This window comes from Stenotrophomonas sp. NRRL B-14846 (genome assembly GCF_050473585.1).
GTDB lineage: Bacteria > Pseudomonadota > Gammaproteobacteria > Xanthomonadales > Xanthomonadaceae > Stenotrophomonas.
In genome coordinates this window covers 4,183,133-4,239,182 of record NZ_JBFLUN010000022.1, presented here as the reverse complement: position 1 = coordinate 4,239,182, position 56,050 = coordinate 4,183,133, and the positions used below count along the sequence as shown (strand labels likewise).

52 protein-coding genes, 1 tRNA gene and 1 pseudogene (2 of these 54 cut by a window edge) are annotated in these 56,050 nt (G+C 67.3%); 23 read left to right on the top strand and 31 right to left on the bottom strand.

Annotated features, from left to right (window positions below):
* Positions 1-1,561 carry the 3' portion of a DPP IV N-terminal domain-containing protein gene (locus AB1281_RS21640; RefSeq protein WP_430346957.1) on the top strand. 842 nt of this gene lie to the left of the window's left edge, so 1,561 of the gene's 2,403 nt are visible here — the last part of the coding sequence; its start codon lies beyond the left edge, outside the window; its stop codon occupies positions 1,559-1,561.
* Between the two features lie 91 nt (positions 1,562-1,652).
* Entirely contained in the window at positions 1,653-2,012 is a 360-nt protein-coding gene (locus AB1281_RS21635; RefSeq protein ID WP_049455507.1) for a DUF1428 domain-containing protein, read from the top strand.
* A 15-nt stretch (positions 2,013-2,027) separates the two neighbouring features.
* Here AB1281_RS21635 and AB1281_RS21630 read toward each other — a convergent pair whose 3' ends face one another.
* Positions 2,028-2,717, bottom strand: a complete 690-nt coding sequence (locus tag AB1281_RS21630; RefSeq protein ID WP_430346956.1) for a hypothetical protein — start codon at positions 2,715-2,717, stop codon at positions 2,028-2,030.
* 95 nt (positions 2,718-2,812) lie between these two features.
* Positions 2,813-3,703 carry a histone gene (locus AB1281_RS21625; protein ID WP_430346955.1) on the bottom strand — a complete coding sequence of 297 codons (891 nt, stop codon included), beginning with the start codon at positions 3,701-3,703 and terminating at the stop codon, positions 2,813-2,815.
* Between the two features lie 491 nt (positions 3,704-4,194).
* On the opposite strand from AB1281_RS21625, the gene AB1281_RS21620 reads away from it, so the two are divergent.
* The 9 genes from AB1281_RS21620 to AB1281_RS21580 all read left to right on the top strand — a co-directional run bounded on the left by AB1281_RS21620 (position 4,195) and on the right by AB1281_RS21580 (position 12,098).
* On the top strand, positions 4,195-5,628 hold the full coding sequence (locus tag AB1281_RS21620; RefSeq protein WP_014035682.1) for a Do family serine endopeptidase: 1,434 nt from the start codon (positions 4,195-4,197) through the stop codon (positions 5,626-5,628).
* 101 nt (positions 5,629-5,729) lie between these two features.
* A complete protein-coding gene (locus AB1281_RS21615) occupies positions 5,730-6,095 on the top strand; it encodes a hypothetical protein (RefSeq protein ID WP_004153835.1) in 366 nt (121 codons plus the stop codon).
* 8 nt (positions 6,096-6,103) lie between these two features.
* The gene (locus tag AB1281_RS21610; RefSeq protein WP_004153834.1) at positions 6,104-6,574 is read left to right on the top strand and encodes a phage holin family protein; all 471 of its coding nucleotides are present in this window, start codon (positions 6,104-6,106) and stop codon (positions 6,572-6,574) included.
* Positions 6,571-7,026, top strand: a complete 456-nt coding sequence (locus AB1281_RS21605; RefSeq protein WP_430346954.1) for a protein sip-5 — start codon at positions 6,571-6,573, stop codon at positions 7,024-7,026. Before AB1281_RS21610 ends, AB1281_RS21605 begins: the two co-directional genes overlap by 4 nt.
* A gap of 67 nt (positions 7,027-7,093) precedes the next feature.
* A complete protein-coding gene (locus tag AB1281_RS21600) occupies positions 7,094-8,203 on the top strand; it encodes an AI-2E family transporter (RefSeq protein WP_075675580.1) in 1,110 nt (369 codons plus the stop codon).
* A gap of 31 nt (positions 8,204-8,234) precedes the next feature.
* Positions 8,235-8,954: an HAD family hydrolase gene (locus AB1281_RS21595; protein ID WP_430346953.1), complete on the top strand. Its 720-nt coding sequence runs from the start codon at positions 8,235-8,237 to the stop codon at positions 8,952-8,954.
* Positions 8,955-8,957: 3 nt separating this feature from the next.
* Complete coding sequence (locus tag AB1281_RS21590) at positions 8,958-10,325, top strand: leucyl aminopeptidase family protein (RefSeq protein ID WP_075675582.1); 1,368 nt, start codon at positions 8,958-8,960, stop codon at positions 10,323-10,325.
* Between the two features lie 136 nt (positions 10,326-10,461).
* Positions 10,462-11,565 (top strand): catalase family peroxidase, encoded by a 1,104-nt coding sequence (locus tag AB1281_RS21585; RefSeq protein WP_430346952.1) that lies wholly within the window; start codon positions 10,462-10,464, stop codon positions 11,563-11,565.
* On the top strand, positions 11,562-12,098 hold the full coding sequence (locus tag AB1281_RS21580) for a cytochrome b (RefSeq protein ID WP_075675584.1): 537 nt from the start codon (positions 11,562-11,564) through the stop codon (positions 12,096-12,098). The genes AB1281_RS21585 and AB1281_RS21580 overlap by 4 nt, the downstream gene beginning before the upstream one ends.
* A gap of 694 nt (positions 12,099-12,792) precedes the next feature.
* On the opposite strand, the gene AB1281_RS21575 is transcribed toward AB1281_RS21580, so the two are convergent.
* Genes AB1281_RS21575 through AB1281_RS21560 form a run of 4 tightly spaced genes read right to left on the bottom strand, consistent with a single transcriptional unit; the run spans position 12,793 to position 16,282 of the window.
* Positions 12,793-13,395, bottom strand: coding sequence for a response regulator transcription factor (locus AB1281_RS21575; RefSeq protein WP_075675585.1), 603 nt, complete (start codon positions 13,393-13,395; stop codon positions 12,793-12,795).
* Entirely contained in the window at positions 13,392-14,606 is a 1,215-nt protein-coding gene (locus AB1281_RS21570; RefSeq protein WP_430346951.1) for a sensor histidine kinase, read from the bottom strand. Before AB1281_RS21570 ends, AB1281_RS21575 begins: the two co-directional genes overlap by 4 nt.
* Before the next feature lie 6 nt (positions 14,607-14,612).
* A complete protein-coding gene (locus AB1281_RS21565) occupies positions 14,613-15,389 on the bottom strand; it encodes an ABC transporter permease (protein WP_430346950.1) in 777 nt (258 codons plus the stop codon).
* Entirely contained in the window at positions 15,386-16,282 is an 897-nt protein-coding gene (locus tag AB1281_RS21560; RefSeq protein WP_430346949.1) for an ABC transporter ATP-binding protein, read from the bottom strand. The genes AB1281_RS21565 and AB1281_RS21560 overlap by 4 nt, the downstream gene beginning before the upstream one ends.
* A 202-nt stretch (positions 16,283-16,484) precedes the next feature.
* Here AB1281_RS21560 and AB1281_RS21555 point away from each other — a divergent pair, with 202 nt between their 5' ends.
* The 5 genes from AB1281_RS21555 to AB1281_RS21535 all read left to right on the top strand — a co-directional run bounded on the left by AB1281_RS21555 (position 16,485) and on the right by AB1281_RS21535 (position 24,269).
* Positions 16,485-17,732 (top strand): efflux RND transporter periplasmic adaptor subunit, encoded by a 1,248-nt coding sequence (locus tag AB1281_RS21555; protein ID WP_430346948.1) that lies wholly within the window; start codon positions 16,485-16,487, stop codon positions 17,730-17,732.
* 102 nt (positions 17,733-17,834) lie between these two features.
* Positions 17,835-18,524 carry an ABC transporter ATP-binding protein gene (locus AB1281_RS21550; protein ID WP_004137569.1) on the top strand — a complete coding sequence of 230 codons (690 nt, stop codon included), beginning with the start codon at positions 17,835-17,837 and terminating at the stop codon, positions 18,522-18,524.
* Positions 18,525-18,538: 14 nt separating this feature from the next.
* Positions 18,539-19,696, top strand: coding sequence for an ABC transporter permease (locus AB1281_RS21545; RefSeq protein WP_014035671.1), 1,158 nt, complete (start codon positions 18,539-18,541; stop codon positions 19,694-19,696).
* A gap of 13 nt (positions 19,697-19,709) precedes the next feature.
* Positions 19,710-21,032: an ABC transporter permease gene (locus AB1281_RS21540; protein WP_430346947.1), complete on the top strand. Its 1,323-nt coding sequence runs from the start codon at positions 19,710-19,712 to the stop codon at positions 21,030-21,032.
* Between the two features lie 411 nt (positions 21,033-21,443).
* On the top strand, positions 21,444-24,269 hold the full coding sequence (locus AB1281_RS21535; RefSeq protein WP_430346946.1) for a TonB-dependent receptor: 2,826 nt from the start codon (positions 21,444-21,446) through the stop codon (positions 24,267-24,269).
* 158 nt (positions 24,270-24,427) lie between these two features.
* Here the strand turns inward: AB1281_RS21535 and rarD are convergent, their stop codons facing one another.
* Together rarD and yedA are read right to left on the bottom strand one after the other, a co-directional pair.
* Positions 24,428-25,327, bottom strand: coding sequence for an EamA family transporter RarD (rarD, locus tag AB1281_RS21530; RefSeq protein WP_014035667.1), 900 nt, complete (start codon positions 25,325-25,327; stop codon positions 24,428-24,430).
* Entirely contained in the window at positions 25,324-26,229 is a 906-nt protein-coding gene (gene yedA, locus AB1281_RS21525) for a drug/metabolite exporter YedA (protein ID WP_014035666.1), read from the bottom strand. The genes rarD and yedA overlap by 4 nt, the downstream gene beginning before the upstream one ends.
* 223 nt (positions 26,230-26,452) lie before the next feature.
* Between yedA and AB1281_RS21520 the strand changes: the two genes are divergently transcribed.
* Entirely contained in the window at positions 26,453-27,787 is a 1,335-nt protein-coding gene (locus tag AB1281_RS21520; protein WP_010486964.1) for an MFS transporter, read from the top strand.
* A gap of 10 nt (positions 27,788-27,797) precedes the next feature.
* Positions 27,798-28,154 (top strand): hypothetical protein, encoded by a 357-nt coding sequence (locus tag AB1281_RS21515; RefSeq protein ID WP_430346945.1) that lies wholly within the window; start codon positions 27,798-27,800, stop codon positions 28,152-28,154.
* A gap of 74 nt (positions 28,155-28,228) precedes the next feature.
* Here the strand turns inward: AB1281_RS21515 and AB1281_RS21510 are convergent, their stop codons facing one another.
* The 4 genes from AB1281_RS21510 to AB1281_RS21495 all read right to left on the bottom strand — a co-directional run bounded on the left by AB1281_RS21510 (position 28,229) and on the right by AB1281_RS21495 (position 32,838).
* Entirely contained in the window at positions 28,229-29,881 is a 1,653-nt protein-coding gene (locus AB1281_RS21510; protein WP_135967516.1) for a M28 family metallopeptidase, read from the bottom strand.
* A gap of 105 nt (positions 29,882-29,986) precedes the next feature.
* Positions 29,987-30,919, bottom strand: coding sequence for an MBL fold metallo-hydrolase (locus AB1281_RS21505; RefSeq protein WP_430346944.1), 933 nt, complete (start codon positions 30,917-30,919; stop codon positions 29,987-29,989).
* 156 nt (positions 30,920-31,075) lie between these two features.
* On the bottom strand, positions 31,076-31,378 hold the full coding sequence (locus AB1281_RS21500) for a hypothetical protein (RefSeq protein WP_430347023.1): 303 nt from the start codon (positions 31,376-31,378) through the stop codon (positions 31,076-31,078).
* 167 nt (positions 31,379-31,545) lie between these two features.
* On the bottom strand, positions 31,546-32,838 hold the full coding sequence (locus tag AB1281_RS21495; protein WP_430346943.1) for a tryptophan--tRNA ligase: 1,293 nt from the start codon (positions 32,836-32,838) through the stop codon (positions 31,546-31,548).
* A 108-nt stretch (positions 32,839-32,946) separates the two neighbouring features.
* On the opposite strand from AB1281_RS21495, the gene AB1281_RS21490 reads away from it, so the two are divergent.
* Entirely contained in the window at positions 32,947-33,750 is an 804-nt protein-coding gene (locus AB1281_RS21490; protein ID WP_430346942.1) for a hypothetical protein, read from the top strand.
* A gap of 73 nt (positions 33,751-33,823) precedes the next feature.
* Here the strand turns inward: AB1281_RS21490 and AB1281_RS21485 are convergent, their stop codons facing one another.
* The 3 genes from AB1281_RS21485 to rocF all read right to left on the bottom strand — a co-directional run bounded on the left by AB1281_RS21485 (position 33,824) and on the right by rocF (position 35,469).
* A complete protein-coding gene (locus AB1281_RS21485) occupies positions 33,824-34,045 on the bottom strand; it encodes a CsbD family protein (RefSeq protein WP_004153772.1) in 222 nt (73 codons plus the stop codon).
* A 203-nt stretch (positions 34,046-34,248) separates the two neighbouring features.
* On the bottom strand, positions 34,249-34,386 hold the full coding sequence (locus AB1281_RS21480; protein WP_014035659.1) for an entericidin A/B family lipoprotein: 138 nt from the start codon (positions 34,384-34,386) through the stop codon (positions 34,249-34,251).
* 162 nt (positions 34,387-34,548) lie between these two features.
* Positions 34,549-35,469, bottom strand: coding sequence for an arginase (rocF, locus tag AB1281_RS21475; RefSeq protein WP_004153767.1), 921 nt, complete (start codon positions 35,467-35,469; stop codon positions 34,549-34,551).
* 305 nt (positions 35,470-35,774) lie between these two features.
* Between rocF and AB1281_RS21470 the strand changes: the two genes are divergently transcribed.
* Positions 35,775-36,194: a hypothetical protein gene (locus AB1281_RS21470; protein ID WP_430346941.1), complete on the top strand. Its 420-nt coding sequence runs from the start codon at positions 35,775-35,777 to the stop codon at positions 36,192-36,194.
* A gap of 128 nt (positions 36,195-36,322) precedes the next feature.
* Here the strand turns inward: AB1281_RS21470 and AB1281_RS21465 are convergent, their stop codons facing one another.
* Positions 36,323-37,267, bottom strand: a complete 945-nt coding sequence (locus AB1281_RS21465) for an ankyrin repeat domain-containing protein (RefSeq protein ID WP_430346940.1) — start codon at positions 37,265-37,267, stop codon at positions 36,323-36,325.
* 580 nt (positions 37,268-37,847) lie between these two features.
* Here AB1281_RS21465 and AB1281_RS21460 point away from each other — a divergent pair.
* Positions 37,848-38,243: pseudogene (locus AB1281_RS21460) on the top strand (hypothetical protein); the annotation flags it as partial.
* A gap of 73 nt (positions 38,244-38,316) precedes the next feature.
* On the opposite strand, the gene AB1281_RS21455 reads toward AB1281_RS21460, so the two are convergent.
* The 5 genes from AB1281_RS21455 to birA form a co-directional block, all read right to left on the bottom strand.
* On the bottom strand, positions 38,317-39,066 hold the full coding sequence (locus tag AB1281_RS21455; RefSeq protein ID WP_430346939.1) for a hypothetical protein: 750 nt from the start codon (positions 39,064-39,066) through the stop codon (positions 38,317-38,319).
* Between the two features lie 1,182 nt (positions 39,067-40,248).
* Positions 40,249-40,324 (bottom strand) — tRNA-Thr (locus AB1281_RS21450).
* Positions 40,325-40,364: 40 nt separating this feature from the next.
* On the bottom strand, positions 40,365-41,228 hold the full coding sequence (locus AB1281_RS21445; RefSeq protein WP_430346938.1) for an SPOR domain-containing protein: 864 nt from the start codon (positions 41,226-41,228) through the stop codon (positions 40,365-40,367).
* A 9-nt stretch (positions 41,229-41,237) separates the two neighbouring features.
* Positions 41,238-41,969 carry a type III pantothenate kinase gene (locus AB1281_RS21440; protein ID WP_049435511.1) on the bottom strand — a complete coding sequence of 244 codons (732 nt, stop codon included), beginning with the start codon at positions 41,967-41,969 and terminating at the stop codon, positions 41,238-41,240.
* Positions 41,966-42,934, bottom strand: coding sequence for a bifunctional biotin--[acetyl-CoA-carboxylase] ligase/biotin operon repressor BirA (birA, locus tag AB1281_RS21435; protein WP_430346937.1), 969 nt, complete (start codon positions 42,932-42,934; stop codon positions 41,966-41,968). The genes AB1281_RS21440 and birA overlap by 4 nt, the downstream gene beginning before the upstream one ends.
* A gap of 144 nt (positions 42,935-43,078) precedes the next feature.
* Between birA and AB1281_RS21430 the strand changes: the two genes are divergently transcribed.
* Together AB1281_RS21430 and AB1281_RS21425 are read left to right on the top strand one after the other, a co-directional pair.
* On the top strand, positions 43,079-43,363 hold the full coding sequence (locus AB1281_RS21430; RefSeq protein WP_430346936.1) for a hypothetical protein: 285 nt from the start codon (positions 43,079-43,081) through the stop codon (positions 43,361-43,363).
* A complete protein-coding gene (locus AB1281_RS21425) occupies positions 43,330-44,121 on the top strand; it encodes a zinc-dependent peptidase (RefSeq protein WP_430346935.1) in 792 nt (263 codons plus the stop codon). The genes AB1281_RS21430 and AB1281_RS21425 overlap by 34 nt, the downstream gene beginning before the upstream one ends.
* Positions 44,122-44,250: 129 nt before the next feature.
* Here the strand turns inward: AB1281_RS21425 and AB1281_RS21420 are convergent, their stop codons facing one another.
* The 10 genes from AB1281_RS21420 to AB1281_RS21375 form a co-directional block, all read right to left on the bottom strand.
* A complete protein-coding gene (locus AB1281_RS21420; RefSeq protein WP_075675605.1) occupies positions 44,251-45,675 on the bottom strand; it encodes an ATP-binding protein in 1,425 nt (474 codons plus the stop codon).
* 25 nt (positions 45,676-45,700) lie between these two features.
* Positions 45,701-46,384, bottom strand: a complete 684-nt coding sequence (locus AB1281_RS21415; RefSeq protein WP_004136763.1) for a response regulator transcription factor — start codon at positions 46,382-46,384, stop codon at positions 45,701-45,703.
* Positions 46,385-46,457: 73 nt separating this feature from the next.
* Positions 46,458-46,832, bottom strand: a complete 375-nt coding sequence (locus tag AB1281_RS21410; RefSeq protein WP_430346934.1) for a hypothetical protein — start codon at positions 46,830-46,832, stop codon at positions 46,458-46,460.
* A 213-nt stretch (positions 46,833-47,045) separates the two neighbouring features.
* Positions 47,046-48,077, bottom strand: coding sequence for a tRNA dihydrouridine(20/20a) synthase DusA (gene dusA / locus AB1281_RS21405; RefSeq protein WP_430346933.1), 1,032 nt, complete (start codon positions 48,075-48,077; stop codon positions 47,046-47,048).
* Between the two features lie 89 nt (positions 48,078-48,166).
* Complete coding sequence (locus AB1281_RS21400) at positions 48,167-50,911, bottom strand: peptidoglycan-binding protein (RefSeq protein WP_430346932.1); 2,745 nt, start codon at positions 50,909-50,911, stop codon at positions 48,167-48,169.
* A gap of 60 nt (positions 50,912-50,971) precedes the next feature.
* Positions 50,972-51,847 carry a lysozyme inhibitor LprI family protein gene (locus AB1281_RS21395; protein WP_430346931.1) on the bottom strand — a complete coding sequence of 292 codons (876 nt, stop codon included), beginning with the start codon at positions 51,845-51,847 and terminating at the stop codon, positions 50,972-50,974.
* A 156-nt stretch (positions 51,848-52,003) separates the two neighbouring features.
* Positions 52,004-53,458, bottom strand: a complete 1,455-nt coding sequence (locus AB1281_RS21390; protein WP_430346930.1) for a SulP family inorganic anion transporter — start codon at positions 53,456-53,458, stop codon at positions 52,004-52,006.
* Positions 53,459-53,666: 208 nt separating this feature from the next.
* Positions 53,667-54,377, bottom strand: a complete 711-nt coding sequence (locus AB1281_RS21385) for a hypothetical protein (RefSeq protein WP_430346929.1) — start codon at positions 54,375-54,377, stop codon at positions 53,667-53,669.
* Positions 54,377-54,706 carry a hypothetical protein gene (locus AB1281_RS21380; RefSeq protein ID WP_430346928.1) on the bottom strand — a complete coding sequence of 110 codons (330 nt, stop codon included), beginning with the start codon at positions 54,704-54,706 and terminating at the stop codon, positions 54,377-54,379. The genes AB1281_RS21385 and AB1281_RS21380 overlap by 1 nt, the downstream gene beginning before the upstream one ends.
* Positions 54,706-56,050: the end of a host specificity protein J gene (locus AB1281_RS21375; protein WP_430346927.1), read on the bottom strand. Its footprint extends 2,144 nt past the window's final position; the window shows 1,345 of its 3,489 coding nt (coding positions 2,145-3,489); the start codon falls outside the window, past its right edge; it ends in the stop codon at positions 54,706-54,708. The genes AB1281_RS21380 and AB1281_RS21375 overlap by 1 nt, the downstream gene beginning before the upstream one ends.

Genomic DNA, 56,050 nt, shown 5'->3' with positions numbered 1-56,050 from the left:
CAGGCAGCACGACATCGCGCTGCCCGAAGGCTGGAACACCCTGAGCGAGGCCGGCATCCTGGGCTGGGACGGTGGCCGCCTGTATGCCGTGATCGCGCACTTCGGCGCGCCACGGCGCCTGCGCCTGGTGGAGATCGAGGCCGGCAGCGGTGCACTGCGCACCGTGCTGGAGGAGGCCAGCGATACCCGCCTGCAGCTCAACGTGTATTCGTACAACCGGCCAGCGGTGGCCATCCTGCCCGGGCAGGACACGGCCGTATGGTTCTCGCAGCGCGATGGCTGGGGCCATCTGTACCGGGTGCGCCTGTCCGACGGCAAGGTGCTGCGCCAGCTGACGCGTGGCCGTTGGGTGGTGCGTGACCTGCTGGGCGTGGACGCTGCGCACGGCTGGGCGTATTTCAGCGCCGGCGGTGTCGAGGGCGGCGATCCCTACGTGCGCGGCCTGTACCGGGTTCCGCTGCGCGGCGGCGCGGTACAGCGCCTGGCGGCCGATGGCAGCGACCATCTGGCCGATGCCGGCACCGGTGTGCTGTTCGGGGGACGCGCGCCGCAGGCACTGTCGCCGCATGGGGGCTATCTGGTGGATACCGTCTCCAGCCTCGTGCAGCCGCCGCGCACCGTGCTGCGTGCCAGCGATGATGGCCGTGAAGTGATGGTGCTGGAAGAGGCGGACCACCACGCGGTGGTTGCTGCTGGCTGGCGCCCACCAAGGCGCGAACGCGTGTTGGCCGCCGACGGGCACACGCCGATCTTCGCCACCGTCTACCTGCCCCGTGACTATCGCGATGACGGCAGCTTTCCGGTGATCGACGCGATGTACGGCGGTGCCTTCATCAGCAATGCGCCGGTGACCTATGCCGAAGCCGTATCGGCGTTGAATCCCGTCTCGCGCGCCAGCCTGGCCGAACTGGGCTTCGTGGTGGTCAGCATCGATGCGCGCGGCACCGGCGGCCGCGACAAGGCGTTCCATGACAGCAGCTTCCTGCACGCTGCCGATGTGCAGCTGGATGACCACGTGGCTGCACTGCGCCAGCTGGGTGAACGCTATCGGGGCATCGATCTGCAGCGGGTGGGCATCTACGGGCATTCGTTCGGCGGCTACAGTGCGGCGCGCGCCCTGCTGCGCTACCCGGCGTTCTACAAGGTGGGCGTGGCTTCGGCCGGCAGCCACAACTTCCAGGGCATGTATGGCGGCGCGCTGCACGGCATGGACCGGCTGTTCGGGGGCGTACTGCCGGCCACGGCCATGGCCGATGGCGTGCCGGTGCCCTTTGCCGGGCTCGACAATGCCGCGCTGGCCGGCAACCTGCGCGGGCATCTGCTGCTGGTCTACGGCGAACTGGACGAGAACGCACCGCCGGCACTGACCCTGCAGCTGGCTGCGGCCCTGAACACGGCCCAGCGCCGCTACGACCTGCTGTACCTGGCCCGGCAGGACCACGAGCTGTTCCGCAACGACGCCACCTACACGCACCGCATGTGGGACTACTTCGTGCGTCACCTGGCCGGCCGGGAGCCGCCGGAGACGGTGCTGGCGCCGCTGCCCGGTGGCCCGGGCTGAACAGGCGTGCGCGGGATGTCGATCCACGACGCCCGGGTTCGTCGGGTACTTGAAGGCCGTGCATGCGGCACGGTCCATCCGGAGGCAGGCAATGAGCTACATCGATGGTTTCGTCCTGGCGGTACCCACCGCCAACAAGGAGAAGTTCCTCGCCCACGCACGCACTGGGGATCCCGTTTTCATCGAGTACGGCGCGCTGCGCGTGGTCGAGTGCTGGGGCGATGACGTGCCGCACGGCAAGACCACCGATTTCTTCGGCGCGGTGAAAGCCACGCCGGATGAGACGGTGGTGTTTTCCTGGATCGAATGGCCGGACAAGCCGACCCGCGACGCCGGCATGAAGAAGATGATGGAGGACCCGCGGTTTGATCCAGCGAAGAATCCGATGCCGTTCGACGGCGCGCGGATGATCTACGGCGGCTTCGTGCCGCTCTACGAGCTGACGCGCTGAACCCGGCGGACGCGCTCAGCGCGCGTCCGTGTCATCGCTGGCAGCGGCATGGCCGGCGCCCAGTGCGGCGCCGGCCCCCAGGCCCATGCCGCCCATGCCGGCACCCATTCCGCCGCCACCGCCGCCTCCACCACTACGGGCGCCCTTGGCATCGCCGTCGTTGCGGCCCTTGCCGCCACCGCTGGCACCGGGCCGGGTCGGCCCTTGCGGAGGAATCTGCAGGTCGGCCGGGATCGGCGCGAGATCCAGCGCTTCGCGCACGAAATCGCGCAGCGAGACCACCAGGTCGTGGGTGTGTACCGGTCGCCCCTGTGCCAGTTCGTTGGCCGCGCGCGCGGCCAGCCGTACCTGTTCGTCGGTGCCCAGCAGCAGGATGTCCGACAGCGCAGCCTCGACCGCATCGCGGATGCGCCGCGCACGGTCCGAGCGCGGCTCGGCGATGCCTTCGGCATCTTCGCGCTGGCGCAGGTCACGGCGATGGCTGGGATCCACGCCCAGTTCGCCAGTGAACGAACCGCCCAGCGTCTTGTAGGCGGCCATCAGCGTGCGCAGCCGTTCATTGATCTGCCGGTTCTCGCGCTCGCGGCGCTGCTGCAGGGTCTGCATCACCAGCAGGCGGATGCCCACGCCCAGCAGGGTGATCAGAACCAGGCCGGCCAACGTGGACAGCACGCCCTGCCAGGAACTGAAGTCGATACCGCGCATGCCGGGGCTCCTGCAGGAAGAACCTGCATCTTGCCCCAGAAACGCGAAAGGCCCCACCACCCGGTGGGGTGGCAGGGCCTTCGGTCACGGCGCGATTACTTGCGCTTGGCGACCTTGCGCACGGCCTTCTTGGCCGGAGCCTTCTTGGCCGGAGCCTTCTTGGCGGCGACCTTCTTCAGCGGCGCAGCCTTCTTGGCGACCGTCTTGCGGGTGGCGGCAACTTTCTTGCCCACCGCCTTCTTGCCGACAACCTTCTTGGCAGCGGCGGTCTTCTTGCCGACGGCCTTCTTGGCAACAGCAGCCTTCTTGCCGACCACCTTCTTGGCGGCCGCAGTCTTCTTGGTGGCGACCTTCTTGGTGGCGGCAACCTTCTTGCCGACAACCTTCTTCGCAGCCACGGCCTTCTTGCCAGCGACCTTCTTGGCGGCGACGGTCTTCTTGGCCACGGCCTTCTTGGCGGTAGCGACCTTCTTGCCGACCACCTTCTTGGCGGCCGCAGTCTTCTTGGCAACGGTCTTCTTCGCGACGGCGGCCTTCTTGGTGGCGGCCTTCTTCACGGCGGCGACCTTCTTGCCGGCAGCCTTGGTGGCGGCCTTGGTGGTCTTCTTGGCGGCAGCGGCCTTCTTGGTCACAGCCTTGCCGGCAGCGGCCTTCTTCTTGGCCACTTCCTTCTTCAGGGCAGCGGCTTCGGCCTTGGCGTTCTTCTTGGCCGCTTCCAGCTTCTTCTTGGCGTTGGCAACGGTCTTGCCGACCGACTTGGCGGCCTTCTCGGCCTTCTTGGCAACGGTCTTCTCGACCTTGGCCACAGCCTTCTTGGCCTTGGCAACGCGGGTACCGGCAGCCTTGGTGGCGCGCTTGACGGTCTTCTTGACCGACTTCACGGCGTCTTCGGCGGCGTGGGCGATGGTCTCGCCAACGTTGGTGGCGGCTTCTTTGACGTTCTCGACGGCGTCGGTCACGACCGACACACCATTACCGTTGCTCATGTTGCCCTCCTGGGGGCCTTAAGTATCAAAACGGGGCGATGCTATACCGACATTGACGATCGTGGAACGGGGCACGCGCCAGCAATCGCATCTGATGCGACGGCCATGGTGTAGCCCACCACTGCCGCAGGAGCGGCGGGTTCACAGGAAACCCCTTTTTTTAAGGACTACGCCACATCCACCGCGTGGTCGAAGATGGCCGTTGCGTGCCGTTGCATGGATGCGGCATCCGATGCGTGTTGTGGCGCATTGCGGCACCCGGTTGCGCGGAACTGCGCAAGTATCGGTCTGTGTCCGCGCGCCCAGCGATCGTCTTCGGTGATGCAGGCGTCGCCTGTGCGGGTGTCGCCACAGCCTTGCTGTCAGCCTCCGCACCCGCCTTCTTCGGCCTGCGGTTTTCATGGCGCATTTATCCAGATCGCGACACACTCATTCAGCTTGTTTTACCGTAGGGCCGAACCGCCCCCACCCACGCCAGCGAACCGACTCCCATGCGACCGCTTCCCACCCTGCTCACGCTCGCAATCGCCGCCGCCTTCGGTGGCTTCGTTGCCACCGGCATCAATGCCCACCTGGACAACCGTGCCGACGCAGCACCGCTGCCAGCGGTGCTGCCGACCACGGCCGCGTTGCCGGCCGCGGTGGCCGGGCAGGCGGTGCCGTCGCTGGCGCCGATGCTGGAAAAGGCGATGCCGGCAGTGGTCAGCGTCAACACCAAGCAGGTGGTGCGCGTACGCAACCCCTTCTTCAACGACCCGTTCTTCCGCCGCCTGTTCCCGGACATTCCGCAGGAACGCATCAACGAATCGCTCGGCTCGGGCGTGATCATCGACGCCAAGGAAGGCCTGGTGCTGACCAACCACCATGTCATCGAGAACGCCGATGACGTGCAGGTGACACTGGCCGATGGGCGCACGGTGAAGGCCGAGTTCCTCGGTTCGGACCGTGATACCGACATCGCGCTGATCCGCATCCCGGCGCAGAACCTGACCGACATCAAGCTCGGCAACAGCGACCAGCTGCGGGTGGGCGACTTCGTGGTGGCCATCGGCAACCCGTTCGGCTTCAGCCAGACGGTCACCTCGGGCATCGTCTCGGCGGTGGGCCGCAGCGGCATTCGCGGGCTGGGCTACCAGAACTTCATCCAGACCGATGCATCGATCAACCCGGGCAACTCCGGTGGTGCGCTGGTCGACCTGCAGGGCCAGCTGGTCGGCATCAATACCGCCAGCTTCAACCCGCAGGGCAGCATGGCCGGCAACATCGGCCTGGGCCTGGCGATTCCGTCCAACCTGGCGCGCAGCGTGGTCGACCAGCTGGTCAAGCACGGCGTGGTGGTGCGCGGCACGCTGGGCGTGGAGAGCCAGAACCTGACCGCGCAGATCGCGCAGGGGCTGGGCCTGGGCGAAACGCGGGGTGCGCTGATCACCCGCGTGCTGGCCGGTTCGGCCGCTGCTGCGGCCGGGCTGAAGCCGGGCGATGTGGTGGTCTCGGCCAACGGCCAACGCGTGGACAGCGCCGAAGCCCTGCACAACGTGGAGGGCCTGGCCGCGGTCGGCAGCCCGCTGGCGCTGGACGTGCGCCGCGAAGGCAAGCCGCTGCAGATCAAGGCCACGCTGAAGGAACAGGCGCGTGCGGTCACTGGCGAGAGCCTGGACCCGCGGCTGACCGGTGCCACCTTCGTCGACCTGCCCGAGTCGCTGCGGCAGTCGGGTGTCGGCGGCGTGCTGGTCAGCGAGGTCAAGCGCGGCAGCCGCGCGGCAACCAACGGCCTGCAGCAGGGCGACATCATCACCGACGCCACCGTGGGTGAATTCGCCGACCTGGCCAGCTGGCGAGCCAATTTCCAGCAACGCCCGCCGACCCTGGTGGTACGCGTGCTGCGCAACAATGGCCAGCAGCAGGGCCAGCTCGTGATGCGCTGATCGCCCTGCCGTAACACCCCCTATACCCCGGCAATGCTATTGCTGTCAGTCCAGGTCGGCACCGCCGACACCCGTTCCCCCATCGCAACAGGAGTGATTCGATGAGCCCCACCAATACCGAGAACCTGAAGGAACACCTGGGTGAAGCCGGTTCCCACCTGAAGCAGGCCGCCACGGCCGCCGGCGGTGCGATCAAGGGCGCAACCGGTGCCGCGACCGACGAACTGCGCATCGGCAAGGCCAACGTCAAGGCCGAGCTGTCCGACAGCGCACTGTCTGGCCTGGCCGCCGCCGAATTCGGTGGTGCCGCTGCCAAGGAACAGGTCGACGCGTTGATGGACAAGGGCAAGGACCTGATCGACAGCGCCGCCGAGTTGATCCGTGAACGTCCGCTGGCCTCGTTCGGCGTCGCCTTCGCTGCCGGCTGGATCATTGCCAAGCTGGCCCGCGGCAGCAGCGACAAGTAAGCCGCGGCGTGAGCGAAGACAACGCGCAAGCCCCTGATCCGGCGGCCACCCCGCCGCTGGATGAGAGCATCCGCCAGGTCGGCGCGGCCGGTCGTGCCGCTGCCGATTCGGCCAAGCATTCACTGCGGTCGCTGCGCCGCCTGGCCTCGGCCGACTTCGCGCTGGCACGCAGCGCGTTCGGTCGTGCGCTGGCCTGGGCCGGCGTGGCGATCGTGTTCGGTGCGTCGGCGTGGTTGCTGATGGCCGCCACCCTCATCGCCCTGCTGCAGAGCTGGGGCCTGAGCTGGCTGCAGGCGCTGCTGATCACCTCGTTGCTGAGCCTGGCCGTCACCGGTTATGCGATCTGGCGGGTGTCCTACTTCTTCCACCACACCGGCATGCACGCCACCCGGCGCCAGCTGTCACGCTTGGGCCTGTTCGATGAGCCCAGCGAAGATGACCCCGATGCCGATGTGCAGTTGCCGGAGGGCAAGCCATGAAGTTCGGTGCGCTGCAGCGGCGGGTGAAACGCTGCGAACAGGTGGTGACCGTGCGCCTGGTCGAGACCCAGGACCACTGGTCCACGCTCAGCCAGGTCTGGCGACAGGGCTGGTCGCCGCTGCGCATCGTGGTGGTCGGCCTGGCCGGTGGCTTCATTGCCGGCAAGCTGGAAGTGCCGGGCAAGGTCAACGGTGCCCGCTGGCTGCAGATGGTGGGTTCGGTCTCGAACCTGTTCGCCAGCGCGCAGGCCGCGTTCGCCACGGCGATGGCGGCGCAGGCGGCAGCCAGCGCCGACGACGCGGCCGAAGAAGCCGACGATGCCAGCGAACAGGCACAGGCGGCGGCCTCCGCTTCCGACGCACGGCCCGCACCGGCAGCGCGCCCGGAACCCGAACCGGAACTGCGCGAACCGCGCCCGGCCGAAGCGGCCACCGAGCTGTCCGAACGTTGATCCACGGAATCCGCCGCGCCGATCGCGGCCGGCGGATAATGCGCTCCCCTTCCCGGTTGGTGCGTCGATGAGCGAGTCCCTCCTGTCCCCGTCACCGGCCGATCCGCAGGATGAGCAGGCGCCGCTGCCGCCCCCCTCGCGCCCGCGCGGGCCGATGTCGCTGGTGGTGCTGGCAACCCTGGCGGTGGGCTACACGCTGTGGGCCGCGCAGGACATCATCCTGCCGGTGCTGCTGGCGATGTTCTTCGCGCTGGTCGGCAACCCGATCCTGCGCCTGCTGCAGAAGCTGTGGATTCCGCGCGCGCTGGGCGCCCTGCTGATCCTCGGCGCCGGCCTGGGCGTGACCGGTTCGCTGGCGGTGCAGTTGATCGGCCCGGCGATGGAATGGGCGCAGGAAGCACCACAGCAGCTGCGCAAGGTGGCCCGTCAGGTACAGGACCTGACCAAGCCGGTGCAGCAGGCCAACCAGGCCGCGGAAAACTTCGCCCGCGTGGCCGGTGGTGACAGCAACCACAAGGTGCAGGTGATCCGCACCCAGCTGGACGACCCGTACCGCATGCTGACCCGCGCGCCGCGGTTGGCGGCTTCGGTACTGGCGGTGGTGCTGCTGACCCTGTTCTTCATGATCTACGGGCAGAGCCTGCAGCGCGCAGCGATCGCGCTGTTCCCGAACCGCCAGCAGCAGCGTTTCACCACCGACATCCTGCGGTCGATCGAGCGGGAGGTCTCGCGCTATGTGCTGACCATCAGCGTCATCAACACCCTGGTCGGGCTGGTGTTCGCCGGCGTGCTGATGCTGTTCGGCATCGGCCTGCAGGAAGCCTTGCTGTGGGGCACGGTGGCGGCCCTGCTGAATTTCGCCCCGTACGTGGGCCCACTGATCGGCGTGGCATTGATGTTGTTGATGGGCTTCGTGGAATTCCGCGACCCGCTGCAGGCCCTGCTGCCGGCCGCTGCCTACCTGGCCCTGCACACCCTGGAAGGGCAGATGGTGACCCCGATCGTGCTGGGCCGGCGGATGAAGCTGTCGCCGCTGGTGCTGATCCTGGCGCTGATGGTGTTCGGCTGGGCCTGGGGCATGATCGGCCTGCTGCTGGCGGTGCCGCTGCTGGTCTGCATCAAGCTGGTGCTGGCACGGCTGGACGGCATGCAGGGCTGGGCACGCCTGCTGGAATGAAAGCCCGCGCGGGCAGGCGTAGAATGGCGGGGTGAATTTCCCCGTCCAAGCCATCACTCTCGACCTTGACGACACGCTGTGGCCGTTCGCTCCGATCGGCGCCCGCATCGACCTGGTCCTGCACGAGTGGATGCGTGAACACAGCCCCGCCACCGCTGCGATGTATCCGGTGGCGGCGATGCGCGAACTGCGCGAGCGCCTGTACCACGCCCATCCGCACCTCCACCACGACCTGAGCGCGCTGCGCCGGCTGACCCTGCACGAAGCCCTGCACGGCAGCGGCGCCAGCCTCGATCTGCTGGAACCGGCGTATGAAGTGTTCTACGCCGCACGCAACCAGGTCGAGTGCTACCCCGATGCGATCGATGCGTTGGCGCGGATTGCCGCGCGGGTGCCGGTGGCAGCGCTGAGCAACGGCAACGCCGATCTGGAGCGGATCGGCCTGGCCCATCATTTCGCCTTCCAGCTGGGCGCGCGCGAACACGGCGCAGCCAAGCCCGAGGCGAGCATCTTCCACGCCGCCTGCACCCGCCTGGGTGTGGCGCCGGCACAGGTACTGCATGTCGGCGACCATGCCGAGATGGACGTGGCCGGGGCGATCGCCGCCGGCCTGCGCGGGTGCTGGATCAACCGCGAAGCAGCCACCTGGACCCATCCGCACCTGCAGCCGGACCTGCAGTTCGACACCCTCACCGGCCTGGCCGACTGGTTGGACGCCAACCTCGACGCCGCCGCACCCCGGAGTACCTGACGCATGAGCGAGATCACTGGTTTCACCGCCGACACCGCCGCAGCGCTGCCGCTGTACGTGCTGGACCGCGAACAGTTCGCGGCCTGGAAGGACGGCCAGCCGGCCGCCACCCAGGCCTGGCTGGCGTCGCAGGGCTTCACCGCCGGCGCGCACAGCGTGGCCTTGCTGCCCGGCACCGATGGCCTGGCCGGTGCGGTGATGGGTGTGGGTGATCGTGGTGATGCCTACAGCTATGCGCATGCCCCGCACGCGCTGCCGGAAGGCAGCGTGTGGCAGCTGGCCAGCGAACTGCCGGCCGCCGAACTGGCCCTGCTGCAGCTGGGCTGGGGCCTGGGCAGCTACCGCTTCGACCGCTACCGCAAGCGCAACCGCGCGCCGGCCCGGCTGGTGGCGGCACCGTCCGGCGAGGTGGCTGACCTGATCGCCGCCAGCCTGCGCGTGCGCGACTGGGTCAACACGCCGACCGAAGACATGGGCCCGCAGCAGCTGGAAGACGCCGCACGCGCCCTGGCCAATGCACATGGCGCGCAGGTCGAAGCGATCACCGGCGATGAGCTGCTGAAGCAGAACTTCCCGGCCATCCACGCCGTGGGCCGTGCATCGCACCGCGCGCCGCGGCTGGTGGTGCTGCGCTGGGGCAAGGACACTGATCCGGCGCTGGTGCTGGTCGGCAAGGGCGTGTGCTTCGATACCGGCGGCCTGGACATCAAGCCGGCCGACGGCATGCGCAACATGAAAAAGGACATGGGCGGCGCCGCGCATGCACTGGCCCTGGCCGGCCTGGTGATGGCACGCGGGCTGCCGGTTCGCCTGACCCTGCTGGTGCCGGCGGTGGAAAACGCGATCGGCCCGGATGCCTTCCGCCCGGGCGAAGTGATCGCCACCCGCAAGGGCCTGAGCGTGGAGATCGACAACACCGATGCCGAAGGCCGCGTGATCCTGTGCGATGCGCTGACCTTCGCCGGTGAGCAGAAGCCGGACCTGGTGCTGGACTTCGCCACCCTCACCGGTGCCGCACGCATCGCACTGGGCCCGGATCTGCCGGCGCTCTTCAGCAATGACGACAGCGTGGCCCAGCAGTGGCTGCAGGCCGGCGACGCGACCCGCGACCCGGTCTGGCGCATGCCGCTGTGGCGCCCCTACCTGCGTTACCTGAGCAGCGGCATCGCCGACCTGGCCAACGCCGGTTCGCGCATGGCCGGCTCGGTGACGGCCGCGCTGTACCTGGAGCGTTTCCTGGAAGACGGCCAGCGCTGGGCGCACCTGGACGTGTACGCCTGGAACGACGGCGAACGCCCGGGCCGTCCGGCCGGTGGCGAAGCGCTGGCGCTGCGTTCGGCGTGGGCGATGCTGAAGCAGCGCTACAGCTGATCGGGTGGGTGCCGACCGTTGGTCGGCACGTCGTCCCCGGCAAATCTGACGAAAAATTGAATTTCGGCCCCGGCCGGGTTCTGCGAGGATGTGTGGGTCGACCACCCACACGCTCCGTGAAGGCAGGACTCCGACCATGTCGCTCTTCCGCTACACCCGTGCCGGCCAGACGGCGGGCGCACCGCGCAGGCATTCGCCGCTGCTCTGGATCGCACTGATCGCGCTCATTCTGGGCGCCGTCGCACTGGCCTTTGCCTGGCTGGCCGGCTGGATTGGCGACCGCCTCACCGCGCAGCGCTTCACCGACACCATCGAGGCCACCGGCCCGGCCCATCCCGGCTTCCGCCGTGCGCACAGCAAGGGCATCTGCGTGAGTGGCTGGTTCGAACCCAGCGCGCAGGCCCCCACCCTGTCCAGCGCACGGGTGTTCTCGCAGCGCCGCGTGCCGGTGATGGGCCGCCTGTCGATCGGCGGCGGCGACCCCTACGGCGCCGACAACACCGCGCGCGTACGCAGCCTCGCAGTGCAGATGGTCGGCGATGATGGCCAGGAATGGCGCATGGCGATGAACAGCTTCCCGTTCTTCGCCGTGCCCAACGCCAAGGCGTTCTACGAGCAGACGCGCGCCTCCATCCCGGACCCGGCCACTGGCAAGCACGACCCGCAGAAGATGGCCGCGGTGCTGGCGAAATACCCCAGTGCACAGGCCTTCCAGCAGTGGGCCAAGACCGCGCCGTGGACCAGCAGCTGGGCCGACACCACCTTCAACAGCGTCAACAGCTTCTGGTTCACCAACGCGCAGGGGCAGAAACGCGCGGTGCGCTGGCGCTGGCAACCGCAGGCGCCGGTGGTTGAGATGGATGCGGAGACGCGCAAGCAGGCCAGCGTCGATTTCCTCAGCCAGGAACTGCAGCAGCGCCTGGCCAGCGGCCCGGTGCGCTGGAACCTGGTCGTGACCACCGCCGAGCCCGGCGATGCCATCGATGATCCGTCGGTACCGTGGCCCGAGTCGCGTGATCAGGTCGTGGCCGGCGTGCTCAGCCTGGACCGCATGCAGTCGCAGGAACAGGGCGCGTGCGGGCAGATCAATTTCGATCCGCTGATCCTGCCCAGTGGCGTGCGTGGCAGTGACGATCCGATCCTGGCGGCCCGCTCCGCCGTGTACTCGCAGTCCTTCAACCGCCGCGAACGCGAGCGCGCCACCGGCAACGTCGAGCAACCGAAGGAGGCCGCACGATGAGCACCGGCAACGGCCACTTCAACCTGCTCGCGCGCGTGCTGCACTGGTCCATGGCGCTGATGATCATCGCCATGCTGTTCATCGGCGTGACCATGGTCGCCTCGCTGCACCTGCGGCCGATGCTGATCGACCTGCACCGCCCATTGGGCATCGCCATCGGCGTACTGGTGCTGCTGCGCCTGTACAACCGGCTGCGCCATCGCCCGCCGCCACTGCCTTCCGACCTGCCCGCCTGGCAGGTGCTGGCAGCGAAGGCCTCGCACTGGATGCTGTACGCACTGATGCTGGCAATGCCGCTGATCGGCTGGGCGATGCTGTCGGCCGGCGGTTACCCGATCGTGCTGTGGGGCGGCCTGCACCTGCCGCCGATCGTGCCGCACACCCCGGCGCTGTATGCCGCGTTGCGTAACGCGCACAGCCTGCTGGCCTATGTGTTGTTCGCCACGGTGCTGATGCACGTGGGTGCGGCGCTGTTCCACCTGTGGGTGCGGCGTGATGGGGTGTTCCAGGCGATGGCGCGCGGGAAGGATTGAGCGGGTTCGCCGGGCGTTCCCGGCGGATCGTTTCCGCGACCGCGGAGGGGTGTCACTTTCTTTGCTCGTGCACCGCGCTGCAGGAGCAGCGTGGAACGGCGCAGCCGGCCCGTAGGGTGGCGCACATGGATGTGCGCCATCAAGAAAGTAACCAAAGAAACGCTCCGCCGGCCGCGAGCCGGCGTGCTTCGCACGCCGATGCCCTGCGCTCCTCGGTCCGTCGAGGGACGGCGCGGGAACTCGCTGCGCTCAGACACCCGCGCCTCTTCGCCCTCGCCGGACCTGCGGTGCTCGGCTCGCTCAAGGCGGACTTGAAGGTCAAGATCAACAACAAGAGCATCCACGCGCGGCGTGGATCTACTGGGTGCAGCTTTTGTCTTTGACGTTGGGTCCGCCTTGAGCGAGCCGAGCATCGCAGGGGAATCAGGGGCGAAGAGGCGCCGGTGTCTGAGCGCAGCGAGTTCGGCGCCGTCCCCTGATTCACCGAGAAGCGCAGGGAACCGGCGCGCAGCGACGGCTCGCGCTCTGGCGGCGTGTTTCTTTGGTTACTTTCTTGATGGCGCACATCCATGTGCGCCACCCTGCGGGCCGGCTACGCCGTTCCACGCTGCTCCTGCAGCGCGGTGCACGAGCAAAGAAAGTGACACCCACCCGCGGTCGCGGAAACGACATCATTGGGAACAGCAGGGCGCCGCTACAACCACCCCTTCTGCCGCGCCAGCCGGTACGCTTCGATGCGATTGGCCACGCCCAGCTTGCCGATGCACTCGGACAGGTAATTGCGCACTGTACCGTGCGACAACCCCAGCTGCTCGGCGATCTCGCTGGCGGTGCGGCCCTCGCCCGCCAGCCGCAGCACGCGGCGCTCACGGTCGGTCAGCGGGTCGGCCTGCGACCACGCATCCAGTGCCAGCTGCGGGTCGATCGCGCGGATGCCCTGTTTCACCTTGCGCAGGGCTTCGGCCAGGTTCTCGGCCGGTGCGTCCTTCAGCAGGTAGCCCAGCACGCCCGCCTCCAGCGCGCGGCGCAGGAAGCCGGCACGGGCGAAGGTGGTCACGATCACCACCTTGATCGGCAGTTCCTGGCGGGCGATGCGCTGCGCCAGTTCCAGACCGGACAAGCCAGGCATCTCGATGTCGGTGACCAGGATGTCCGGTTGCAGCTGCTGCAGCATCCGCCACGCGGTTTCGCCATCAGCGGCGCTGCCCAGCACCTCGATATCCGGCTCCAGGCCCAGCAGCGCCGACAGTGCGCCGCGCACCATCGCTTGATCCTCGGCCAGCAGGATGCGGATCATGCGGCACCGTCCTGCGCCAACGACGTGGACGACAGCGGCGTGGTCGCGGCCATCAACGGCACGCGCACCGTCAGCACGGTGCCCGCCCCGCGCGGTGACTGCAGCGTCAGCTGGCCACCCAGTGCTGCGGCCCGCTCACGCATGCCGCACAGTCCATTGCCCTCGGCCTGCACGCCGCCACGGCCGTCATCGCGTATCTGCATCGCCAACTGTCGTTCCTCAAGCATGAAATCCACCTGGACCCGGGTCGCCTGCGCATGGCGGACGATGTTGGTTGCCGCCTCGCGCAGCACCAGCGCCAGGCCACGTTCCACCTCCACCGGCATGGCAGGTGGCGTCGTGTACTGCAGATGTACCTGCTGGCATTCCAGCAGCAGGCGTGCCGATGCCAGCTCGCCAGCGAGGTCACTGGCGCGGATGCCGGTCACTGCACTGCGCACCTGTGCCAGCGCTTCGCGGGCGATGTCCTCGGCCTCGCCGATCTCCTGCCGCGCGCGTGCATCACCGCGGTCGTGCAGCTTGCGCGCCAGTTCCAGCTTCAGCGTGATCAGCGACAGGGTATGGCCCAGCAGGTCGTGCAGGTCGCGGCCGATACGCTCGCGCTCGGCGGTGGTCGCCAGCCGACGCACCTCGTCCTGGGACAGCTGCAGTGCAACGTCGCGCTGCTGGCTCAGGGCCTCCACGTTCACTACCAGCCCGACGATGAACGAGACCGCCGGCATCCACACCATGGCCTGCCACGGATAACCGAAGTACAGCGCGGTGCCGCAGAACAGAAGGTTCAGCCCGGTGAGCTGCAGCAGGTACTGCCACCAGCCGCCGCGGCTGCTCATGCGGATCATCACGCAGCCGAACACGAAATAGCTCAGTCCCGAGGGATACCACGGCAGCAGTACCAGGGCCATCACGATCATGCCCAGCGCATAGCGCCATGCATGGTGCCGTGGCGCCAGCATCACCTTGGCGTAGAACAGCAGGAACAGCGGATAGCTGACCAGGGTCAGCAACACCCAGCGCAGGGTGAAGCCGCTCCCCAACACCGGGGTGAGGAAGATCCATACCGACCACAGCAGGTGGATCGCACTGCTCCAGGGCGATTTGCCACGTCGCAGCAGCTCGGCCACCGCCGAATCCGGCGCGGGGCGCAGCAGGGAGGCAAGCCAGCTCGGTGGCACGGGAGGATCCAGGCGGGGACGATCGCTGCCGATCATGCCAGTTCAGCCGATCCGGCGCAGGCGGCGCCGTGCCAACAGCAGCGCCACCACCGTGACCGCCAGCAGCACCAGCAGATGGCCGGCGAGACTGCCGATGGATGGCAGCCCGACCACCGGCAATGCCAGCTGTGCCAGATGCCATGTCGGCCACAGCGGTGCCATCGTCGAGAACACCGTGGGCAGCGCCGACAGCGGCAGCCACAGGCCCGACAGCAGGGCCAGCGGCAGGTAGACCAGGTTGACCATCGCTGGCGCCGCACTGGCACTGACATGGCTGCCGATCAGCAGGCCGATCGCCCCCAGTGGCAGCGCCGCCAGTCCCGCCACCGCCAGCAGCTGCAGCACCTGCAGCGCGTGCAGCTGCACGCCACCGAACACCCGCGCCACGCCGATCAACAGCGATGCCACCAGCAGCGCGAACATCACCGCCATGGCCAGCCGTGCCAGCAGCGGTGCCGCCGCTGGCATCGGCAGCGCGCGCTTGAGGGTCAGCAGGCCGCCTTCGCGGTCCAGCGCCAGCTGCACGCCGAAGCCGAACAGGGCCGGGGCCATCGCACCGAACACACAGTAGGTGGCCAGCAGGTACAGCGGCGCGTGACCGCGCCCGAGCAGCACGCCGAACAGCAGGTAGAACAGCACCGGGAACAGCAGCGAGGGCACCGCGAACGCCGGCGTACGCCAGGCGCGGCGCAGTTCGGCCACCAGTTCGGCACGGTAGGGGCGCAGTACCTGCCGCCACACAGGCAGCGGTTGCCCCGCGGTGCGGATCAGGGTGTTCATGCGGCCTCCCGGGTCATGTCGAGGAAGGCGTCGGCCAGCGCCGCGCCCTGTACTTCCAGTTCGCGCAGCTGCGCATCGGCGGCCAGCAGGCGGGCCACCACCGGCTCGGCCGGGCTCGCCAGCAGCTGCAGGTATTCGCCATCGCGCTGCACCTCCTGCACGCCCGGCCACTGCTGCACGTCCTCAATGGGCAACCCACTGCGGCAACGAATCCGACGCGGCCGGTCGGCCAGGCGCAGCTCGCTCAGCGGGGCATCGGCCAATACCCGGCCCTGCTCCAGCACCACCACCTGCTGTGCCAGCGCTTCAGCTTCTTCCAGATAGTGGGTGGTCAGCAGCACGCCGCAGCCTTCGGCCACCAGCTGCCGGATCGCCTGCCACATCGCCTGCCGCGCCTGGATGTCCAGGCCGGTGGTGGGCTCATCCAGGAACAGCACGCGCGGGCGCCCACACAGGGCGATGGCGAACTGCACCGCACGCTGCTGGCCGCCGGACAGCTGGCCATAGCGGCGGCCTGCAAGCGCCTGCAGGCCAGCGCGCCGCAGCACCTCCTGCAGCGGCATCGGGTCGGGATAGCAGGCGCCGGCCTGCGCCACCAGTTCGTCCACCTGCAGCATCGGCGGCAGGCTGGTGCTCTGCAGCATCACGCCCAGGCCGATACGGCTGGCGCGCTGCTGCGGGTCGCCGCCGAGCAGTTCGACCTGGCCGGCGTCGGCCCGGCGCAGGCCCAACAGCACGCTGATCGCGGTACTCTTGCCGGCACCGTTGCGGCCCAGCAATGCCAGCACCTGGCCAGCGCGGACCTGCAGGTCGATGCCATGCAGGGCGGTATGGTCGCGGTAGCGCACCTGCACCTGCTGCAGGCGGGCCAGCGACGGGGCGATCGGATCCATGGGCGGTACCGGTAGCGGGGACGTTGCCATCCTGTGCCGCCGTGGTCACGTTTCGCAGTTGCCGCCGTCAGTGTCATCGGGTGACAGCTGTCACTGCCGTCATCGCTGTGCCTGCCTTCATGCTGTGCCGCACGCTCCACCGCCGGAACCGCCGCCGTCCGCTCTTCCGGCCACACCCGCCCGAACGCCTGTGATGGAACGAATGAACGCTTCTGCCGAGCTGTTGAAGGAACTCCGTATCGACCGCAAATCGCCGCCGCCCGCCTCCGGTGGCAGTGGCGGCGGCCGCCGCTGGCTGTGGATCGCGATCATCGTGGTCGTGGTGCTGCTGGCTGCTGTCGCCTTCGCCCTGTTCGGCCGCGCGCCGGCGGTGGACGTGGAAACCGCCCCCGCCGTGGCCATCCAGCAGGGCAGCGCCAGCAGTTCGGTGCTCGACGCCAGCGGCTACGTGGTCGCCCGGCGCATGGCCACGGTCTCGGCCAAGATCACCGGCAAGGTGCGCGAGGTGATGATCGAGGAAGGCATGCGCGTGGAGCAGGGCCAGATCATGGCCACCCTGGACCCGATCGATGCCGACGCGCAGCGCAGCCTGTATGCCTCGCAGCTGCAGGCCGCACGCAGCCAGGTCGCCGGGCTGGAGGCACAGCAGAAGCAGGCCGCCGCCGAGGCCAGCCGCCTGCAGGCGCTGGTCGGCCAGCAGCTGGTGTCGCGCTCGCAGTACGACCAGGCGGTGGCCCAGCGCGACAGCCTGCGTGCCCAGCTGGATACCGCACAGCGCAACGTCAAGGTCGCCCACGACCAGCTGGCCATCGCCGATCTGGGCGTGGACAACAACGTGGTGCGCGCGCCGTTCTCCGGCGTGGTCACCGCCAAGGCCGCGCAACCGGGTGAAATCGTCTCGCCGCTGTCGGCCGGCGGCGGCTTCACCCGTACCGGCATCGGCACCATCGTCGACATGGACTCGCTGGAGATCGAAGTCGAGGTCGGCGAGGCCTTCATCGGCCGCGTGCAGCCGAAGATGCCGGTGGAAGCCACGCTCAACGCCTATCCGGAGTGGAAGATTCCCGGCGAGGTGATCGCCATCATCCCCACCGCCGACCGCGGCAAGGCCACGGTGAAGGTGCGCGTGGCGCTGAAGGTGAAGGACCCGCGCATCGTGCCGGAGATGGGCGTGCGGGTCAGCTTCCTGGAGCAGGCGCAGCCGCAGGCGGCCGCCAAACCGCAGGGCGTGCGCGTGCCGGCGAGCGCCGTGGTCCAGCGCGAGGGCGCCTCGGTGGCCTTCGTGCTGGGTGACGAGAGCCGAGTGCAGCAGCGCACGGTCGAGGCCGGCCAGGCGATGGGCAAGGACCGCCAGATTCTCAAGGGCGTGAGCGCAGGTGAATCGGTGGTAGTGAACCCGCCGGACACGCTGCGTGATGGCACCAAGGTGCAACAGAAACAAGCGCAGTAACGGCCTGGCGCCCACGGGCGCCGCCGGCAGCACCGCTCGACGCACGCCTGCGGCCCCCGCCGTGGCGCTTCCCCGTTTCCCGCCTTCCGTGGAGAACCACCCATGTCGACCCTGGTTTCACTGCGCAACATCACCAAGACCTACCAGCGTGGCCCCGAGAAAGTGCAGGTGCTGCACGGCATCGACCTGGACATCGCCAGCGGCGACTTCGTCGCGCTGATGGGCCCGTCCGGCTCGGGCAAAACCACCCTGCTCAACCTGATCGGTGGCCTGGACAACCCCAGCGGCGGCGAGATCAGCATCGAAGGCGAGCGCATCGACCAGATGAGCGGCGGCCAGCTGTCGACCTGGCGCAGCCACCATGTCGGCTTCGTGTTCCAGTTCTACAACCTGATGCCGATGCTGACCGCGCAGAAGAACGTGGAGCTGCCGCTGCTGCTGACCCACCTCAATGCCGCGCAGCGCCGCCGCAACGCGGAGATCGCGCTGACCCTGGTCGGCCTGGCCGACCGCCGCAGCCACCGCCCGAATGAACTGTCCGGTGGCCAGCAGCAGCGCGTGGCAATCGCCCGGGCGATCGTCTCCGACCCGACCTTCCTGATCTGCGACGAACCCACCGGCGACCTCGACCGCCAGTCCGCCGAGGAGATCCTCGGCCTGCTGCAGCAGCTCAACCGCGAGCATGGCAAGACCATCATCATGGTCACCCATGACCCGAAGGCCGCCGAGTACGCCACGCATACGGTGCACCTGGACAAGGGCGAGCTGGCCGACGCGCCGCTGGCCCACTGACGGAGGCCACGGCGATGAAATACTTCTCGTTGGTGTGGGCGCAGCTGTTCCGCAGCCGTACCCGCACGTTGTTGACCCTGCTCTCCGTGGTGGCCGCGTTCCTGCTGTTCGGCATGCTCGATTCGGTGCGCGTGGCATTCACCTCCGGCGGCAGCGTGGAAGGCGCCAACCGCCTGGTGGTCGCTTCGCGGCTGTCGATCACCCAGTCGCTGCCGATCCGCCTGGAAGCCCAGGTGCGGCAGGTGGCCGGCGTGCGCGACGTGGCCTATGGCATGTGGTTCGGCGGCATCTACCAGGACCCGAAGAACTTCTTCCCGAACTTCTCGGTGTCACCCAACTACTTCGATGTCTACCGCGAGCTGCAGATCGACCCGGCACAGCTGGAGGACTGGAAGCAGACCCGCACCGGCGCCATCGTCGGCGAGACCCTGGCCAAGCAGTTCGGCTGGAAGATCGGCGACACCATCCCGCTGCAGGCAACGATCTTCCCGCGCGGCGGCAGCAACGACTGGCCACTGGTGCTCAAGGGCATCTACCGCTCCAAGGACCGTGCGCTGGCCGCCAATGAAGAACGCCAGCTGATGATGAACTGGAAGTACTTCGATGAATCCAACGACTACATCAAGAACCAGGTGAGCTGGTACACGGTGACGCTGGACAACCCGGACCACTCCTCGCGGGTGGCGCAGGCGATCGACGCGATTTCGGCCAACTCCGACCACGAGACCAAGACCCAGACCGAATCGGCGTTCCAGCAGGCCTTCGTCAAGCAGTTCGCGGATATCGGCATGATCGTCACCTCGATCATGGGCGCGGTGTTCTTCACCCTGCTGCTGTTGACCGGCAACACCATGGCGCAGGCGGTGCGCGAGCGCGTGCCGGAGCTGGCCACGCTGAAGACGCTGGGCTTCAAGGACAGCACCGTGCTGACCCTGGTGATGGTGGAGTCGGTGCTGCTGATCGGCCTGGGCGGCCTGATCGGCATGGGCCTGGCCGCCCTGATCCTGCCGGCCATCGGCCCGAAGAGCATGGGCATGCTGCCGCCACACGTGCCGACGCCGACCTGGCTGATGGGGCTGGGCCTGATCGTGGTGATCGGCATCATCGTCGGCCTGTTGCCGGCGCTGCGTGCCAAGCGCCTGAAGATCGTCGACGCACTGGCCGGCCGCTGAGGAGAACACAGACATGTTCAAGAGCAAACTCAAGAAGTGGCTGGGCAACGGCGTGACGGTGCTGCTGCTGGTGATCGGCCTGGTGCTGTGGATCAGCCTGCCGTGGATCGGCGTGCTGGCCGTGGCCGTGCTGGTGGCACTGTGGCTGCTGCTGACCCGCGGTGGGCGACTGGCGCTGGCCGCCACCCGCATCGGCGTGGCCAGCCTGCCGCAGCGCTGGGGCGCATCCTCGGTGATCGTGGTCGGCATCGCCGGCGTGGTCGGCGTGCTGGTGGCGATGCTGGCGATGGGCGAAGGCTTCCAGGCCACGCTCAACAACACCGGCGATGACACCACCGCCATCGTGCTGCGCGGTGGCTCGCAGGCCGAGACCAACTCGGTGATCACCCGCGAGCAGGTACCGATGCTGTCCACCCTGCCCGGCATCAGCCGCGATGCGCAGGGCCGGCCGCTACTCTCGCCGGAGCTGTCGCAGGTGGTCAACCTGGTGTCGAAGTCCGATGGCACCGACGTCAACGCGCAGTTCCGCGGCGTGGGCCCGCAGGCGTGGGCGGTGCATGACAAGGTCAAGATCGTCGAGGGCCGCAAGTTCGCCACCGGCCTGCGCGAGATCGTGGTCGGCCAGGGCGCCAAGGGCCAGTTCCGCGACATGGAGGTCGGCAAGACGCTGACCCTGGGCAACCAGACCTGGACCGTGGTGGGTGTGTTCGCCACCGGCGATGCGCATGATTCGGAACTGTGGACCGACGCCGATACGCTGGCCACCACCTACCAGCGCAGTGCCTGGCAGTCGATCAGCGTGCGCACCGATGGCAAACCCGGCTTCGAGCAGTTCAAGGCCGCCGTCGCCGCCGACCCGCGCCTGAAGCTGGACGTGGAAACCACTCGCGTCTACTACAGCAAGCAGGGCGGCGGGCTGACCAAGCTGATCGACATCCTCGGCAAGGTGATCGGCACCATCATGGCGGTGGGTGCCGTGTTCGGCGCGCTCAACACCATGTACGCGGCGGTGGCCACGCGTGCGCGTGAGATCGCCACCATGCGTGCGATCGGCTTCCGCGGCCTGCCGGTGGTGACGGCGGTGATGCTGGAGACGATGCTGCTGGCCCTGCTCGGCGGCCTGCTCGGTTGCGCAGTGGCGTGGCTGCTGTTCAATGGCTACAGCGTGTCCACCATCGGCAGCAATTTCAGCGCGGTGGTGTTCAAGTTCCATGTGTCGCCGGAACTGCTGTGGACCGGACTGAAATGGGCATTGGGCATCGGCCTGGTCGGCGGCCTGTTCCCGGCGCTGCGCGCGGCACGTTTGCCGATCACCACGGCGCTGCGCGAAACCTGAGCATCACGCAGCGACAGACTGCGCATCACGCAGGGGGACGGAGCGAAGGCTCCGTCCCTTTTTCGTTGGCGGGGTCAGATCCCTTCGCTACGCGAAGGGATCTGACCGCGATCTGGGTGCAGTAGATCCACGCCATGCGTGGATGGATGCGTGCACACATGCGCTGCTACAGATTGCAGGAATCCCGCCGCTATCGATGCCTCTGCCCATCGCAAACGCAGCGCGCGTGACGCTGCGCACAGCGCGTCTGTGGATTGTTGGTTGCGATTCATTTTCGCGCACATCGCGCAGCGCGGAGACAAACAGTTACGAATGGAAACATTCTAGAATCGCGCCCCCCACGTTGGTTTGCAGCACCCCACGCGCCCATAGAACGGGCGCTTGTTTTTACTGAAACACGAGATTTCACGGATGTCCCTGAAAACCAATCCGCTGCGCAACGCGATCGTCATCGCGCTGGCCGCCAGCTGCACCACCCCCGCCTTCGCACAGAGCGCCGGCGATACCCCGACCAACCTCGACCGCATCGAAATCACCGGCTCGCGCATCCGCCAGGCCAGTGTCGAAACCGCACAGCCGGTGGTCGCGCTCAACCGCGCCGAGATCGAGAAGAAGGGCTACGTCAACGTCGCCGACATCCTGCAGGACATTCCTGCCGCCGGTGCGCCGAGCATGAGCCGCGCGTCTTCGCTGACCTCCTCGCGCGACTTCGGCGGCATGTACGTCAGCCTGCGCAACCTGGGCCCGGAACGCAGCCTGGTGCTGATCGACGGCCGCCGCATGGGCGTCAGCGCCGGCGGTTACTCCGACCTGGCCTCGATCCCGTCGTCCATCGTCGAGCGCGTGGAAGTGCTGACCGACGGCGCCTCCGCGCTGTACGGCTCCGATGCCATCGCCGGTGTGGTCAACATCATCACCCGCAAGAATTTCGATGGTGGCGAAGCCAGCGTCTATGTCGGCCAGTACGGCCAGGGTGACGGCCAGAAGCGCGCCTACAGCGCGACCTTCGGCAAGACCTTCGAGCGCGGCTGGTTCAGCGTGGGCGCCGAGCGCACCAAGGAAGACGAGGTGCTGGGCAAGGACCGCGAGTTCAGCCGTTACACCAACGGCCCGCGCCACCCCAACGATGGCCTCAACGGCAATACTCCGTGGGGCTACGTCACCGTCGGTGGCAAGAACCTGACCGTGGGCCCGGGCGGCGACCCGAGCAAGGCCGGCAACTTCCATGCGCCGGACCCGGCCGATGGTGCCAACACCAAGTCGAACATGAGCCTGCTGACCGGCCTGGAACGCACCTCGGTGTTCGCCAACGGTGGCTTCTCGATCACCGACAACCTGCGCATCGTCGCCGACGCGCTGTACAGCAAGCGCGAATCGACCAAGCACCTGGCCGGTTACCCGTACTCGGTCAGCGCCGCACAAGCCCGCAATGGCAGCCGTGCCGCCCTGTCCAAGGACAGCGCGTTCAACCTGTGGGGCCAGGACGCGCTGTTCGCGCACCGCACCGAGGAACTGCCGCGCGGCACCGAGAACAACCTGGAAACCAAGCGCGCCAGCATCGGCCTGGAAGGCAGCTTCGAAACCGGTTCGCGGTACTGGGACTGGAACGTCAACTACATGTACAACCGCAACGAAGGCGAGCGCATCGGTACCGGCAGCATGTACCAGCCGCACGTCAACCTGGCCGTCGGCCCGTCCTTCATGGACGGCAACGTGGCCCGCTGCGGCGCGCCGGGCGCAGTGATCGCCGGCTGCGTGCCGTGGAACCCGGCCGCCCCGATGGGTTACACCGGCCCGGGCTCGCTGAGCAACCAGGACGTGCAGGACTACCTGTTCACCCGCTTCGTCGACAAGATGCAGAGCACCACCAAGGTCGCCAGCGGCAACATCTCCGGTTCGCTGTTCACCCTGCCTGCCGGCGACATCCTGGCCGCGATGGGCTTCGAGCACCGCAGCGAAGAAGCCAGCTACACCCCGGACACGATGGTGCAGAAGGGCGAGATCGCCGGCACCAGCGGCCAGCCGACCCGCGGCAACTACTCGCTCAACGAGGTCTACCTGGAGCTGCAGGTGCCGCTGCTGGCCGACCTGCCGTTCGCCCGCGAACTGTCGCTGGACATGGCCGGTCGCTACTCGGACTACAACAACTTCGGTTCGACCACCAACAGCAAGTTCGGCCTGAAGTGGAAGCCAATCGACAGCCTGCTGGTGCGCGCCACCTACGGCACCGGCTTCCGTGCGCCGACCGTGGATGACCTGTACGGCGGCACCGTCAGCAGCCGCGACTCGTTCACCGACCCGTGCGATACCTCCTTCGGTACCGCCGCCAGCAGCCCGACCGTTGCTGCCCGTTGCCAGGCGCTGAAGGTGCCGGCCAACTTCCGCCAGCTCAACAGCGATGGCAGCGTGGCCACCAAGCCCGGCCAGCAGGCCACCACCGATTTCAGCTCGGGTTCCAACCCGGACCTGAAGCCGGAAACCGCCAAGACCTGGACCGTGGGCCTGGTCTACAGCCCGGACTTCGTGCAGGGCCTGGACGTCAGCCTGGACTGGTGGAAGATCCGCATCGACAACGCCATCGTCGGTGAGTCGGCGACCAACATCCTGGAACAGTGCTACGTGCAGGGTTCGGATGCCGCCTGCGGCCGCTTCACCCGTGGCAGCAACGGCCAGGTCAACGCGCTGGACCGCTCGCTGGTCAATGCGGGCTACCGCGAAACCGCCGGCTATGACATCAACGTGCGCTACCGCCTGCCGGACACCGCGTTCGGCAAGTTCGCCGTCAACTGGAACACCACCTACACCGACTACCTGGAGCAGCGCAACGACAGCGCCGCCACCACCCCGGTGGAACAGCGTACCGGTTGGGCCGGCGACTTCCGCGTGCGCTCCACCTTCAACCTGGATTGGCAGTACGGCGACCTCGGCATCGGCTGGACCGCGCGCTACTACTCCAGCATGAAGGAGAAGTGCTCGTACATGGACGAGTGCAACATGCCGGGCTTCAGCTCGTCGTACACCAGCGCGTCGCCGACCAACAAGGTGGGCTCCAATACCTTCCACGACCTGCAGGTGCGTTACAGCCTGCCGTGGGATGGCACCGTGTCGCTGGGCGTGAACAACGTGTTCAACCACCAGGGTCCGATCATGTACAGCCAGCCGAACAGCAGCTTCACCTACTACGGTGGCTTCGACATCGGCCGCTTCATGTACATGAAGTACCAGCAGCGCTTCTAAGCCTGCAACCGCGTTCCCGCCACGGCCATCCCTCTCTCCTGGCCGTGGATGGAAGCAGAACGGCGCCCCTCGGGGCGCCGTTCTTTTTTCGGGAAGCGGAGTCGGATCCCTTCGCCCCGCGAAGGGCCCTGACCCCGTTCCATGCGACCCCGCCCCTGTCAGCGCCTCGCGGCGCGCATCGTGCGGATGTTGTCGCCGACAAACAGCACCAGGCCGGCCCAGATCGCGGCAAAGCCGATCGCCTTGGCGGTGTCGAACGCTTCATGGAAGAAGAACACACCCAGCAGCAGCTGCAGGCTCGGCGCGATGTACTGCAGGATGCCGACCAGCGACAGCGGAATGCGCTTCACGCCGTAGGCGAAGCCGATCAGCGGCACTGCGGTCACTGCGCCGCCGAAGATCAGCAGCAGGTCGTTGCGCCAGCCCCAGCCATGGAAGAACGCACCGCCATGGCCGTTCTCGGCCCAGATCGCGAAGGCCAGTGCCGGCAGGAACAGGTACATGCTCTCCACGCCCAGGCCGGCCACGGGGTCGACCGAAACCAGCTTGCGCAGCAGGCCATACAGGCCGAACGAACAGGCCAGGCCCAGCGCGATCCACGGCGGTGTGCCGGCATCGATGGTCAGCCAGGCCACGCCCACCGCCGCCATCGCCACCGCCACCCACTGCAGCCGGCGCAGGCGTTCCTTCAGCACCAGCACGCCCAGCAGCACGTTCACCAGCGGGTTGATGAAGTAGCCCAGGCTGGTCTCGATGACATGGCCGGCGTTGACCGCCCAGATGTACAGGCCCCAGTTGAAGGCGATGGTCAGGCTCGACACCAGCAGGATCGGCAGCGCGCGCGGCTGCGCGGCGATCTTCTGCCACCAGCCCAGGCGCGAGCTGATCAGCAGCCAGCCCAGCACCAGCACGGTGCTCCAGATGATGCGGTGGGCGATGATCTGGAACGAAGGCACCTCGTTGAGCAGGTGCCAGTACACCGGCACCAGGCCCCAGATCACGAAGGTGGACGCGGTGACCAGCAGGCCCCGGCGTTGTTCTTTCTCGTCCATGCTCATTTCTTTCGCGTCCTTGCCATCGTCAGTACCACCACACCCAGAAGAATCACCGCCATCGCCAGCAGGTCGCGCCAGCCGAAGCGTTCACCGTTGAGCAGCGCGCCGAGCAGCACCGCGATCACCGGATTGACATATGCGTAGCTGCCCGCGAGCGCCGGGCGCACGTTCTGCAGCAACCACACGTAGGCAGTGAACGCGACGATGGAGCCGAACACGCACAGGTAGGCCATCGCCAGCAGGCCACCGGTATCGGGCAGCGTGGTCGGGCGCTCGCCCACCGCCAGGCCGATCAGCACCAGCAGCACGCCGCCGCAGACCATCTGCCCGGCCGCGGTCATGAACGGGCCCGGCAGGTCCAGCCCGCGTGCCCACACCGAACCGAAGGCCCAGCCGATCGGCGCGATCAGCAGCAGCACCAGCCCCGTCGGCGAGGCGGTCAGGCTGCTGCCGGCATTGAGCCAGACCACGCCGAGGAAGCCGATGGCGATGCCCAGCCACTCACCGCGGCTGGCATGCTGGCCGCGCAGCGCCGAAAACAGCGCCATCCACAGCGGCACCGAGGCCACCGCCGTGGCGGCCAGGCCCGAGGACACCTCGCGCTCGGCCAGCACCACCATGCCGTTGCCCAGCACCAGCATGGTCACACCCATGATGACCAGGTTGCGCCATTGCCGCAGGGTTGGGTTCGGCAGCTTCCAGAACAGGCGCAGCGCAAGGAACATCAGGCCGCCGGCAATGATGAAGCGGCTGCCGGAGACCATCGTCAGCGGCAGTGCGCCGCCGTGCAGGGCCTTGGCGATGCCCAGGTAGGTCGAGCCCCAGACCACGTAGACCAGCAGCAGTGCCAGCGCGACAAGGCCACCCCGGGGGGCAGCCGCAGACGAAGAGGGGGGAGCCGACATGACACACCAGGGAGCCGGGGGAAGGCGGATTCTAGGACGTTTTGAGTATGGTCCGGGACCCCATACGGTGGCACGCTGTCATCCATCCATGCACCCTGCTCTGGTCTGCTACCCCGTGTTGACGGTCGATGCAGTACCAAGAGGGCTGCCCGGCCGCGCCGCCCCAAGGCCGGGCGCCGTTTTCCCTGCGCACGGACGCGCCGCATCGAGGATTCCCACCCAGATGAGCACCACGTCCCAACCTGCTGTCCCCGCGAACGACCGCGCCGCCCTGCGGCGGTCGATCTCCAATACCCTCAAAGGCTCCGCCGGCAACCTGGTGGAGTGGTACGACGTCTATGTGTACTCGGTGTTCGCCGTGTACTTCGAATCGCAGTTCTTCTCGCCCGACGACAAGAACTCCACGATGTACGTGTGGGCGATCTTCGCGGCGACCTTCCTGATGCGCCCGATCGGCGCCTGGTTCTTCGGCCGCTTCGCCGACCGCCATGGCCGCCGCCTGGCACTGACCGTCTCGGTCACGCTGATGGCGCTGTGCTCGTTCCTGATCGCCATCACCCCCACCGCCGCCAGCATCGGCATCTGGGCCGCGGTCATCCTGCTGTTCGCACGCCTGCTGCAGGGCTTCGCCACCGGTGGCGAGTACGGCGCCAGCGCCACCTACATGTCCGAGGCCGCCATTCCCGGCCGCCGCGGCTTCCTGTCGTCCTTCCACTACGTCACCCTGGTTGGCGGCCACGTGCTGGCCCAGCTGACCCTGCTGCTGATGCTGACCTTCTGGGGCAAGCCGGAAATCTCCGAGTGGGGCTGGCGCATCGCCTTCGGCATCGGCGGCATCGCCGCGGTGGTGGTGTTCTGGCTGCGCCGGGGCATGGATGAATCGCTGTCGGAGTCGTCCATCGAGGCCGCGCGCGAAGGCAAGGCACAGAAGTCCGGCTCGATGTACGAACTGTTCGTGCACCAGTGGCGGCCGCTGCTGCTGTGCTTCCTGATCACCGCCGGTGGCACCGTGGCCTTCTACACCTACTCGGTGAACGGCCCGAAGATGATCCAGAGCGCCTTCGCCGGCAACGACCCGATGACCGGCACCCTGATCAACCTGGGCGTGCTGGCGTTCCTGATGGTGCTGCAGCCGGTCGGCGGCTGGCTGTCGGACATCATCGGCCGCAAGACCCTGCTGGTGTTCTTCGGCGTCGGCGGCGTGCTGTACAGCTGGTACCTGATCACCCAGCTGCCGCACCAGCATGACGCCACCCTGGCCTTCCTGACCCTGGCCATGGCGTTCGTCATCCTCACCGGCTACACCTCCATCAACGCGGTGGTGAAGGCCGAACTGTTCCCCACCCACGTGCGTGCACTGGGCGTGGGCCTGGGCTATGCGCTGGCCAACTCGCTGTTCGGCGGCACCGCCCCGCTGCTGTACCAGGGCGCGCTGAAGACCGGCCACGTCGACTGGTTCGCCATCTACGTGACCGCGACGATCGCGGTATCGTTGGTGGTCTATGTGTTCTTCCTCACCAACAAGGGCCCGAACTGGCTCGACGGCACCCGCAAGTAAGCGCGTCGCCATGATCGCGGCCACCGGTGCAATGCCGGTGGCCGCAGCGTCCCCCGCCACGCCATTGATGTGGATCGCGGCGACGCTGGCCGCAGCCACGGCACTGGCCTGGCTGCTGCGCCGCCCCAGCGCGCAGGCCGCGTGGCCGCGCATCGGGTTCGGGGTTGCCTTGCTGGTGTTCTGCGTCGCGCTGGTGCTTCAACTGGCGGTGGACCTGGGCAGCGGCCACAGCTCGCTGCAACTGCGCCTGCATCGCGGTATCAATGCAGGGCCGCCAGTTGGACTACGCACGATGGTGGCGTGCTATCTGGCAGCGCTCGCCGCCAGTGGCTGGGGCGCGTGGAAGCTGCTGCGCCAGCGACGGTAGTGCCGGCCGCTGGCCGGCAACTTCATGAACCTTCGGAAAGAGCAGGGCGTTGCCGGCCAGCGGCCGGCACTACCTCAACGACGGGCCGCTTCGCTCTTGTCGCGCGCGCCGCGGAACTCCGATTCCTTTTCCCACGTCGGCCAACGGCGGCTGTTGGCCAGCTCGGCGCCCAGGTCGTAGACCAGCAGGGTGTCGGCGGCGTGGCCACTCGGGTCCCAGCTCGGCGTCCACGCATCGCAGGCCTGGTGGTAGCAGTCGGCGAAGTACTTCTCGCGCAGCGCGCGGCCGGCTTCAACCCCACCGTCCAGCTTGTCCAGGCCCGGGCCGATGGTGATCGCCGGCACGCCCAGGCGGGCGAAGGCGAAATGATCGGCGCGGTAGAAGAAGCCGGCTTCCAGGTTCGGGTCCGGGCTGTAGCTGCGGCCGCGGGCCTTGGCCACGCGTTCCAGGTCGCCTTCCAGCGACACCCGGCCCTTGCCCCACGAGGCGATGTCGCGGGTCGGGCCATCCGGGCTGAACATCTCGATGTTCAGCACCGCGGCGGTCTTGTCCAACGGCGCCAGCGGGTGCGCGGCGTAGTAGCTGGCACCCAGCAGGCCCTTCTCTTCGGCGGTCAGCGCCACGAAGTACAGCGTGCGCTGCGGTTGCGGGCCGGCAGCGAATACGCGGCCCAGTTCCAGCACCGTGGCCACGCCGGTGGCATTGTCGATCGCACCACGGCGGATGCGGTCACCCTTGGCGTCGGGCTGGCCGATGCCGAAGGCGTCCCAGTGCGCGGAGAAGATCACCGCCTCGTCGCCATGCTCGCCACCGGGCAGCTTGGCCACCACGTTGCGGGTCACCACCTGCTCGCGCTTCAGCGCGAAATCCACGCTCAGCTTGGCGTTGTCCAGCGCCACCGGGCGGAAGTCGGCGCGCATCGCCTTGCGCTTCTCCGCATCGAAGTCGAGGCCGGCGTCGGCGAAGATCGCCTCGGCCAGCTCGCGCTGCATCCAGCCACGCAGCGGGGTGTGCTGGGCCATCGCCTCGGCCTGGCCGCGCTCGATGTCGAACAGCGGCGAGGTGCCCGAGCTCTTCACCGTGGCCCAGCCATAGGCGGCCGGCGCGGTCTCGTGCACGATCAGCACGCCTTCGGCGCCACGGCGTGCGGCTTCCTCGAACTTGTAGGTCCAGCGGCCGTAGTAGGTCACCGCCTTGCCGTCGAACGCGCCCGGTGCATCGGCTTCGAAATCGGCATCATTGATCAGTACCACGGCGATCTTGCCGTGCAGGTCCACGTCCTTGTAGTCGTTCCAGTGGCGTTCCGGCGCGTCGATGCCGTAGCCGACGAACACCAGCGGCGCGTCCTTGATCTGCACGCGCTTGCGCGGCTGCAGGCTCTGCAGGGTCACGTCCACGCCATTGGCCAGCGCACGCTTGCCCTGCTTCAGCGACAGGCTGGCCTTGGCCGCGCCGTCCAGCTGCGCGCGCACCAGCGGCACCGGCTGCACCCAGCTGCCGTCCACGCCGCCCGGCTGCAGGCCATAGCTGCGGAACTGCTCGATCAGATACTGCACCGTGCGCTCTTCGCCCTCGGTGGCCGGCGCGCGGCCCTCGAATTCATCCGACGCCAGCACGCGCACATGGCGCGACAGTGCCTGCGGATCGATGCCACCACCCGGCAGGTCGTTGGCCGCATGGGCCAGGCCACCGACGAACAGGCAGGACGACAGCAGCAACACGCGCATCGGATTCACGGCAGTACCACGGCTAGCTTGGAAGTCACCAGAGTGTAACGTGGTCGTGACATCACGGCGCGGCCTGGGCCTGCGTCATCCGCGCATGGCGTGGATCTACCTGCTGATGCGGTCCAGCCAACAGGCCAGGCCCTGTGCGTTGAGCTCGATGTCCATCGCCAGCACGGCGGTCACTGCCGCCTCGTCCAGCGCACAGCCATGCAGCTGTGCACGTTCCAGGTACAGCGCCTGCAGTGCGGCCAACAGACAACGGTGGCGGTCCGGACGGCCATCGCACTGGCGGCCGATGGCGGCCATCGCATCGATCTGCTCGAACAGGTCTCCGGCCAGTTTTTCCACCTGCTGCACGCGCCCATAGTGGGTCAGGTACATCGCCTGCGGCGCGTAATCGAGCATGCGCCGGATCGAGGCCTTCATCGCCTCCGGATCGAACTGCACCGGTGATGAGGTCGGGAAGATGAAAGCGCCCTGCGCGCTGTCCAGCTCGCGGTAGGAGATACCGAACGTATCGCCGGTGAACCAGCTGCGGCTGCGCGCATCCCACACGCAGTAGTGGTGCAGCGCATGGCCCGGCGTGTGTAGCAGCACCAGCTCGCGACCAGCCAGATCGATGCGGTGGCCGTCTTCGGCCACCACCACGCGCTGTTCGGGAATCGGTTCGATGCGGCCATAGCTGCGCGTGATCTCTTCGGCGCCATACACCGCCGTCGCACCGGCAATCAGCCGTGTCGGGTCGATCATGTGCGGCGCACCGCGCGGGTGCAGCACCGCCTTCGCATTCGGCAACTGCTGCATCAGCAGCCCTGCACCGCCCGCATGATCCAGATGCACGTGGGTGAGCAGCAGCCAGTCCACCGCCTCCACGCCCAGGCCGGCATCCGCCAGCGCCTGCAGCATGGCCGGCACCGACAGGCCGGTGCCGCAGTCGACGAACGCGGCACGGCCGTTTTCAACGATCAGGTAGGCCGCGTCGAAATCCGGGCGCTGGAAGCCGGTATCGATGGTGTGGATGCTGGGGTCGGCGGTCATCGGCACGCACCTGGCAGGATCGGGAACGGACCCCCATGGTAGGCGCGCAGGCGGCCCGGGTTCGATGCGGCTTTGGTCGGGTAGTGCCGGCCGCGGGCCGGCAACGCCGGGATAGCCGGGAGAATGCATGTGCCGGCCAGCGGCCGGCACTACCGATCAGCCGTAGCGCAATGCGAACCGCGGCCGCAGCAGCAACGCCAGCACCAGCACCGCCAGGAACGCGCCGTAGGCGTACAGCACCGCCAGCACCTGCGGCCAGATCGGGCCGGCGCCAGGCTGCACCACACCGATGCGGTAGCCCCACAGCATCGACACGATGCTCAGCGCGAACGCCAATACCAGGGTGGTGCCATCGAACAGGCGCCGCCGCGCGGTGCGCGGCTGGCGCGGGAACAGCCAGTACAGGCTGCCCAGCAGCAGGAACCAGGGCAGAAACAGCAGCAGCGACAACCAGGCCATCGCAGACTCCATGTCATCGCGCCGGAGGCGCGCGGACATCATGCCATGACCTTCGTTGGCGGGTAGTGCCGGCCGCTGGCCGGCATTCCCTATGCAAGTGCCGTGGTAGTGCCGGCCGCTGGCCGGCGTTTTCCATGCAGTTGCCGGCCAGCGGCCGGCACTACCCCTTACACTTCGCGCAGCACGGCCAGGGCGGCCAGCACGGCGTCCACCTCGGCGTCCAGCTTGAACAGCTCGCTCTGCAGCTGGTCGCCCTGCTCGGCCTGCTTGATCACCGCGATCAGCTGGCCCGCATCGCGCGGCGAATCGAAGCCTTCGCTCTGGATCAGCAGCGTGCCGTCACCGGCGGTCAGCTTGAAGTAGAAGCGGCCATCCTTTTCACGGTACTGCTTGAACAGCGGCGGTGCCACGCGGGCCACGCCGGCGTCCTCGCTGGCGATGTCGCCCGCAGTGGACAGGTCGCGCAGGCCCACCGCATGGCGCAGCTCGTCCAACAGCGGTGCCGCCAGCTGCTCGCGCAGCTGCTGGCCACGGCGCTTGAGCAGCGCTTCGATCTTCTCCGGCTCGGCCATCAGCGCGTTGTAGCGCTCGCGCAGCGGCGACAGCTCGCTGTCGATGCGCTCGAACAACTGCTGCTTGGCATCGCCCCAGCTGATGCCGGCGGCGAACGCCTTGGCGAATTCCGCGGTCTGTTCCGGCGTGGCGAACGCCTGGTACATCTGGAAAAGCGCCGAGCCTTCGGTGTCCTTCGGCTCGCCCGGTGCGCGCGAATCGGTCAGGATCGAGAACACCAGCTTCTTCAGCTCCTCGCGCGGCACGAACAGCGGAATGGTGTTGTGGTAGCTCTTGCTCATCTTGCGGCCATCCAGGCCCGCCAGCGTCGCCACCTGCTCGTCGATCACCACGTCCGGCAGCGGGAAGTACTCCTTGCCGTACACGTGGTTGAAGCGCTGGGCGAAATCGCGCGCCATCTCGATGTGCTGGATCTGGTCACGGCCCACCGGTACCTGGTTGGCCTTGAAGATCAGGATGTCGGCGGCCATCAGCACCGGGTACATGAACAGGCCGGCGCTGACGCCTGCGTCCTCGTCCACGCCTTCCTCGCGGTTCTTGTCCACCGCCGCCTTGTAGGCGTGCGCACGGTTGAGGATGCCCTTGCTGGCGATGGCGGTCAGGAACCACATCAGCTCGGTGGTCTCGCGGATGTCGCTCTGGCGGTAGAACCACACGTGTTCCGGGTCCAGGCCGCAGGCCAGCCAGCTGGCCGCGATCTCCAGGGTCGCGCGCTGGGTGCGCTGCGGGTCCTGCGACTTGATCAGGCTGTGCAGGTCGGCCAGGAAGAAGAAGCTCTCGATCCCCGGCGCACGGCTGGCCGCGATGGCCGGACGGATGGCGCCAACGTAGTTGCCCAGGTGGGGCGTGCCGGAGGGGGTGATGCCGGTAAGGACTCGGGTCGTCATGACTGCGTGGGGTAACCTTCGATGAACGGGGCCAGTTTACCTTGCACGCCACCAACCCCGTCAGGGCCTGCGGCGCGTTCATTCACGCAACCCCGCTGGAGACGCCCGATGAAACGCCTGCTGCCCCTGCTGCTGATCCTGCCCCTGGCCGGCTTCCGCCCGGCTCCCGTGCCGCCGCCGGTGTACGAGGGCGGCCCCGTGCGCATGGCCCTGGTCGACCGCGACCGCAGTACCGAACTGCGCAGCTACCCGGCCGAAGGCCAGCGCTGGGTGGCCGGCGAGCGCGGCCACCGCTATGCCGTGCGCCTGTACAACGACAGCCCACGCCGGGTGCTGGTGGTGCTGTCGGTAGACGGCGTCAACGCCATCTCCGGCGAAGATGCCGATCCCTCGCAGACCGGCTATGTGCTCAATCCCGGCCAGCGCGCCGACATCACCGGCTGGCGCAAGAGCCAGGACGAAGTGGCGCAGTTCGTGTTCAGCAGCCCCAGCGGCAGCTATGCCAGCCGCACCGGCCGCCCGGACAACATCGGCGTGGTGGGCGTGGCCGTGTTCGAGGAAGCGCGCCGCTGGCGTCCGGAGCCGATCCTGCGCCGTGGCCTGCCCGCCCCGGCATCGGCCGAAGCTGCGGCCGATGCCAGTGCCAACGCCAGCGCCAGCCGCATCGAGGGCTACGCCAGCAAGTCGCAGGCGCCGGCGCTGGGTACCGGCCATGGCGCGCGCGAGCAGTCCTCGGTGCGCGACACCGACTTCGAACGCGCCAGCCGCAGCCCCGCACAGGTATTGCAGCTACGCTACGACAGCGCCCGCAACCTGCGTGCGCGCGGCATCCTGGTGGATTCGCCCTCGCGCCTGCCGCGTGAACCGCAGGCGTTCCCCAACCGCTACGTGCCGGACCCGCCGGCGCGCTGATCGCCCCGTCCAGACAGCACGACGCCCGCAACCTCACGGTGCGGGCGTCGTGTCGTGGGGGAAACCGAAGCGCTTACTTGTAATCCGGGTAGTCCTTGCTCACCGCGTCCTGGAACTCACGTACTTCCTTCTCGGCGCGGTCCTTGGCCCAGCCATAACGTTCCTGCAGGCGGCCGGCCAGGTATTCGGCATTGCCTTCGGCCACATCGAAGTCGTCGTTGGTCAGATCGCCCCACTTGGCCTGGGCCTTGCCCTTCAGCTGCGACCACTTGCCGGAAATGATGTCTTTGTTCATTGCTGGGAGTCCTTGGTTGCAACGGCGTTCTTACCGTGGCTCCAGCTTGGCGTGGCGCCCGTTGAATACCGGTCAACCGGCAATGAAATACATGCTCACCTGCTTGAATGGTTCACTCCACTTCGACAGCCATGCGGCGAACAGCGCGCACAAAAAAGGCCGGGAAGATTCCCGGCCTTTTCGCTTTCCAATCCGCGCCGGGCTCACTTGCCCTTGGCGGCGTCCTCAACCTTTTCACCGGCCTTCTGCACGTCCTTGCCAGCACCGGCAACGGTGTTGCAACCGGCCAGCAGGGCCACCGAGAACATCGACAACAGCATCAGGGCAACTACGCGCTTCATGGGCTTCTCCTTGGGTTCGCCGCTATACCGCTTCATTCGCGGATGGGATTCTTTCGCTCGGCGGGAGGGCACCAATGCCCACTGCCGCCGCGTGAAGTGCAATCTGGCGGCAGGGGCGTGGAGCGGGTGTGAACGGATCGACGATCCGTTCAGGCCCGGCGCTCAGTCGCGCATCAGCGTGGACTTGCCGAACAGGCTTTCCACCAGGTCCACGGCCAGTTCGGCGGTGGCATTCTGCTTGTCCAGCAAGGGGTTGAGCTCGACGATGTCCAGCGACCCCATGCGCCCGGTGTCGGCAATCATCTCCATCACCAGCTGCGCCTCGCGGTAGTTCACCCCGCCCGGCACCGTGGTGCCCACGCCCGGCGCGATGCTCGGGTCGAGGAAGTCCACATCGAAGCTGACATGCAGGTGGGTGTTCTCGTCGATGCCGGCCAGCGCCGCTTCCACCGCGCGCTTCATGCCGTTCTCGTCGATGTAGCGCATGTCGTAGACATCCACCTTGTGGGTCTTGATCAGGCGCTTCTCTTCCGGGTCCACCGAACGGATGCCGATCTGGTGCATCTGCGCCGGGGTGATCGCCGGCGACGTGCCGCCCAGGCGGGTCAGCGCGTCCGGGCCGAGGCCGCACAGGCAGGCCACCGGCATGCCGTGGATGTTGCCCGACGGGGTCACATCGCTGGTGTTGAAATCCGAATGCGCATCCAGCCACAGCACCCGCAGGGTCTTGCCCTGCTCGCGGCACCAGCGCGCGACGGCGGTGATCGAACCGATGCCCAGGCAATGGTCGCCGCCGAGCATGATCGGCATGCGCCCGGCCTGCAGTTCGGCGTAGCTGGCCTCCATCAGTGCGTGGTTCCACGCCACCACTTCATCCAGGTGGCGGTAGCCTTCGACCGGCGCGGTCCATGGGTTGCGCGGGCCATCCAGGTTGCCCAGGTCGCGCACGTCCACGCCGCGCGCCTCCAGCGCCTCCGGCAGGCCAGCCACGCGCAGTGCTTCCGGCCCCAGCCGTGCACCGCGATGGCCCGCACCCACATCGGTGGGAACGCCAATCAGGGATACGGAAATGGGATGGGCCATGGGTGCCTCCTGCGGTGGGGAAAAAGAAGCACAGTCTAGCCAGAGCTGTGTGACACCACTCGCGGCGGTGCAGCAGGCGGTGATCCAGAACACCGGGGCCACGCTGGCGTTCCCGGTCAGACATCCCAGCGCTGGCCCGTAAGGAATCCGATCTTTCTTGACCGACCTCACAGCCAGGTCGGTATCGCCTCTTATCCACGGCAGCCATTGTCTCCACGCTGCGCCGGCACCCCAACGGTGCCTCTTCAATTCCCCAACAAAGGAGAACGACGCGCATGAAACATGCACTCACTGGATGTGCGGTATTGGCGATTGCCCTGGGCGGACTGGTTGCGGCAGATGCCCGTGCGTCTTCCCAACGCATCACGCATACGGTGACCTCCGATGCGTTTGCAATGCACACGCAAGGCGCACGCCAGGTGCTCGACTGGGTGGCGCAGCGTGTAAAGCCGACGTTCGCCCCGCAGGGCTACGGCAACGTGCAGGTGGAACGGCGGGCGTTCTCCGTAGGGGGCGCGTCTGCAAGCTCGGACGGATCGATTCCCGGAAAGCTGCCGGAGCAGGGCATTCCCGGTGAGATCTACCGGGTGGAAAACCTGCTTCCCGATGGCTCCCTGCAGACATGGGAGTTCACCTGGGTGGAACCCTCCTCCGGCCATGGCGGCGGCTGGGAAGTCACCGGGTACACCTACAAGAAGGGCAATGACCCGGTAAACCAGCAGTAATCGGATAGGGGCAGTCCTTACTGTCTTAAGCTGACTGCACCGTAGTTTGACCTAACGTTCACCGGCGCGGTGGCCCTGATGCAGGCGTGGGTGCTGTTACGGATGACTGACGGCTCTGCGAGTCGCGGTTAGAGAATCGCCGAAGACCATTTTTCAACTCGGAACGGGCGCTTTTTCAACACGTCGATACGCCATTGTCCGCCCACACGTTTGAGTACGAACAAATGCTCGTAACGCAGGGATCGCGCCTTCTGAGGGTCATCGCAGACCAGTACTTCCGCCTTCGAAGCCGTGGGCTTTGCAACTGCCACCAGTAGATCCCCCGGCACGTACCGCCGGGGGTTCCCAACCGAAACGCCGGTCGCGTACACACGTTTGCGGTCAGTGCACCAAGCCATCAGGATGTCCGCTTTCTCCTGTTGGAAGCCTGCGCTGCGCAGAAGGTTGCCGCCTGACCGGGAATCCTTGTAGCCACGCGTTTCCCATTCGTGATAGGCCAACAAGTAGCCGCGCACCACTGACGCGGGTTCACCTGCGGCATCTGGCTCAGGCCACTCAAGTGCCGCCAGCTCCACTAACACCGGCGGCAACTGCGCCCCCGCCACTTTCAAACGAGCCACCACGTCTTCGTGCTTGCGGGCATCGGCAATCGCGAGTGCATTTCGTCCCTCGAAATTCAACGGTGCGACGGCGGCTCCGCTGTCCAGCAACAGCTCGACCATCGCCAAATGCCCACCGGAAGACGCCAACATCAGCGGCGTGTACCTCGATTCCGGCGAAGCGACATCCAGCAATGCACCGCGTGCGATCAGCATGTGTCCAACTTTGGTATCGCCTGCATTGGCAGCCCAACCCAACGCGGTGTAGCCCATTGCAGCGCAGGCGTGCTGGATGTTTGCACCGCGGTCCAGCAGCCGCGCCACCGCGTCGGCCTTTCCGGCGATCACCGCCGACAACAACGGCGTGCGTCCGGTGCCTTTGTGCCGCCATTCGATGTCCGCGCCGGCATCCAGCAGTGCGTCAATGCGGTCGAGATCCTGTTGTTCGGCCGCCTTGGCCAGGAGGTGAGACATGGGGGCTTCCATGGGGTTGGCACAGGCAGCCAGCTTAGTGCCATCGCAACGCCGGGGCCAAGTTATGCCGACGCGCAGCACCGATGCCGTTGGCCGCTTACACTGATCAGGTGGGTGAACCGCACGGGCGGTTAAGTTGGCTTTACACATCGTTTCGCCTTACGCGCAGTTGGCTGTGCTGCGATGGGCTGTTGAGCAGCGAGTTCTAGCGCTGCGCAGTATGTCGCTTCTGGCATTGCACTGCTCGAAACAGGCCAAACGCGATAGTTCATTTTTCCTTTCAGATCACTCGATGCCATCGAAACAAACGACTGGCAGGCAGTGATTTCGCGTGCGCATGATGAATCGCCACCTGCAAAGGTGGCCGGGACTTCCAAGCCCGTGTAGTCAACGATGTATACGCTTGCCAGCCGGCGTCGTCCTTTCGGGGGCGGCGCCGGCTGGCAATCCGTTCGCCGATCGACGGCGGGCGGTGCGTGGGGGCCTCGTGCCCGCCGTTTCGTTGATTCCGGTCTTGGAAGCCACGCATCGCCCGCCACCCCATGCCGGTGGCGCCTCTGTTCCGCACGAGGATGCCCGCATGTCCAAGACCCATCACCCGTACCTGACCGCCACCCTGGGCGAGGCCGCTCTGCGCCTGCCGCCCGAACTGGCGCAGCCGTTGGAAGCTGCTTTTGCCGCTGCGAACGAGGCACCCGCGCCGATCAATCTTCCCGGCTGCCTGCAGCGCATCCGCGCCGGTGATGCCGCCGACGGACAACCGTAGACAGGGCCCGCAAGCACACCCGGCCAAGCCGTGGCCGCCGCACGCCGGGACCGCGCCGCGGTGGGCCTGGTGTCGCTGCTGGAGCTGTACCACGCCGCCGAGCGTGTGCGCGTGGACGGCGAAGAGAAGGACGATCTCGGCGAAGGCACGCGCGAAGGGCTGATGCTGGCCTGCCGGGGGCTGGCGGAGTATGTGGCGTTGCAGGTGCGGGGGGGAGTGAGTCCCTGCACTGACGCTCAAGCGTCTCATCGCAACTCTCCGTCTCCAATCCTGGAGCGAACTGCTACTGGCGTTGCATCGCGCTCATTGCGTTCTCTACCGCGGATTTCAGCTGCTGCGGCTCGTCAACGAACAGGGCCAGATAGCGAGGAATCGGCTTGAAGGATAGCAAACTCAGGTAAGTATCCCGACTCTCCAACTCCAGCATGATGTTGGGTGCGTCCAACGGAGAGACCACCGCCAGGTCGCGGCGATCGAGCATCCTTGATCTCGCCCATGCCCGCAGATTCGACTGCAGCAGCGATACACCACGGATATCCTCTACGCGAATGTCCATGCTGGACCTCCACCCCATCTGCACCCGCAGTCTCCTGCTTGATAGTCGATGGGAAGAACGTCCGACAGCGCGCCGATCCGAGACAATCCAAATCACTCCGTAGAGGGTTAGATACGCAAGGACGACATGTAGCAACAAGCGCCTGTCATCCTCGATAAAGCAGTGCACCAGCAGGTGAGCAATGGGTACCTCCAGCAGCGCCAGGAGGATCATCAGAACGAATGCCCCGTGATAGTCCACGGCCTTAGTGAAGCCAAACACCTGATCATCGCCATAAACGGGCGATCTCATCCATGCGAACTTCCCAAGGATCGAGCAGTGCACCCGCCATTCGAGCCGCGCCAAGGCGAGTATCAGCCGGCGGCTGTCAGCCAACCAGCGCAGAGCAAAGCGGGCGAAGGACAGCCCGGACGCCTGCTTTCGAATCACCACACCGGTGAACAACAGGATCGCCATCGCCGCGTAGTGTGAGGTCACGTCAATGACCTGCGTGACCCTTGCCCCAAGTAGTGCCAGAGCCACCAGAGAGAATCCTATAGGCCAGAATCTAGCGATGCGCTGGAGCATGGGTCAGCGGACCGTCTCAACCATCAACCATCCCATGGTCGCTACCGTGCCCTCTTCCATGGTCGATCCCATGACGCACCCTCTTTGATTGCTTCAACCCGCATCCTTCGTATTGCCGAAAGGCCGCTCCTATGCAGCGTGGCATCTCGATGTTGTGCGGAACTCACTGGTGTCCGCCGACAACGCTGCGAAGCTAGTTTTCTTCGCTCGGAAGATCAACATAAAAGAGACGTCATGGATCGAATTGCAACTTTCCTCATCCGCTAGGGATTGCTGCTACCTGTCTTTGATCCAGGCACGACCTACGATCGAAGCAGACGCACCCCTGTGTGGAGAATCGAAGAGAAGCAGACCGACGTGAACATCGCGCTGGCAATGCACAGAAACGATGATCGGAGTGCTTGGAGGGGCAGAGACTACCGTCTGCAGTAGAAGGGGTGAACGGGAAGCGATATCGAGCGGACAGGGTCGATTGCGACGATCTCTGCATCACCAAATGCTGCATAGGCAATCCTTGACCGCAAGGTCTGGCCTGGCTCCAAGCGAACCTCACCACATCCTCCCGGGCAGTACGCGGTCATGACAGCTTTGGGCTGCAGAAGGCCCGTGGTCATGGTCAAGACTGCCCCCTCGTACCCCGTCGGAAATGTGCCGTCTTCAGCAGGCCAGTCTTCCTTCATGAGGCACAACGGCGCGGTGGCAGAAGACGTGAGGGCGATGTCGTATCGCTTCTCCTTCGGGTTGTCCACCACGGAGAAACTGAAATCCTGTGGCTCAGCCCATCGGATCGCAGCAGCACAGGCTGTCGTTGCGACGCATAGGAGGATGACTACGGGAAGCCTGCTCATCCAGCTTGCTCCATGATGTGGTCGGGGGCCGTAAAGCCTCGCCGCATGGGCGGCATCCCGAAGACACTCTACTACCTACTACTCCCTCGGCATCTCAACATCTGGTACGGGCACTAGTGGCGGAGCTCCCCGCAATGCAGGTAGATGGTCAAACCCGGTACGGGCCCACATTTGGCAGTTTTCTGGGCCGGCAGCGCGCCGGCTGCTTCCAGAACGTACGGCGCAAGGATGCGCCTGCATGAGATGGTGCCGCTTATCCGAATCGAACGGATGACCTACTGTTTACAAGACAGTTGCTCTACCAACTGAGCTAAAGCGGCATGGGTGGTGCACCGGCGGCAGCGCCGCGGTCCGGGGATTCTAGCGCAACCGCGTGCATTCCAGCGACCGGCTCTGTGCCGCCCCGCTGCGCTGCTGGGCCTGGGCCGGCTGCGTGCCCGCCGCCAGCTGCCCTTCCAGCCACCACTGGCCGGCGTCGCCGCTGGCGACCAGGCGCGGCTGGAAGCCGGCGGCCTGCACCGCCGCCATGCGCCGCTCTGCGCCTTCGCGGTTGCGGTACTGGCCCAGCGCCACGGCGTTGGCCTCCTCGCCCTGGCTGATGATGTAGTAGTCGCTCAGGCCGGCGGCGACGATGCGCTTCACGGTGGCCTGCGCTTCGTCGCGGTTGGCGGCGGCCGGCAGCATCACCCGGTAACGGGCACTGCCGCTGGCAGCGGGCTGTTCGCGCAGGCGCACCTGGCTGAGCAGCGTGCCGGCCTTGCCCTGCGCGCTGCTCGCGGCGGCGCGGTCGGCGAACGGGCCCAGTGCGACGCAGCGCGGCGGCTCGGCGGCCGCGGGCGGGGTTGCGGGTTTTTCCGGTGCCGGTACGGGTGCTGGTGGTGCTACCGGCTTGGCAGCGGCAGCAACCGCCGCAGCGTCAGCCGTCTGCGGCTTGGGAATGTCCGGCTTGGCCGGCACGGCCGGCACGGCCGGCACCGGCGCGGGCGTCGCAGCCACAGCCATCTTCGCCGCCGGTTCGCGTTCCACCAGCGGCGCGGTCGGGGCTGCAGCAGTCGCTTCGGCGGCGGCATTGGCATCCACACCACCGGGCACCCAGCGCAGCTCGGCCACACCGGCCGGTTGCGGCGGCGGCGCGGGCGGTTGCGGTGCATCGCGCAGCAGCCACCAGCAGGCGACGCCAAGATTGAGGATGGCCAGTACGACGATCAGGGCACGGGTCAGCATGCGCGGATACTAGCCTGCGGGCTGGTGCACCGCCCAGCGGGCGAGGCCATCCAGCACCAGCGATGGGTGGTAGTCGGCGCCGGGCAGCAGCGGCATCAGCGCCGGTGCGCCGCCACCATGCACCAGCAGCGACGGTGCCACGCCCAGCAGCGTGTGCGCCTGCTGTGCGCTGCGTTCGATCAGCGCCACGGCCGCGCCGTCGCAGCCAGAGGCCAGCGCGTCGGCGGTGTCGTTGGCGAACTCGCTGTAGTCGCCGCCGGTCGCCGGCAGCTGCACGGCACGCGCGTGCAGTGCTTCGCGCATGGTGGTGGGCGATGCGGAAATGCGGCCACCGTGGTGCTGGCCATCGGCGTCGAGCAGGTCAATGGTCAGTGCGGTGCCCACGCCGACCACCAGCACCGGGCGCTGCGCCTTGGCCGCAGCCAGCAGGGCCAGGAAGCGATCGACACCGAACTTTTCCGGCTTGGCATAGGCAATGCGCACGCCTGCGCATTCGGCACTGGTGCGCACGACATGCACGTGTTCAAAGCGGCGCTGCAGCTGGTCCAGCATGGCGCTGGTCAGCGACGGTGCTGCCACGCTGGCCACGAACGCGGTGCGGCCGCTGGGCAGGCTGTGCGGCGGTTGCCCGGCCATGCCTTCGGCGCCATGCGCCCAGGCCTGCACGTCACCGGCGCGGTCGCCCTGCAACGGCGCGAACTTGAAGCGCGAGTTGCCCAGGTCGAACAACCAATCGCTCATGCTGCCCTCACGCTGACTTCGCCGGCGTGCAGCAGGCGTTCCTGGCCATCGATGCGCACACGCAATGCGCCGTCATCGGCCAGGCCAAGCGCGGTACCGTGCTGCCACTGCCCATCCAGCTCCACGCGTACTTCGCGGCCGGCCAGCATGTCGAAGGCGGCGTAGCGCGGCAGGAACGGAGCGAGGCCTTCGCGATCGAATTCTTCCAGCGCCGGCAGCAGCCGCGTCAGCACGGCAGCAACGACCACGTTGCGGTCCACTGGCTTGCCGGCCAGCGTGTCCAGGTCCACCCACGGCTGGGTGATCTGCTCGGCGAACGACGGCGGCATGTGCGTGTTGATGCCGATGCCGATCACTGCGCGCGCCGGGCCGGCGTATTCGCCACCGCCTTCCGCGAGCAGGCCGACCAGCTTGCGCTTGCCATCGACGATCAGGTCGTTCGGCCACTTCAGCTGCGCCTGGGTGTAGCCCAGGTCGTGCAGCGCTTCGGCCACGGCGATGCCGGCCACCAGGCTCAGCCCGGCCAGGCGGCCGAGGCCACCGGAGTACAGGCGCAGCACCGACAGGTAGATATGCGCGGCCAGCGGCGAGGCCCAGGTGCGGCCACGACGGCCGCGGCCACCGGTCTGGCGTTCGGCCAGCAGGACGCTGACCCCGCGCTGGGGCGCGCTGCAACGCAGCAATTCGGCGTTGGTCGAATCCACCGTCCAGGCCACCTGCAGGTCGTGCAGCAGCGGCAGAACCCCGGCCGGCAGGCCGGCGCGGATCGCGCCCGGGTCCAGCAGATCGACCGGGCGGGTCAGGCCATAGCCTTCGCCAGCGCGGCCCTCGACGTCCACACCGGCGGCCCTAAGCCCTTGAATACGCTTCCAAATCGCCGCCCGGGTCTGGCCCAGCTCACGGGCCAGGGCGTCGCCGGACAGGCGACCGGCAGCGAGTTTGGCCAGCAATTGGCGATCGTCCACGGCAGCTTCCACGAAGTCAGGAAGGAATTATGCGGGAAAGCCGCCAGCGACGCCCGCCACGCTGGGTTCCGCGGGGGCTTCCAACGGGGCGGCGAGTTCGGGCTAGAATCGGGAACTCACCTTCCCTTAACGTGGATGTCGTCAATGCGCCGTTATGCCCATTGCCTGATCCTGCTGATGATGCCCTTCGCGGCGTCTGCGACAGCAGCGCTGGACGACAGCCGCGGCGCCTGCGTGTCGTCCAACGGTGATGCCGCCTCGCAGCGCGCACCGACCGCGACCGCCTCGGCAACCACCACCAAGCCGGCGGCGGTACGCCCGGCCGCCAGCAGTGCCACCAGCACCGGCGGCGGTGGCAGCGACGATGACGTGCTGCAACGCATCCGTGCGCCGAAGTGGCACAGCTACCTGCCGGGAATGTTCCGCTGATCAAGTCGTTGCTGCAGTGGCTGCGGCCTGCGCCGCGGCCGATCGACGATGCACTGTGGGAAGACGCCTGCCGCCGCGCGGCCTGGCTGCACGGCCTGGACGACGAACGCCGCGCACGCCTGCGCGTACTGGCCACGTGCTTCCTGCACGAGAAGACCATCACCCCGATCGGCGAGCTGCAGCTGCAGGCCGGTGACGGCGTGCTGCTGGCCGCACTGTGCTGCCTGCCGCTGCTGGAGTTCGGCGAGGTGGGGCTGGAAGGCTGGTCGCAGCTGATCGTCTACCCCGATGCGTTCCGCGTGCACCGCAGCCACATGGATGCGGCCGGCGTGCTGCACGAGTGGGATGACGAGCTGATCGGCGAGTCGTGGGACAGCGGTCCGTTGATCCTGTCCTGGGCCGACGTGCAGGCCGACCTGGCCGCACCCCACGAGGGTTACTGCGTGGCGGTGCACGAGATGGTGCACAAGCTGGATGCGCTGGATGGCGCGATGGACGGCACCCCGCCGCTGCCGCGCGAATGGCAGCGCGAATGGGCGGGCATTTTCCAGCGCGCCTACGATGCCTTCTGTGCGCAGGTGGATGCGGGCGAAGAAACGCTGATCGATCCGTATGCGGCCGAGGCGCCGGAAGAGTTCTTCGCGGTGGCCAGCGAGTACCACTTCTCGGCGCCGGATCTGCTGCAGCAGGCGTTGCCGGAGGTGGCCGCGCAGCTGCGGCGGTTCTATGGCGAGCCGCCGAAGATCGAACTGCGGTAGTGCCGGCCGCTGGCCGGCAACCTGGCACTGCCACCGAAGACCATGAGGTTGCCGGCCAGCGGCCGGCACTACCGGAATACCCGCCCGTTGTTGCGCCAGGCGATGCCCGGTGGACGGGAACGCGCGCGATTACGGCCCCGGCGGCAGGCGCACTTCGAAGCGGGCGCCGCCCAGTTCGGCCGAACGGCCCACGGTCAGTTCGCCGCGGTAATCCTTGATCAGGTCCTGCACGATCGACAGGCCGATGCCATGGCCCTGCACGCGCTCGTCGCCACGCACGCCACGCTGCAGCACCTTGCCGATGTCGTCAGGGGCAATGCCCGGGCCATCGTCGTCCACCGCCAGCAGCAGGCCGGCACGGCGTGCGTTCGGGGCCGGCAGCGGCTGCGCGGTCAGCAGCACGCGGCGGTTGGCCCACTTGAAGGCGTTCTCCAGCAGGTTGCCGAGCAGTTCCTGCAGGTCGCCCGGTTCGCCGTGGAAGCGTGCCGCCGGGTCGATGTCGAATTCGCACAGCACGCCCTTGGAGGCGTAGACCTTTTCCAGGCCACGCACGATTTCCTCGGCATTGGACTCGATCGGCAGCGGCGCGGAGAACAGTTTGTGGCCCGACGACGCCGCGCGCGCCAGCTGGTACGAGACCAGGTTGTTCATGCGCTGCAGCTGCACGTCCAGTTCCTCGCGCAGCGCGGTGTCGCCGGCGCCGCTGTCCATCTGCGTGCGCAGCACCGCGATCGGCGTCTTCAGGCTGTGCGCCAGGTCGGCCAGGGTGTTGCGCTGGCGCTCGAGGTTCTCGCGCTCGCTTTCGATGAAGGCGTTGATGCTGTCGGTCAGCGGTTCCAGCTCGCGCGGGTGGCGCTCGCTCATGCGCTCGGTCTCGCCGCGCTGCACCTTGGTCAGTTCAGTGATCACGCGGCGCAGCGGGCGCAGGCTCCACTGCAGGATGACGGTCTGCAGCAGCAGCAGGATCAGGCCGATGCCGCCCAGGTAGAACCAGACGCGGCCACGGAACACGCGCAGCTGTGCACCCAGCGCGCGCGAGTCTTCCATCACATAGATGGTGTAGGGGAATTCAGTGGCGGGGTCGGCGTCGGCACCCCACACCAGGCCCAGGCCGTAGCGGTATACCGAGCCCTGGCTGCCATCGATCTGGATCATCGGCAGCGGGCCTTCGAACACTTCCTGGCGCGGCGCCAGCAGGCCGCCGCCCACGGTGGGCAGCATCGGGCCTTCGGCGGACATCGAATTGCCCTTGCCGTGCGGCATCACCACCTGCAGGTACAGGCCGCTGCCGGGCACATCGAAGCGCGAATCCGGCGGCTGCTCGCGGATGTACAGCGAGCGGTCGCGGGTGAAGTCGATGCCGGCCGCGTAGGACGTGGCGTAGTTCTTCAGGCGCTCACGCAGGTTCGCCTTCGCCGTATCGGCGAAGGCGGCGTCGAGCGCGTAACCGGCCAGGGCCAGGAACGCGACCAGGCCCACGGACGCGGCGAGCATCTGGCGCGCCTGCAGTGAGCGCGGCCGCCAGCGTCGGAAGAACCACAGACGGCCGGACATCGTGTTATCGCCAGGGTGAGCCGGCTCAGCCCTCGTTGCGCGGGATCGCGAAACGGTAGCCGCGACCGCGTACGGTCTCGATCGGCTTCAGTTCGCCATCCGGGTCCAGCTTCTTGCGCAGGCGGCCGATGAACACTTCCAGCACGTTCGAGTCGCGGTCGAAGTCCTGCTGGTAGATGTGCTCGGTGAGGTCGGCCTTGGAGACCAGTTCACCGGCATGCATCATCAGGTACTCCAGCACCTTGTACTCGTAGCTGGTCAGGTCGACATTGCTGCCGGCCACGCTGACCGTCTGAGCGGCGAGGTCCAGGGCGACCGGGCCGCATTCCAGGGTCGGCTTGCTCCAGCCGGCGGCGCGGCGCAGCAGCGCGTTGACGCGGGCCAGCAGCTCTTCGACGTGGAACGGCTTGACCAGGTAATCGTCGGCACCCTGCTTCAGGCCCTCGACCTTGTCCTGCCAGCTCGAACGCGCGGTGAGGATCAGCACCGGGAACTTCTTGCCTTCGTCACGCAGGGCCTTGATCAGCTCCATGCCCGACATCTTGGGCAGGCCGAGGTCGATGATGCCGACATCGAACGGAACTTCGCGCCCCATGTAGAGGCCTTCCTCGCCGTCCTGCGCAGCATCGACGGCAAAGCCTTCGCGCTTGAGCCGGGCTGCCAGGGTCTCACGCAGCGGGGCTTCGTCTTCGACCAGAAGGATACGCATGAACTCTCCCTAGTGTCCTGGGTGTGGCCCGGAGGCCTGTGGGGTACGGGTTGATAGCGACAACTATCCCTGTTCAGGGGTTATCGCCGCGTAGTGATGACATATCCGACCGCGGCGTGCGCGGCTGTGAACGCGACGGGGCAGGGTCGTCCATGTAGCGGACCCGGCCCCGGTCGTCCATGTACTTCACCCGGTTGATATCACGACCATCGAACGGCACGCGCTCGGCACCGAGGATGTGGCCGCCGGTGGTGCGCTGCACGCGGCGCACGGCATCGGACAGCGAACGCTCGTCGCCACGGTTGCCACGCTCGCCCCGCTCCATCATCTCCGCACGCCCCTGCTCACCGCGCTGCGGCTGCTGTGCCAGCGCCGACGACAGCGGCGCAGCCGCCAGCACAACGCAGGTGGCCAGGGCAATGCGGCAATGGAGGGAAGCGGAAGACATCGATGCGATCCTAGCCGAGCACGGCGATTCGTTCAAAAGTCGTAAATCCGGATGCCGGGTTTCGGGCCCGGCGCTTTACAAATCCTTTGCAAATTCTTGGTTTGGGGCAGTGAATCCGGTCTGAACTTTTCCGGCCGCGACCCCGCGATGTTCAGCTAGGTGAACATTCGGGACGAATCGCCGCGCCTTGTCAAGTCAGGAATGTGACGACGGTCACGCTGCGACGCGATCAGCGTCGCGTTCGGTCATCGCCAGCGCCTGCTCGACCAGGCTCCAATCGGCGCCCGGGCGGTGTGCGCCCTCGCTCAGCACCTGGCGGAATGCGCGGCCACCGGGCTGGCCATGGAACAGGCCGAGCAGGTGGCGGGTGATGTGCTTCAGCGCCAGGCCTTCGCCCAGACGCGCCTCTACGTAGGGGCGCAGCGCGCGCAGCAGGTCGCCGCGGGCCTGCAGCGGGGCGCCGGTCTGCAGCGCCTCCAGCTGATGCAGCAGGTAGGGGTCGTGGTAGGCCGCGCGGCCCAGCATCACGCCATCGACGTGCGCGGCCTGCGCCTGCACTGCCTCGAGGCTGGCCAGGCCCCCGTTGAGCACCACCGGCAGCGCCGGGCGCTCCTGCTTCAGGCGGTAGGCCCAGTCGTACTTCAGCGGCGGAACCTCTCGGTTCTCCTTCGGCGACAGACCCTTCAGCCACGCGTTGCGCGCGTGCACCACCACCATCGCGGCACCGGCGGCGACCTGGCGGTCGACGAAGGCGGCGAACACGTCGTAGTCGTTGTCCTCGTCCACACCCAGGCGGCACTTCACCGTCACCGGGGTCTCGACGGCATCGACCATTGCCGCCACGCACTCGGCCACCAGCACCGGCTCGCGCATCAGGCAGGCGCCGAAGCGCCCGGCCTGCACGCGGTCGGACGGGCAGCCGCAGTTGAGGTTGACCTCGTCGTAGCCCCACTCGGCGGCGATGCGTGCGGCCTGCGCCAGCAGCGCGGGATCGCTGCCACCCAGCTGCAGCGCCAGCGGCTGCTCGCTGCGGTCGAAGCCGAGCAGGCGCTCGCGATCGCCGTGGATGACCGCGTTGGCATGCACCATTTCCGTGTACAGGCGCACACCCGGCGCCAGCACGCGATGGAACACGCGGCAATGGCGATCGGTCCAGTCCATCATCGGGGCGACGGACAGGCGCAGGGAATCGGCGTAACGGGCGGTGGCGGACGTCATCGGGGTGTTGATCGTGGAGACTGGCATTGCCAGTGAGATCAATAGTTTACACCGGACGCCTGAATGGCGGCGGGTGGCTCCGGGGCCGCTCGACCGGCCCCGGGACGCCGCGTGGCTTACAACCCGCGGTTGCGCACCTGTTCCTGCTGCTGTTCCTGCGCACGCTGGTTGAACTGGCTGTCCAGCGCCTCGCTCTGCCGGCTGCTGGCCTCGACCGAGTGCGATACCGCCTGCTGGCGGTCGACGAAGGTCCGCTGCGCCGCCGGATCGCCCAGCTCGCCCTGCACCGCGAACAGGCCGGTACCGTCGGGGCGGGCCACGACGTGGTCGATCTGGCGCATGCCGGACACCTTGCTTTCGTAGGCCAGCTGGCCGGCCGCACGCTCGGCTTCCTGCGGGTTGGCGAACAGTGGCTTCAGGCCGGCCTGGGCACGCTGCTGCTCCAGCGCCTGCAGCTTGTCCAGGGCCTGGCCGAAGCGCGCGTTGTCGGCATGCCCGGGGTCGCGCATGCTGGCCGGCGCTGCGGGCTCGGCCCGGGCCGGAGCCGCCGGCGCGGTACCGGCCTTCACCGCGTTGGGGGCATCGACCTGCGCCAGGGTCTTGCGGCCTGCCTTGCCATCGTCGTCCAGGCCGTTGTTGGCCTGGAACTGCTTGACCGCCGCAAAGGTGTCCTTGCCATACACGCCATCGGCGTGCAGCGGCTTGCCATCGGCCCCGGCATAGCCCAGCGCCGCCAGCTTGCCCTGCAAGGCCTTGACCTCATCGCCCCGCTCGCCCTGCTTCAACACGCCATCGGCCATCGGCGCCTGCTGCGCACTGCGTGCGGCCTGCGCGGCCTCGGGGCCCTGCGCGTGGACCTTGCCGCCCAGGGTGATGCGGTCGTTGAGGATGTCGCCCAGATAGCGACGGTACTGGTCCGGCTCGACTTCGATGTGCGCGTGCACCGCACCCGGCGAGCCTACGTCCGACTGCCGCACCAGCGGCGCACCGTACTCGACGAAATCCCCGGTCTTGTACGGAATGGACCCGCGCGCGCCGTGCAGCACCTGGCCCACCAGCTCGCGGCGCGCATCGCCGACCGGATGGCTGTAGATGCTGATGGAGTTGGTGCCGTCGTTGTTGAGCTTGACGTAGCCGGCGACCGGACTGGGAACCATCAGATTGCGCCCGCCTGACCGGTCGGTGAGGATCAGGTCCTTCTGCACCAGCGGAATGTTGTTGACGTCGCCACGCCGGCGCACGGCCTCCAGCTCGCCCTCGACCATCTCCGCGCTACGGTCGACCCGGCTGGCATCGCCCGCACGAACGGCAGCTGCGTTGGTGTTGGGGTGGTGGATCTTCAGTTCGCGGAACGCTTCTTCGCCACTGATGCCATGGCGCAGGATGCGGTTGCTGCCGCCATTGCCGAACGGCTCCACCACCGAGATGCGCTCGCCGCCGGGTGCAGCGGCTGCGGCTGGCCCGCTGTGGCGTTCGGGTGCAGGTGCCGCGGCCGGTGCGGCAGGCGCAGCGGGTGCGGCCGGTGTCGGCGTTGCAGGGCGGTGCTGTGCCGCTTCGGCCTGGATCGCACTGCGCGTGCCTGCGTCGGCCATGCCGGTGGCCGGCAGATGGTGCTGCTGCTGGAAGGTATTGAGGGCGTGCTGGCTCCCCGCCCCCAGGTAACCATCGGCGGTAATCGCTTTGCCCCGTGCATCGGTCAGCCCCAACGCCGCCATGTCAGCCTGCAGCGCGCGTGCCTCGCGGTCGATCGCGCCCAGCGTTGCCGGACCGGCCTTGCCATCCACCGGGGTCAGGCCATGATCGCGCTGGAAGGCTTCGACGGCCTGCCGGGTAGTGGCATCGAACTGTCGGTCGGGATGGATGGCCTGCGCGCCTGCGCCGCCATAGCCGAGTGTGTGCAGGTTGTGTTCCAGCTTTTCCACCGCGCGGCCGCTTGAGCCCTCCTTCAGCACCTGCGGACCACCGCCACCGTGGCCGTGCGCTCGCGCCTGTTGCAGCGCGACCTGGATATCCGGGTCGCGGCCTTCGGTGGCGGGCGCGAAATCGCGGCGCCCCACCTTCAGGTGCGCGCGATCCATTTCGGCGGAGTGCTGCGCATAGGCATCTTCATACCCGGCAGCGACGTCGGCAGCAGTCAGCCCGGCATAGGAAGGGGTGCGATGGCGGATGGCAGCGGCTTGATCGCGCAGTTCCTGGTAGTCACCCCCGCGCTTGAGCACCGCTTCCAGGCCATCCAGCCGACCCGGCAGCTGGTTGGCGGTCTTGGCGATCAACGCGATGGCCTCGAAGCGCTTGTCCTCGGCAATGCCGCTGCCATGCTTGTCCAGCATGGTCATGGCGATATTCGTGGCATTGCGCACCTGCGGGTAATCGATGTGCGTGTGGATCCACTGCTTGCCTTCCGCCGAGCCGGCCCAGGCATTGATGCTGTCACGCGTCGGTGCATCGATGAAGCGGATGGATGAGCGCTTTCCCTCGCCATTGCCGTGGCTGAGCAGATCCGCACGCAGGTCAGTGCGATCATGCGTGAAGGGCAGGTTGTGTGCCTTGGCGTAAGCGCTGGCCTGGTCGATGACCCCATCGACATACGTTGTCTCGCCCGGCTTCAGTTTGCGCTCCTGCGTCGCGCCCAGCGGCCACTCGCCACGTTGGCCGAAATCCACCTGGATGGTGCCCAGCGAATAGCCGCTGTTGTCCCTGACCGCGCTGACCGTGCCCCATTGCGGCTCGTTAAGGTGCTTGGTGATGCCGGCGATGCTGAGGTGGTACGAAGATCCACCACCTTCGGTGCCGCGTCCGACTGCAAAGAACACCGCGCCGGCAGTGGCGTCCAGGTTGCGGGTGTCAATATTGTTTGGCATGTCTCACTTCCTTGTCCGTGGAGGAATGACCGGGTGCAGTTGCCTGCTGGCGACCGTGGATCAGGGCGTCAGCACCCGCGTGTGCAGCTCGACGGCGCGGTTGGCATACCGGTTGATGCGGCACGACTGAGCATCCAGCATCGGCCCCACATGGTCGCTGGCAGGTGCACAGCGCTTTTCGGTGTCTGCAGCCCAGTTGGCCTGCTCGTCCATCCAGCGGTCCTTGGCCGGGCCGTCGGGGCCGTCCATCAGTCGCGCGACCTGTGCTTCCAGCAGCGCCTTGTGGTGGGCGAGCTCGGCCGTATCGCAGGCTTCCAGCTGGTCGTCCATGCCGCGGGCGTCCTGCACGCAACGGGTGTATTCCGGACGCAGCGTTGCCTGGGTATACGAGGTATCCGGCGGCGCGCTCTGCGCCAGCAGCTGGTCGGCACGGTTGGCAACACGGTACAGGCGGCATTCCTGCGCGCCCTGCAGCTGCTGCACGGTGCCGTTGGGGACATCGCGGCAATAACGGTCTGTATCGCTGCGCCAGCTCGCCTGGGTGGCCTGGAATGCCGTCCGGGCAGCGGCGTCGAGCCCGGCCATCGCCTTGCTGGCCGCCGCTTCGAGGCGCGCTTCCTGGTAGGCGAGTTCGTCCCTGCCGCAGGCCTGCAGCTTGCCGGCATCTTCCATCCCATCCACACACCAGCCATAGGCGGGGCGCAGGCGACCTTCGGTATAGGACGCATCCGGGTAGTGGGGGGAATCTGCCGATGCCGGGCCGGAAGGTGCTGTCGGCGATGCCGCAGCAATCGACGCGGGAGCCGCCGTTTCGGTCGATGCCTGGGAAGAAGGCGCCTGGCATGCGGTGAGCGCCAGGCACAGGGCCAGCACCTTCCAATACCCACGGCCGACGCCGACCCGTTCGTTGCGCCCAAGCGCGTCCATTGCCTGCATTGCCTGTTTCTCCCTTGCGTGTCGCCAGCGGGTGCTGGCAGGGAGGGGCCGTCCATCGACCCCCATCACGCGGGCAATGCTACGACAGCGCCGGTTTCAACTGCCTGACTGGATTCAGAATGCGTGCACGCCGTCTCAGACGCAGACGCTGGAACCTCAGTGCCCTCCGCCGCGCCCACCCACCTGTTCGATCAACGTCCGGCTGGCCGCATTCAGGCCCACCACCGTCACCTCCGCCCCATGCGCGGCCAGCTTTTCCTGCGCGCGATCCAGCGCGGCCACCGCAGTGAGGTCCCACAGGTGGGCGTCACGCAGGTCGACCTGCACCTTCGGCGCCACATGCTGATAGTCGAACGCGGCGCCCAGCTGGCCGGCCGAGGCAAAGAACACCTGGCCACGTACGCGGTAGACCTGCATGTCTCCGGCATCCTCGCGCTGCACGTCCAGCATGCGGCCGACCTTGCGCGCGAAGAACAGCGCCGACAGCAGCACGCCACTGAGCACGCCCTTGGCCAGGTCGTGGGTGGCCACGGTGACCACCACGGTCAGCAGCATCACGGCCGAAGAGCTGCGCGGGTGCGTGCGCAGGTCGCGCAGCGAGCGCCAGCTGAAGGTGCCGATGCTGACCATGATCATCACCGCCACCAGTGCGGCCATCGGGATCTGCCGCACCAGGTCGCTGCCGTACACCACCAGCACCAGCAGCAGCACGCCGGCCACCAGGCAGGACAGGCGGCCGCGGCCACCGGACGTCACGTTGATGACCGACTGGCCGATCATCGCGCAGCCGGCCATGCCGCCGAGAAAACCGGTGACCGTGTTGGCCACGCCCTGGCCGACGCATTCGCGGTTGCGCTCACTGGGCGTCTCGGTGATGTCTTCGACGATCTGCAGGGTCATCATCGATTCGAGCAGGCCAACCACGGCCAGCGTGGCCGACACCGGCAGCAGGATGCGCAGGGTCTCCCAGCTGAGCGGCACATCGGGGATGAGAAACTGCGGCAGGCTGTCAGGCAGCTGTCCCATGTCGCCAACACTGCGCACGTCCACATCGAAACCGATCACCACGGCTGTAAGCACCACGATCGCCACCAGCGGTGACGGCACGGCGCGGGTGAGGCGCGGCAGCAGGTAGATGATCGCCAGGGCGGCGGCACACAGCACGTAGACCGTGGGACCGCGGCCGATCAGCTCGGGCATCTGCGCCAGGAAGATCAGGATCGCCAGCGCGTTGACGAAGCCGGTGATGACCGAGCGCGATACGAAGCGCATCAGCGAGCCGAGCTTGAACGCGCCGGCCAGCACCTGCAGCAGGCCGGCCAGGATGCTGGCGGCGAACAGGTACTGCAGGCCGTGGTCCTTGACCAGGTCGACCATCACCAGCGCCATCGCGCCGGTGGCGGCGGAGATCATGCCCGGGCGGCCACCGGCAATGGCGGTGACCACCGCAATGGAGAACGCGGCGTACAGGCCGACCTTGGGGTCGACGCCGGCAATGAGCGAGAAGGCGATGGCCTCGGGAATCAGGGCCAGGGCGACGACCATGCCGGACAGCAGATCACCACGGATGTTGCCGAGCCATTGCTGGCGCAGCGGATAGGACGTTTGCATGGGAAAACTCCGCGCACACGCGGGCGTGGCCGCATGGCGCTGCAGTGGAAAGACACGGGTTCCTGAGCCGGGCGGGCCGGCTGCCGATGTGCGGCAAGGGTCAGGGTGGCGTGATCACTGCAGTGCGTCGTCGGGGAGCGTGGAAGGGGCGCAGTCTACGGGAAGGGCCCGGGCGGCTCAAATGGCCGCCCGGGCCGGCAATCCCCGCTCAGTAGGTGTAAGCCGCAAGGACGAAACTTGGCAGGCGCGAAGCGAACGTCTGGTAGGACGCTCCACTGAGGGAACGCTGACGATTGGCAGCTTGCCGGGTGAAGTTGACGCGCATCTGCGATGCATTCGGCGTACTGATGGCCGCCGCATAGCGCATGTTGGTACGGATGGTGGGGTTGCCGCTGGGCATCGCGTAGACATCGTGACAGAGGCCGATGTCTGACAGCAGGTAGGCAAGATTGTCGCCCGGGCCGTTGATCAGGTCACCGGTGAGGATGTTCTCGTTGGACATCTCGCTGGGGAGTGGTGGCCGGGCACCGGTCGTATCGACCAGGCCCGCCATGCGCAGTGGACGGCTGCTCATGTCCCACTGCAGCGAACCGTCGGCGTTGTAGACCTGCATGCCGGTGTTGTTGCTGGGAACCGCATGTCCCCATGCCCACCATTCAAAACTGGTGGTGCCCTGGGCCATGTTCCAGCTGAAACCTGCAGTGCCGGTGGAGATCCGCGTGGAGCCGCCATTGCAGCGGATGAACACCAGGTAGGGCACGCTCTGCGCCGGCAAGCCGACCGATCCACGCTGGCCCAACGGCGACGTGTTGCTGCCGATGGACTCCACCCCCTTGCCTGCCGCGAAGAAGGCAAGGGCGCGTGCGTTGACCAGAACGGGGACACCGCTGTCGTTGGTGACTTCAAGGCCGACGGTCATCAGAAACTCCCGTAGAAGACATAGGCATTGGGGCTGGTGGTCGTCATGAACGTGAAGTTGAGTGTGAGGTAGTCGCCCTCGGCGGCGCCTGGCTTGTTGAAGGACATGGATGCCATGTTGGGAGCAGAGAACTGGTTGCCATTCATGTCCTGCCAACTGTCCCAGAAGGTGCTGGGCAGGATCGCGAATGGCTGCCCCATGCCCGCCATGCCCACATAGATGCTGTCTCTGGTGCTGACGTGCATCTCACCCATTACCTTGCCGGCACGATCATTGGTGTCGAACCACATCTGCCCGTCCGGGCCGAATATCTGCATACCGGTTGCCATTACCAGATCCCCATACGGACGCGGACACGGCCGTTGCTGTCGTAAACGTGGATGACACTGTCATTGATGGTCAGGCGGCCACCATTCTCGGGGCCGTTCATCGTCAGCGTGCCGTTCTTGTCGAGCCTCCAGCGCGGCTGCCCGCCGGCGCCGACCGCATTGGACTGGATCACATCACCGATCATGGCGTTCTGGATCCAGCCGTTGCCGATCAGTGCCTGGCTGATGAAGGTCTGCCCGCCCTGCACCACGAAGGGCGCGCTGACCTGGCCACTGTTGGTGTTGAACAGCGCGAAGCGATCGGCCTGCATCAGGATCTGACTCTGGTAGCTGCCATCAGGCTGCTGCTCGACGCCCAGCCCCATGCCGGCCATGTAGATCTGCCCGGCGCTGGTGATCTGCGCCTTGACCGTATAGGTCGCGCTGACCTTGCCATCCAGGTTGACCACGGCCTGCGAGACCTGCTGGACCGCAGCGCTGACACCTTCGATCTTGCCTGGAACACCCTCGATGGAGGCTTCGACCGTGTCCACACGCCTTGCCAGTGCCGCGTCCTTCTCGGCCATCACGCTGTACACGGTGATGGCACCGGCGCTGACATCGTTCTCGCCGACGTTGTAGTCCTCCTCACCGGCGGTGTGGTCGCTGACCTGGGCGAACAGGCCATCGACCTTCTGCCCCTGCGCGGCCACCTTGCCATCGACGTCGGTGACGTCCATTTCCAGCTGGTCGACGCGGCCGACGATGGCGCCCGCCTCGGCGATGGCATCGCCGATGTTCTTCCAGTGGCTGCCCGGCGGCGTCTCGTTGCCTGCGGCAGTGCCCTGCCAGCTCCAGATCCGACCGTCGTGGATGACAGTCTGACCCGGGGTGTAGGTTGCCGCGGCATCCCAGACCAGCGGCAGCACTTCGGTGACGCGCTCGATCTTGCCCTTCAGCTGTTGGCCCAGCGCGCTTTCGTTGATGCGGCCGGCGAAATAGGCATCGTAGTCCGACGGGTTGCTGCTGGACTCGCCCAGAACGCCCGCCTCCACCGGATGCCACGGCCCCACGTTGCCGCTGCGATCGACCAAGCGCCCCCAGAACCAGAAGCGTGCGCCCGCCGCGAGACCGTTCATCTGGTGCCGCGACTGTGGATAGGCGAAGTCGCCGAGCTTGATGGCGGCCGCGCGATCCGGGCTGCTGCTGTACCAGAGTTCAGTGCGCTCGGTATCCGTGGCGCCTGCCGGGAACTGCCAGGCCAGCTCGATGCCGAACACCCGGCTGCGCGCGGTCAGCGAGGTCAATGCCGGTGGCGGCGTCGTCTTGCCTTCAATGGTGGTGAGCACACTGAGCGTCGGCTGC

Excerpts from the sequence above, each read along its gene's own strand:
- AB1281_RS21635 (WP_049455507.1), top strand. The coding sequence starts at position 1,653 with ATGAGCTACATCGATGGTTTCGTCCTGGCGGTACCCACCGCCAACAAG.
- AB1281_RS21630 (WP_430346956.1), bottom strand. The coding sequence starts at position 2,717 with ATGCGCGGTATCGACTTCAGTTCCTGGCAGGGCGTGCTGTCCACGTTG.
- AB1281_RS21625 (WP_430346955.1), bottom strand. The coding sequence starts at position 3,703 with ATGAGCAACGGTAATGGTGTGTCGGTCGTGACCGACGCCGTCGAGAAC.
- AB1281_RS21620 (WP_014035682.1), top strand. The coding sequence starts at position 4,195 with ATGCGACCGCTTCCCACCCTGCTCACGCTCGCAATCGCCGCCGCCTTC.
- AB1281_RS21615 (WP_004153835.1), top strand. The coding sequence starts at position 5,730 with ATGAGCCCCACCAATACCGAGAACCTGAAGGAACACCTGGGTGAAGCC.
- AB1281_RS21605 (WP_430346954.1), top strand. The coding sequence starts at position 6,571 with ATGAAGTTCGGTGCGCTGCAGCGGCGGGTGAAACGCTGCGAACAGGTG.
- AB1281_RS21600 (WP_075675580.1), top strand. The coding sequence starts at position 7,094 with ATGAGCGAGTCCCTCCTGTCCCCGTCACCGGCCGATCCGCAGGATGAG.
- AB1281_RS21590 (WP_075675582.1), top strand. The coding sequence starts at position 8,958 with ATGAGCGAGATCACTGGTTTCACCGCCGACACCGCCGCAGCGCTGCCG.
- AB1281_RS21585 (WP_430346952.1), top strand. The coding sequence starts at position 10,462 with ATGTCGCTCTTCCGCTACACCCGTGCCGGCCAGACGGCGGGCGCACCG.
- AB1281_RS21580 (WP_075675584.1), top strand. The coding sequence starts at position 11,562 with ATGAGCACCGGCAACGGCCACTTCAACCTGCTCGCGCGCGTGCTGCAC.
- AB1281_RS21575 (WP_075675585.1), bottom strand. The coding sequence starts at position 13,395 with ATGATCCGCATCCTGCTGGCCGAGGATCAAGCGATGGTGCGCGGCGCA.
- AB1281_RS21570 (WP_430346951.1), bottom strand. The coding sequence starts at position 14,606 with ATGATCGGCAGCGATCGTCCCCGCCTGGATCCTCCCGTGCCACCGAGC.
- AB1281_RS21565 (WP_430346950.1), bottom strand. The coding sequence starts at position 15,389 with ATGAACACCCTGATCCGCACCGCGGGGCAACCGCTGCCTGTGTGGCGG.
- AB1281_RS21560 (WP_430346949.1), bottom strand. The coding sequence starts at position 16,282 with ATGGATCCGATCGCCCCGTCGCTGGCCCGCCTGCAGCAGGTGCAGGTG.
- AB1281_RS21555 (WP_430346948.1), top strand. The coding sequence starts at position 16,485 with ATGAACGCTTCTGCCGAGCTGTTGAAGGAACTCCGTATCGACCGCAAA.
- AB1281_RS21550 (WP_004137569.1), top strand. The coding sequence starts at position 17,835 with ATGTCGACCCTGGTTTCACTGCGCAACATCACCAAGACCTACCAGCGT.
- AB1281_RS21545 (WP_014035671.1), top strand. The coding sequence starts at position 18,539 with ATGAAATACTTCTCGTTGGTGTGGGCGCAGCTGTTCCGCAGCCGTACC.
- AB1281_RS21540 (WP_430346947.1), top strand. The coding sequence starts at position 19,710 with ATGTTCAAGAGCAAACTCAAGAAGTGGCTGGGCAACGGCGTGACGGTG.
- AB1281_RS21535 (WP_430346946.1), top strand. The coding sequence starts at position 21,444 with ATGTCCCTGAAAACCAATCCGCTGCGCAACGCGATCGTCATCGCGCTG.
- rarD (WP_014035667.1), bottom strand. The coding sequence starts at position 25,327 with ATGAGCATGGACGAGAAAGAACAACGCCGGGGCCTGCTGGTCACCGCG.
- yedA (WP_014035666.1), bottom strand. The coding sequence starts at position 26,229 with ATGTCGGCTCCCCCCTCTTCGTCTGCGGCTGCCCCCCGGGGTGGCCTT.
- AB1281_RS21520 (WP_010486964.1), top strand. The coding sequence starts at position 26,453 with ATGAGCACCACGTCCCAACCTGCTGTCCCCGCGAACGACCGCGCCGCC.
- AB1281_RS21515 (WP_430346945.1), top strand. The coding sequence starts at position 27,798 with ATGATCGCGGCCACCGGTGCAATGCCGGTGGCCGCAGCGTCCCCCGCC.
- AB1281_RS21510 (WP_135967516.1), bottom strand. The coding sequence starts at position 29,881 with ATGCGCGTGTTGCTGCTGTCGTCCTGCCTGTTCGTCGGTGGCCTGGCC.
- AB1281_RS21505 (WP_430346944.1), bottom strand. The coding sequence starts at position 30,919 with ATGACCGCCGACCCCAGCATCCACACCATCGATACCGGCTTCCAGCGC.
- AB1281_RS21500 (WP_430347023.1), bottom strand. The coding sequence starts at position 31,378 with ATGGCCTGGTTGTCGCTGCTGCTGTTTCTGCCCTGGTTCCTGCTGCTG.
- AB1281_RS21495 (WP_430346943.1), bottom strand. The coding sequence starts at position 32,838 with ATGACGACCCGAGTCCTTACCGGCATCACCCCCTCCGGCACGCCCCAC.
- AB1281_RS21490 (WP_430346942.1), top strand. The coding sequence starts at position 32,947 with ATGAAACGCCTGCTGCCCCTGCTGCTGATCCTGCCCCTGGCCGGCTTC.
- AB1281_RS21485 (WP_004153772.1), bottom strand. The coding sequence starts at position 34,045 with ATGAACAAAGACATCATTTCCGGCAAGTGGTCGCAGCTGAAGGGCAAG.
- AB1281_RS21480 (WP_014035659.1), bottom strand. The coding sequence starts at position 34,386 with ATGAAGCGCGTAGTTGCCCTGATGCTGTTGTCGATGTTCTCGGTGGCC.
- rocF (WP_004153767.1), bottom strand. The coding sequence starts at position 35,469 with ATGGCCCATCCCATTTCCGTATCCCTGATTGGCGTTCCCACCGATGTG.
- AB1281_RS21465 (WP_430346940.1), bottom strand. The coding sequence starts at position 37,267 with ATGTCTCACCTCCTGGCCAAGGCGGCCGAACAACAGGATCTCGACCGC.
- AB1281_RS21445 (WP_430346938.1), bottom strand. The coding sequence starts at position 41,228 with ATGCTGACCCGTGCCCTGATCGTCGTACTGGCCATCCTCAATCTTGGC.
- AB1281_RS21440 (WP_049435511.1), bottom strand. The coding sequence starts at position 41,969 with ATGAGCGATTGGTTGTTCGACCTGGGCAACTCGCGCTTCAAGTTCGCG.
- AB1281_RS21430 (WP_430346936.1), top strand. The coding sequence starts at position 43,079 with ATGCGCCGTTATGCCCATTGCCTGATCCTGCTGATGATGCCCTTCGCG.
- AB1281_RS21420 (WP_075675605.1), bottom strand. The coding sequence starts at position 45,675 with ATGTCCGGCCGTCTGTGGTTCTTCCGACGCTGGCGGCCGCGCTCACTG.
- AB1281_RS21415 (WP_004136763.1), bottom strand. The coding sequence starts at position 46,384 with ATGCGTATCCTTCTGGTCGAAGACGAAGCCCCGCTGCGTGAGACCCTG.
- AB1281_RS21410 (WP_430346934.1), bottom strand. The coding sequence starts at position 46,832 with ATGTCTTCCGCTTCCCTCCATTGCCGCATTGCCCTGGCCACCTGCGTT.
- dusA (WP_430346933.1), bottom strand. The coding sequence starts at position 48,077 with ATGCCAGTCTCCACGATCAACACCCCGATGACGTCCGCCACCGCCCGT.
- AB1281_RS21400 (WP_430346932.1), bottom strand. The coding sequence starts at position 50,911 with ATGCCAAACAATATTGACACCCGCAACCTGGACGCCACTGCCGGCGCG.
- AB1281_RS21395 (WP_430346931.1), bottom strand. The coding sequence starts at position 51,847 with ATGCAGGCAATGGACGCGCTTGGGCGCAACGAACGGGTCGGCGTCGGC.
- AB1281_RS21390 (WP_430346930.1), bottom strand. The coding sequence starts at position 53,458 with ATGCAAACGTCCTATCCGCTGCGCCAGCAATGGCTCGGCAACATCCGT.
- AB1281_RS21385 (WP_430346929.1), bottom strand. The coding sequence starts at position 54,377 with ATGACCGTCGGCCTTGAAGTCACCAACGACAGCGGTGTCCCCGTTCTG.
- AB1281_RS21380 (WP_430346928.1), bottom strand. The coding sequence starts at position 54,706 with ATGGCAACCGGTATGCAGATATTCGGCCCGGACGGGCAGATGTGGTTC.